Annotated in this window: 62 protein-coding genes, 1 tRNA gene, 1 other RNA gene and 1 pseudogene (1 of these 65 only partly in view); 24 read left to right on the forward strand and 41 right to left on the reverse strand. The window is 43.8% G+C overall.

Features of this window, described 5'->3' with window-relative positions; all coding sequences use genetic code 11:
* A pseudogene (locus ACRC32_RS27800) lies at positions 1-237 on the forward strand (ABC transporter ATP-binding protein); the annotation flags it as partial.
* Positions 238-294: 57 nt separating this feature from the next.
* Here the strand turns inward: ACRC32_RS27800 and ACRC32_RS27805 are convergent.
* Together ACRC32_RS27805 and ACRC32_RS27810 are read right to left on the reverse strand one after the other, a co-directional pair.
* On the reverse strand, positions 295-906 hold the full coding sequence (locus ACRC32_RS27805) for a chorismate lyase (protein WP_438557012.1): 612 nt from the start codon (positions 904-906) through the stop codon (positions 295-297).
* A 174-nt stretch (positions 907-1080) separates the two neighbouring features.
* A tRNA-Leu gene (locus ACRC32_RS27810) sits at positions 1081-1161 on the reverse strand.
* Between the two features lie 311 nt (positions 1162-1472).
* Here ACRC32_RS27810 and accC point away from each other — a divergent pair.
* Positions 1473-2822: an acetyl-CoA carboxylase biotin carboxylase subunit gene (gene accC / locus ACRC32_RS27815; protein ID WP_438557071.1), complete on the forward strand. Its 1350-nt coding sequence runs from the start codon at positions 1473-1475 to the stop codon at positions 2820-2822.
* Positions 2823-2861: 39 nt separating this feature from the next.
* On the opposite strand, the gene ACRC32_RS27820 is transcribed toward accC, so the two are convergent.
* Positions 2862-3149 carry a YggT family protein gene (locus tag ACRC32_RS27820; RefSeq protein WP_438557013.1) on the reverse strand — a complete coding sequence of 96 codons (288 nt, stop codon included), beginning with the start codon at positions 3147-3149 and terminating at the stop codon, positions 2862-2864.
* 145 nt (positions 3150-3294) lie between these two features.
* On the opposite strand from ACRC32_RS27820, the gene ACRC32_RS27825 reads away from it, so the two are divergent.
* The gene (locus tag ACRC32_RS27825) at positions 3295-4407 is read left to right on the forward strand and encodes an AI-2E family transporter (protein ID WP_438557014.1); all 1113 of its coding nucleotides are present in this window, start codon (positions 3295-3297) and stop codon (positions 4405-4407) included.
* A gap of 36 nt (positions 4408-4443) precedes the next feature.
* Here the strand turns inward: ACRC32_RS27825 and ACRC32_RS27830 are convergent, their stop codons facing one another.
* Positions 4444-4884: a secondary thiamine-phosphate synthase enzyme YjbQ gene (locus tag ACRC32_RS27830; protein ID WP_438557015.1), complete on the reverse strand. Its 441-nt coding sequence runs from the start codon at positions 4882-4884 to the stop codon at positions 4444-4446.
* Positions 4885-5063: 179 nt separating this feature from the next.
* Here ACRC32_RS27830 and ACRC32_RS27835 point away from each other — a divergent pair, with 179 nt between their 5' ends.
* The gene (locus ACRC32_RS27835; RefSeq protein WP_438557016.1) at positions 5064-5567 is read left to right on the forward strand and encodes a hypothetical protein; all 504 of its coding nucleotides are present in this window, start codon (positions 5064-5066) and stop codon (positions 5565-5567) included.
* A 589-nt stretch (positions 5568-6156) separates the two neighbouring features.
* Entirely contained in the window at positions 6157-8598 is a 2442-nt protein-coding gene (locus tag ACRC32_RS27840; protein WP_438557017.1) for a PhoX family protein, read from the forward strand.
* Positions 8599-8862: 264 nt separating this feature from the next.
* On the opposite strand, the gene ACRC32_RS27845 is transcribed toward ACRC32_RS27840, so the two are convergent.
* Complete coding sequence (locus ACRC32_RS27845; RefSeq protein ID WP_106169028.1) at positions 8863-9501, reverse strand: TetR/AcrR family transcriptional regulator; 639 nt, start codon at positions 9499-9501, stop codon at positions 8863-8865.
* A 94-nt stretch (positions 9502-9595) separates the two neighbouring features.
* On the opposite strand from ACRC32_RS27845, the gene ACRC32_RS27850 reads away from it, so the two are divergent.
* Positions 9596-10375 (forward strand): DUF4336 domain-containing protein, encoded by a 780-nt coding sequence (locus tag ACRC32_RS27850; protein WP_438557018.1) that lies wholly within the window; start codon positions 9596-9598, stop codon positions 10373-10375.
* Between the two features lie 27 nt (positions 10376-10402).
* Here ACRC32_RS27850 and ACRC32_RS27855 read toward each other — a convergent pair whose 3' ends face one another.
* From ACRC32_RS27855 to ACRC32_RS27890, 8 genes are all read right to left on the reverse strand, one after another.
* Positions 10403-12001 (reverse strand): iron uptake porin, encoded by a 1599-nt coding sequence (locus tag ACRC32_RS27855; protein WP_438557019.1) that lies wholly within the window; start codon positions 11999-12001, stop codon positions 10403-10405.
* A 113-nt stretch (positions 12002-12114) separates the two neighbouring features.
* Positions 12115-13065, reverse strand: a complete 951-nt coding sequence (locus ACRC32_RS27860) for a lysylphosphatidylglycerol synthase transmembrane domain-containing protein (protein ID WP_438557020.1) — start codon at positions 13063-13065, stop codon at positions 12115-12117.
* 56 nt (positions 13066-13121) lie between these two features.
* A complete protein-coding gene (locus tag ACRC32_RS27865; protein WP_438557021.1) occupies positions 13122-14750 on the reverse strand; it encodes a hypothetical protein in 1629 nt (542 codons plus the stop codon).
* The gene (locus tag ACRC32_RS27870; protein ID WP_438557022.1) at positions 14750-15808 is read right to left on the reverse strand and encodes a glycosyltransferase family 2 protein; all 1059 of its coding nucleotides are present in this window, start codon (positions 15806-15808) and stop codon (positions 14750-14752) included. Before ACRC32_RS27870 ends, ACRC32_RS27865 begins: the two co-directional genes overlap by 1 nt.
* A gap of 136 nt (positions 15809-15944) precedes the next feature.
* Complete coding sequence (locus tag ACRC32_RS27875) at positions 15945-16361, reverse strand: hypothetical protein (protein ID WP_438557023.1); 417 nt, start codon at positions 16359-16361, stop codon at positions 15945-15947.
* Between the two features lie 84 nt (positions 16362-16445).
* Positions 16446-17120, reverse strand: coding sequence for a response regulator transcription factor (locus tag ACRC32_RS27880; protein ID WP_438557024.1), 675 nt, complete (start codon positions 17118-17120; stop codon positions 16446-16448).
* Positions 17113-18570 carry an ATP-binding protein gene (locus ACRC32_RS27885; RefSeq protein ID WP_438557025.1) on the reverse strand — a complete coding sequence of 486 codons (1458 nt, stop codon included), beginning with the start codon at positions 18568-18570 and terminating at the stop codon, positions 17113-17115. Before ACRC32_RS27885 ends, ACRC32_RS27880 begins: the two co-directional genes overlap by 8 nt.
* Positions 18571-18604: 34 nt before the next feature.
* On the reverse strand, positions 18605-18736 hold the full coding sequence (locus ACRC32_RS27890) for a hypothetical protein (protein ID WP_438557026.1): 132 nt from the start codon (positions 18734-18736) through the stop codon (positions 18605-18607).
* 172 nt (positions 18737-18908) lie between these two features.
* On the opposite strand from ACRC32_RS27890, the gene ACRC32_RS27895 reads away from it, so the two are divergent.
* Positions 18909-19730 (forward strand): SirB1 family protein, encoded by an 822-nt coding sequence (locus tag ACRC32_RS27895; protein ID WP_438557027.1) that lies wholly within the window; start codon positions 18909-18911, stop codon positions 19728-19730.
* Here the strand turns inward: ACRC32_RS27895 and ACRC32_RS27900 are convergent.
* Both ACRC32_RS27900 and ACRC32_RS27905 read right to left on the reverse strand, forming a co-directional pair.
* Positions 19712-19858, reverse strand: a complete 147-nt coding sequence (locus ACRC32_RS27900) for a hypothetical protein (RefSeq protein ID WP_438557028.1) — start codon at positions 19856-19858, stop codon at positions 19712-19714. The genes ACRC32_RS27895 and ACRC32_RS27900 overlap by 19 nt on opposite strands.
* A gap of 17 nt (positions 19859-19875) precedes the next feature.
* Positions 19876-20346 carry an SRPBCC family protein gene (locus tag ACRC32_RS27905; protein WP_438557029.1) on the reverse strand — a complete coding sequence of 157 codons (471 nt, stop codon included), beginning with the start codon at positions 20344-20346 and terminating at the stop codon, positions 19876-19878.
* A gap of 486 nt (positions 20347-20832) precedes the next feature.
* Here ACRC32_RS27905 and ACRC32_RS27910 point away from each other — a divergent pair, with 486 nt between their 5' ends.
* The gene (locus tag ACRC32_RS27910; protein WP_438557030.1) at positions 20833-22584 is read left to right on the forward strand and encodes a mechanosensitive ion channel; all 1752 of its coding nucleotides are present in this window, start codon (positions 20833-20835) and stop codon (positions 22582-22584) included.
* A gap of 59 nt (positions 22585-22643) precedes the next feature.
* On the opposite strand, the gene ACRC32_RS27915 is transcribed toward ACRC32_RS27910, so the two are convergent.
* Positions 22644-24083 carry a GTP-binding protein gene (locus ACRC32_RS27915; RefSeq protein ID WP_438557072.1) on the reverse strand — a complete coding sequence of 480 codons (1440 nt, stop codon included), beginning with the start codon at positions 24081-24083 and terminating at the stop codon, positions 22644-22646.
* A 255-nt stretch (positions 24084-24338) separates the two neighbouring features.
* Here ACRC32_RS27915 and ACRC32_RS27920 point away from each other — a divergent pair, with 255 nt between their 5' ends.
* Positions 24339-24602 (forward strand): DUF3146 family protein, encoded by a 264-nt coding sequence (locus ACRC32_RS27920; protein ID WP_015152654.1) that lies wholly within the window; start codon positions 24339-24341, stop codon positions 24600-24602.
* Between the two features lie 49 nt (positions 24603-24651).
* Here ACRC32_RS27920 and ACRC32_RS27925 read toward each other — a convergent pair whose 3' ends face one another.
* The 4 genes from ACRC32_RS27925 to ntcA form a co-directional block, all read right to left on the reverse strand.
* Positions 24652-25074, reverse strand: a complete 423-nt coding sequence (locus tag ACRC32_RS27925) for a pre-16S rRNA-processing nuclease YqgF (protein ID WP_438557031.1) — start codon at positions 25072-25074, stop codon at positions 24652-24654.
* A gap of 2 nt (positions 25075-25076) precedes the next feature.
* Positions 25077-26636, reverse strand: a complete 1560-nt coding sequence (locus ACRC32_RS27930; protein ID WP_438557032.1) for a DUF3084 domain-containing protein — start codon at positions 26634-26636, stop codon at positions 25077-25079.
* Positions 26637-26724: 88 nt separating this feature from the next.
* Positions 26725-26871: a hypothetical protein gene (locus tag ACRC32_RS27935; RefSeq protein WP_438557033.1), complete on the reverse strand. Its 147-nt coding sequence runs from the start codon at positions 26869-26871 to the stop codon at positions 26725-26727.
* Between the two features lie 16 nt (positions 26872-26887).
* The gene (gene ntcA / locus ACRC32_RS27940; protein WP_015152650.1) at positions 26888-27559 is read right to left on the reverse strand and encodes a global nitrogen regulator NtcA; all 672 of its coding nucleotides are present in this window, start codon (positions 27557-27559) and stop codon (positions 26888-26890) included.
* Between the two features lie 427 nt (positions 27560-27986).
* Between ntcA and fabI the strand changes: the two genes are divergently transcribed.
* Positions 27987-28763, forward strand: coding sequence for an enoyl-ACP reductase FabI (gene fabI, locus ACRC32_RS27945; RefSeq protein WP_438557034.1), 777 nt, complete (start codon positions 27987-27989; stop codon positions 28761-28763).
* Between the two features lie 182 nt (positions 28764-28945).
* Here fabI and ACRC32_RS27950 read toward each other — a convergent pair whose 3' ends face one another.
* Both ACRC32_RS27950 and ACRC32_RS27955 read right to left on the reverse strand, forming a co-directional pair.
* Positions 28946-29110, reverse strand: coding sequence for a hypothetical protein (locus ACRC32_RS27950; protein ID WP_438557035.1), 165 nt, complete (start codon positions 29108-29110; stop codon positions 28946-28948).
* Between the two features lie 295 nt (positions 29111-29405).
* Positions 29406-31013: a peptide ligase PGM1-related protein gene (locus tag ACRC32_RS27955; RefSeq protein ID WP_438557073.1), complete on the reverse strand. Its 1608-nt coding sequence runs from the start codon at positions 31011-31013 to the stop codon at positions 29406-29408.
* A 254-nt stretch (positions 31014-31267) separates the two neighbouring features.
* Here ACRC32_RS27955 and ACRC32_RS27960 point away from each other — a divergent pair, with 254 nt between their 5' ends.
* On the forward strand, positions 31268-32128 hold the full coding sequence (locus ACRC32_RS27960) for an SDR family oxidoreductase (protein ID WP_438557036.1): 861 nt from the start codon (positions 31268-31270) through the stop codon (positions 32126-32128).
* Here the strand turns inward: ACRC32_RS27960 and ACRC32_RS27965 are convergent.
* A complete protein-coding gene (locus tag ACRC32_RS27965; RefSeq protein ID WP_438557037.1) occupies positions 32095-32274 on the reverse strand; it encodes a hypothetical protein in 180 nt (59 codons plus the stop codon). The two genes, ACRC32_RS27960 and ACRC32_RS27965, sit on opposite strands and share 34 nt — an antisense overlap.
* 115 nt (positions 32275-32389) lie before the next feature.
* Here ACRC32_RS27965 and purB point away from each other — a divergent pair, with 115 nt between their 5' ends.
* Both purB and ACRC32_RS27975 read left to right on the forward strand, forming a co-directional pair.
* Entirely contained in the window at positions 32390-33685 is a 1296-nt protein-coding gene (gene purB / locus ACRC32_RS27970; RefSeq protein ID WP_438557074.1) for an adenylosuccinate lyase, read from the forward strand.
* Positions 33686-33819: 134 nt separating this feature from the next.
* Positions 33820-34389, forward strand: coding sequence for a DUF4126 domain-containing protein (locus ACRC32_RS27975; RefSeq protein WP_438557038.1), 570 nt, complete (start codon positions 33820-33822; stop codon positions 34387-34389).
* Here the strand turns inward: ACRC32_RS27975 and ACRC32_RS27980 are convergent, their stop codons facing one another.
* Positions 34390-34758, reverse strand: coding sequence for a DUF1823 family protein (locus ACRC32_RS27980; protein ID WP_438557039.1), 369 nt, complete (start codon positions 34756-34758; stop codon positions 34390-34392). It lies immediately after the preceding gene.
* 172 nt (positions 34759-34930) lie between these two features.
* Between ACRC32_RS27980 and ACRC32_RS27985 the strand changes: the two genes are divergently transcribed.
* Complete coding sequence (locus ACRC32_RS27985) at positions 34931-35812, forward strand: NAD(P)-dependent oxidoreductase (RefSeq protein WP_438557040.1); 882 nt, start codon at positions 34931-34933, stop codon at positions 35810-35812.
* A gap of 4 nt (positions 35813-35816) precedes the next feature.
* Here ACRC32_RS27985 and ACRC32_RS27990 read toward each other — a convergent pair whose 3' ends face one another.
* Entirely contained in the window at positions 35817-36311 is a 495-nt protein-coding gene (locus tag ACRC32_RS27990) for an ureidoglycolate lyase (RefSeq protein WP_438557041.1), read from the reverse strand.
* Between the two features lie 162 nt (positions 36312-36473).
* On the opposite strand from ACRC32_RS27990, the gene ACRC32_RS27995 reads away from it, so the two are divergent.
* The gene (locus tag ACRC32_RS27995) at positions 36474-37538 is read left to right on the forward strand and encodes a BMP family protein (protein ID WP_438557042.1); all 1065 of its coding nucleotides are present in this window, start codon (positions 36474-36476) and stop codon (positions 37536-37538) included.
* Entirely contained in the window at positions 37535-39046 is a 1512-nt protein-coding gene (locus ACRC32_RS28000; RefSeq protein ID WP_438557075.1) for an ABC transporter ATP-binding protein, read from the forward strand. Before ACRC32_RS27995 ends, ACRC32_RS28000 begins: the two co-directional genes overlap by 4 nt.
* On the opposite strand, the gene rd is transcribed toward ACRC32_RS28000, so the two are convergent.
* From rd to ACRC32_RS28020, 4 genes are all read right to left on the reverse strand, one after another.
* Complete coding sequence (gene rd, locus ACRC32_RS28005) at positions 39043-39204, reverse strand: rubredoxin (protein ID WP_438557043.1); 162 nt, start codon at positions 39202-39204, stop codon at positions 39043-39045. The genes ACRC32_RS28000 and rd overlap by 4 nt on opposite strands.
* 85 nt (positions 39205-39289) lie before the next feature.
* On the reverse strand, positions 39290-40081 hold the full coding sequence (locus ACRC32_RS28010) for a ChaB family protein (protein WP_438557044.1): 792 nt from the start codon (positions 40079-40081) through the stop codon (positions 39290-39292).
* A 120-nt stretch (positions 40082-40201) separates the two neighbouring features.
* Positions 40202-40408, reverse strand: coding sequence for a hypothetical protein (locus ACRC32_RS28015; RefSeq protein ID WP_438557045.1), 207 nt, complete (start codon positions 40406-40408; stop codon positions 40202-40204).
* Positions 40405-40944 carry an alpha/beta hydrolase gene (locus tag ACRC32_RS28020; RefSeq protein WP_438557046.1) on the reverse strand — a complete coding sequence of 180 codons (540 nt, stop codon included), beginning with the start codon at positions 40942-40944 and terminating at the stop codon, positions 40405-40407. The genes ACRC32_RS28015 and ACRC32_RS28020 overlap by 4 nt, the downstream gene beginning before the upstream one ends.
* Before the next feature lie 204 nt (positions 40945-41148).
* Between ACRC32_RS28020 and ACRC32_RS28025 the strand changes: the two genes are divergently transcribed.
* The gene (locus tag ACRC32_RS28025) at positions 41149-42213 is read left to right on the forward strand and encodes an ABC transporter substrate-binding protein (RefSeq protein ID WP_438557047.1); all 1065 of its coding nucleotides are present in this window, start codon (positions 41149-41151) and stop codon (positions 42211-42213) included.
* 309 nt (positions 42214-42522) lie between these two features.
* The gene (locus tag ACRC32_RS28030; RefSeq protein ID WP_438557048.1) at positions 42523-43497 is read left to right on the forward strand and encodes a DUF1517 domain-containing protein; all 975 of its coding nucleotides are present in this window, start codon (positions 42523-42525) and stop codon (positions 43495-43497) included.
* A gap of 105 nt (positions 43498-43602) precedes the next feature.
* On the opposite strand, the gene ureG is transcribed toward ACRC32_RS28030, so the two are convergent.
* The 3 genes from ureG to ACRC32_RS28045 form a co-directional block, all read right to left on the reverse strand.
* Positions 43603-44196: an urease accessory protein UreG gene (gene ureG, locus ACRC32_RS28035; protein WP_015152631.1), complete on the reverse strand. Its 594-nt coding sequence runs from the start codon at positions 44194-44196 to the stop codon at positions 43603-43605.
* 84 nt (positions 44197-44280) lie between these two features.
* Positions 44281-45273, reverse strand: a complete 993-nt coding sequence (locus ACRC32_RS28040) for a pentapeptide repeat-containing protein (RefSeq protein ID WP_438557049.1) — start codon at positions 45271-45273, stop codon at positions 44281-44283.
* 39 nt (positions 45274-45312) lie between these two features.
* A complete protein-coding gene (locus ACRC32_RS28045; protein WP_438557050.1) occupies positions 45313-46128 on the reverse strand; it encodes a hypothetical protein in 816 nt (271 codons plus the stop codon).
* An 11-nt stretch (positions 46129-46139) separates the two neighbouring features.
* Between ACRC32_RS28045 and corA the strand changes: the two genes are divergently transcribed.
* The 6 genes from corA to ACRC32_RS28075 all read left to right on the forward strand — a co-directional run bounded on the left by corA (position 46140) and on the right by ACRC32_RS28075 (position 50603).
* The gene (gene corA / locus ACRC32_RS28050; protein ID WP_438557051.1) at positions 46140-47312 is read left to right on the forward strand and encodes a magnesium/cobalt transporter CorA; all 1173 of its coding nucleotides are present in this window, start codon (positions 46140-46142) and stop codon (positions 47310-47312) included.
* Positions 47269-47415, forward strand: coding sequence for an alpha/beta hydrolase (locus ACRC32_RS28055; protein ID WP_438557052.1), 147 nt, complete (start codon positions 47269-47271; stop codon positions 47413-47415). The genes corA and ACRC32_RS28055 overlap by 44 nt, the downstream gene beginning before the upstream one ends.
* 65 nt (positions 47416-47480) lie before the next feature.
* Positions 47481-47935, forward strand: an RNA gene (gene rnpB, locus ACRC32_RS28060) — RNase P RNA component class A.
* 204 nt (positions 47936-48139) lie between these two features.
* Positions 48140-48958, forward strand: coding sequence for a DUF1206 domain-containing protein (locus ACRC32_RS28065; protein ID WP_438557053.1), 819 nt, complete (start codon positions 48140-48142; stop codon positions 48956-48958).
* Positions 48959-48961: 3 nt separating this feature from the next.
* Positions 48962-50113, forward strand: a complete 1152-nt coding sequence (locus ACRC32_RS28070) for a glycoside hydrolase family 10 protein (RefSeq protein WP_438557054.1) — start codon at positions 48962-48964, stop codon at positions 50111-50113.
* 70 nt (positions 50114-50183) lie between these two features.
* Entirely contained in the window at positions 50184-50603 is a 420-nt protein-coding gene (locus ACRC32_RS28075; RefSeq protein WP_438557055.1) for a DUF2358 domain-containing protein, read from the forward strand.
* Here ACRC32_RS28075 and ACRC32_RS28080 read toward each other — a convergent pair.
* From ACRC32_RS28080 to ACRC32_RS28120, 9 genes are all read right to left on the reverse strand, one after another.
* Entirely contained in the window at positions 50503-50904 is a 402-nt protein-coding gene (locus tag ACRC32_RS28080) for a hypothetical protein (protein ID WP_438557056.1), read from the reverse strand. The genes ACRC32_RS28075 and ACRC32_RS28080 overlap by 101 nt on opposite strands.
* A 105-nt stretch (positions 50905-51009) precedes the next feature.
* Positions 51010-51900, reverse strand: a complete 891-nt coding sequence (locus tag ACRC32_RS28085) for a 2OG-Fe(II) oxygenase (RefSeq protein WP_438557057.1) — start codon at positions 51898-51900, stop codon at positions 51010-51012.
* A gap of 439 nt (positions 51901-52339) precedes the next feature.
* The gene (locus ACRC32_RS28090; protein ID WP_438557058.1) at positions 52340-53422 is read right to left on the reverse strand and encodes an ABC transporter permease; all 1083 of its coding nucleotides are present in this window, start codon (positions 53420-53422) and stop codon (positions 52340-52342) included.
* Positions 53406-54134, reverse strand: coding sequence for a Uma2 family endonuclease (locus ACRC32_RS28095; protein ID WP_438557059.1), 729 nt, complete (start codon positions 54132-54134; stop codon positions 53406-53408). The genes ACRC32_RS28090 and ACRC32_RS28095 overlap by 17 nt, the downstream gene beginning before the upstream one ends.
* Positions 54131-54598 (reverse strand): GNAT family N-acetyltransferase, encoded by a 468-nt coding sequence (locus ACRC32_RS28100; protein ID WP_438557060.1) that lies wholly within the window; start codon positions 54596-54598, stop codon positions 54131-54133. The genes ACRC32_RS28095 and ACRC32_RS28100 overlap by 4 nt, the downstream gene beginning before the upstream one ends.
* Positions 54599-54623: 25 nt before the next feature.
* The gene (locus ACRC32_RS28105; RefSeq protein WP_438557061.1) at positions 54624-54833 is read right to left on the reverse strand and encodes a hypothetical protein; all 210 of its coding nucleotides are present in this window, start codon (positions 54831-54833) and stop codon (positions 54624-54626) included.
* Between the two features lies 1 nt (position 54834).
* Complete coding sequence (locus tag ACRC32_RS28110) at positions 54835-55398, reverse strand: zeta toxin family protein (protein WP_438557062.1); 564 nt, start codon at positions 55396-55398, stop codon at positions 54835-54837.
* Between the two features lie 66 nt (positions 55399-55464).
* A complete protein-coding gene (locus ACRC32_RS28115; RefSeq protein WP_438557076.1) occupies positions 55465-56247 on the reverse strand; it encodes an ABC transporter permease in 783 nt (260 codons plus the stop codon).
* Between the two features lie 164 nt (positions 56248-56411).
* Positions 56412-56865 carry the final stretch of an EAL domain-containing response regulator gene (locus ACRC32_RS28120; protein ID WP_438557063.1) on the reverse strand. It continues 2018 nt past the right edge of the window, so only the last 454 of its 2472 coding nucleotides appear in the window; its start codon lies off the right edge, out of view; its stop codon occupies positions 56412-56414.

A 56865-nucleotide genomic window follows, 5' to 3' on the forward strand; every position in this document is an offset into this window, starting at 1 on the left:
CGCCTAGCACTCCTCACAGCATACTTGGAAGATCGAGCGATTTACGTGTTTGACGAATGGGCTTCCGACCAAGATCCAGCATTCAAAAAGATTTTCTATACCCAACTTTTACCAGAACTGAGAAGCCGAGGCAAGGCAATTGTAGTCGTCAGCCACGACGATCGCTATTTCGATTTGCCAGACCGGATTGTAAAATTAGATTACGGCAAGATTGAATATGACAAAAGTATGCATTAGGTATACGTAGCTAGTATTTTGCGTACGCACCCGATTTGCAACTTGTTTGCAACTACCTCAATCCACCTGAGTTAAACCCAGATATTTGGTTAAATAAGGCGAAAACACCTCATAAATCAGCGTCAACGGCTTTCCATGATGCCAGAACAAGTAGTGACGACCCCAAAATGGTCCCTGGTGTTGAAATCCTGCTTCTAACGCCTCTGAGTGACCGTAATAAACTCCTTGGACATCCCGATATAACTCAGTCCGCAAACGCGCTAAACTAGCCCAAATTGGCAAAGAACGGTTTTGTAAATATTCATCTACGTGGCTGGCTTCCCACCAAGATGCAGCATATGCCAAACGCTGTCCTGATTGTTTCCGCAGCCACACTTGTCGCCTCAATCTCGGTCCTGGTACGGCTTCAATGATACTTGGTGCATCATCTAAATCCATGCCAACTACCGACATATCAATCACATCAACTTCTGTGGGTTCCCCAGTTAGCAATTGTAAATGGCGTGTAGGAGAACCATCACCTAACAAAAGTAACTGCCAAGCTGGTGCGAGACGATTGTGAGGCAAGCCTGGTTGTATAGTGTTCTCATCGCCTTCCCAGATGGGTGAGAGACGATGCCAAGACTTGGGTAGTGCCTGCTTATCTGTAAAGTTATAAGTCGCAGTCAATTTCTTTACAAAAATTCATGATTTTCTTATTAATATAGCAGGAGTCAGAACAGTTCTCAGTTATCAGTGGAGAGTGATGCGTGGTGCGTGGTGAGTGAGAAGAATGCATAACTTATCTTCTCCTGACCCTAACTTGTGCTGATAACTGGTCGTTTGTCACTGATAACGGAAAAATGCGGATGGCGAGACTCGAACTCGCAAGGCAAAGCCACACGCCCCTCAAACGTGCGCGTATACCAATTCCGCCACATCCGCTTAGCAGATATATAATTTAGCATACTTGTGGAGCTTGACCAGCAAAGTTGAACAAAAAAGAGGCGATCGCTTGTGAGACAATGATTCCGAATTCCGAATTCTGCAAACTCCTACGCCAATGCTAGGTCGCTTCTGACTTGCGTACGGGCGGGTTTAACCGAAGAATTATTTGTGTTTGTACAGGTGTCTTCGAAAAACCCGCCCCTACAACTTCTGTACGGGCGGGTTTAACCGAAGAATTATTTGTGTTTGTACAGGTGTCTTTAAAAAACCCGCTCCTCCAACTTCGTTATGACATCCTTTGCTGGAAGATGCGCTTTGACAAAATTCTGATTGCTAACCGAGGGGAAATCGCCCTGAGAATTCTCCGTACTTGTGAAGAAATGGGAATTGCGACGATCGCGGTACACTCAACCGTAGACCGCGACGCGCTCCACGTCCAATTAGCTGATGAAGCGGTGTGTATTGGCGAAGCTCCCAGTAGCAAAAGTTATCTCAACGTCCCTAGTATTATTGCCGCAGCTCTGACTCGCAACGCGACTGCCATCCATCCTGGTTATGGCTTTTTAGCGGAAAATGCGAAATTTGCGGAAATTTGTGCCGACCACCAGCTTGCCTTTATTGGACCAACCCCAGAAGCAATTCGAGCTATGGGCGATAAATCCACAGCGAAGGAAACTATGATCGCAGCAGGAGTCCCCACCATCCCTGGGAGTGATGGGTTAGTCAGAGACGAAAAAGAAGCACGAGCGATCGCGCGTCAAATTGGTTACCCAGTCATGATTAAAGCCACTGCTGGCGGTGGTGGCAGGGGAATGCGTCTGGTTCGCAGCGATGAAGATTTAGGGCGATTATTTTTAGCGGCTCAAGGAGAAGCAGAAGCCGCCTTTGGCAACCCTGGTCTGTATATCGAGAAATTTGTCGATCGCCCGCGCCATATTGAGTTTCAAATCTTAGCAGATAGCTACGGCAATATCGTCCACTTGGGCGAACGGGACTGTTCGATCCAGCGCCGCCACCAAAAGCTATTAGAAGAAGCTCCCAGCCCTGCCTTAACCCCCGAATTACGGGAGAAAATGGGAACAGCCGCGGTAATGGCTGCAAAGTCGATTAATTACATCGGTGCGGGGACGGTAGAGTTTCTCCTAGCGCAAACTGGAGAATTTTACTTCATGGAAATGAATACGCGGATTCAAGTCGAGCATCCCGTCACGGAAATGATTACAGGACTTGATTTAATTGCCGAACAAATCCGCATTGCCCAAGGGGAAAGCCTGCAATTCACCCAAGAGCAGGTAAAATTACGGGGACACGCAATTGAATGTCGGATTAATGCTGAAGATCCAGATCGAGATTTTCGTCCCGCACCAGGACGGATCAGTGGCTATCTCGCCCCTGGAGGACCAGGAGTAAGGATGGATTCTCACGTTTACACCGATTATCGCATCCCGCCTTACTACGATTCTCTGATTGGTAAGCTGATCGTCTGGGGACCAGACCGTCCGACTGCAATTAGGCGAATGCGACGAGCCTTGCGGGAATTCGCCCTCACAGGCGTACCGACGACTATCGGCTTTCACCAACGGATTCTAGATACTCCAGAGTTTCTCAAGGCAGAGGTTTACACCAATTTTGTCGAGCAGGTGATGTTGAAGAAATAGATCGGCAGAGACGTTACATGTAACGTCTCTACACAAAAGTTATTGCATCAGCATTATCAGCAGTCCTTGCTGACCTAGTAATATTTCTCGCAGCAGGCTAAAAATTCCGACCCAGATGATGGGGGTAATATCCACGCCACCAATGGGCGGTACTAGTTTTCGCGACGGTACTAACAAGGGTTCTGTTGGTACGGCAATGAGATTATATGGAAAACGCTTAAGGTCGATTTGGGGAAACCAAGTCAGCACGATACGGAAGATAAACAGCAGAATCATCAAGCCGAGAAAGATCCCCAGCACTAAATTTGCGATCGCAGCAGTTGTCATGGATTGTCATTGGTCATTGGTCATTGGTCATTGGTCATTGTTATTTACAAATGACGAATAACAAATGACTAATGACCACTTAAATAGATTTTGCCACTAAAATCGAGGGTTAGTGGTGGAGCAACTATTGTGGGTGGTGTGAGAAATGCGCCGTTCAGCCTCTTGGCAGCGTTTAGCGATTTACGGTTTGAGCGGTCCTGTTATTGCTCTGAATATTTGGTTATTGAGTCAAGCTTTTCAATATTTTCAGCATACGATCGCCGTACTAACGATCGCGGCTATTTTAGCTTTTCTACTCAACTACCCAGTCCGGTTTTTCGAGCGAGTTGGCTTTCGTCGTTCTCAGGCAGTTATCGTCGTTCTATTTTTGAGTTTAGTCTTGTTAGTGGCGATCGGTCTAACTCTAGTGCCATTGGTCTACGACCAAACAATCGAATTGATTCAAAGAATTCCCGATTGGTTAAATACAATTCAAACACAGTTGGGAAGACTAGATAGCTGGGCGCGGGTAAGAAAGTTACCTCTCGATCTGAGCGGTTTTAGCAATCGCGTTAACGATACGATTGAAAGACGCTTGCCATCTATACCAGAACAGGCATTTGGAGTTGCCCTCGGTACGCTGTCGTGGTTAATCGAGACAATTTTAGTGGTAGTACTGGCATTTTACATGCTGCTCTACGGCGATCGCCTCTGGCGCGGTCTCATTAGCTTCCTACCACCAGAGATTGGACTTCCGTTTAGTGCTTCCTTGCGACTCAATTTTCAAAATTTCTTTCTGACTCAACTATTACTGGGGTTATTCATGTTTGCCGCTTTAACCCCAATTTTCGTAGTTCTCAACGTGCCATTTGCGCTACTATTTGCCCTCTTAATTGGCGTAGCCGAACTCATCCCATTTATTGGTGCTAGCTTGGGCATTGGTACAGTCACGCTGTTAGTCATGGTGCAAAATTGGTTGCTGGGGTTGCAAGTTGCTTTGGCGGCAATTGTGTTGCAACAAATTAAAGATAACGTGCTAGCACCTAGATTGATGGGCAATTTTACAGGTCTCAATCCAATTTGGATCTTTATTGCCATCTTGACTGGAGCTGAAATGGGTGGTTTTTTGGGTGCAATTGTAGCTGTTCCCCTGGCTGGCACGATTAAAAATACTATTGATGCAATTCGTAACCTGCGACGTTCTACTGTAGCGGCTAAAATTACCATCACGCATGAGGATGCGGCTTCTACTGAAGGGAAAGATAATCTTAGTTTTTGATTTATATTAAGGTGGGCATTGCCCACCCTACCTTCATTATTCGCCCCAAATTTGACACAGAATTGTTCTTTTTCGAGCGCCGTCTAATTCAAAAAATAAAACTGATTGATAGGTTCCTAATGCAAGTCTCCCATCAACTATTGGAATAATTTCGTTATTATTAAGCATCATCGCCATTAGGTGCGAGTGAGCATTTATCGGCTCATCTTCAGGGATATTTTTTCTTAAGTGCAAGTCGTTATGCAAGTAGCGTTCTGATTCGGGAAATAATTTGCTCAAAAAAACTTTGATATCTTCTAGTAATCTTTCTTCGTCTTCATTAATCGCTAAGGCGGTCGTAGTATGACGAGAAAATACTAAAACTTGACCGTTGCTAATTCCTGTATTAAAAACTATTTTCTCAATTGCTGGCGTAATATTGTGAATATTAATTCCTGCCGTAGTTTCAATTTCAATTAATTTATGAACGATTGGCATGGTAATTGCTAATTGCTAATGGTTGATTGTTGATTGCTCACTCCTCATTCTCTTCTGATAACTAAAAATTAACCCGAGCTTACTGACTTATTAATGATGCGATCGCTAAGCTTAGAAAAAGTCTGCATTTCTCCTTCCCTCCTCGTAACTATGCAGAGATTAAGGATTTAGTCAAGATAATGAGTGTTTTTCGACAGTTTCGACTATCTGGAGCGATCGCCCCAGTCAAAACAATTCCAGTAAAAATCATTTTAGTTGCAACAATGTGTGTAAGCTGCTGGTATTCTACCCCAGCTAGAGCGCAACCTAAATCTTTAAATCTCGTTCTCAGTTCTGAGGGAATGCCTTCTTTTACTCGTTTGATGCAACAAGCCGAGTCACAGACTAGCAAGTTGATTCAGCAAGAGTTCGATCGACAACCCAGAGTTACAGAAATCGCTGTAACGGTAGTAGGCGATCGCAATGGGCAACAAGTCCCTTTACTCCATACTAAAGTCTCGCGAGTCGATTGGCGATCGCAACCCGTGTTGAGTCACTGGACGAGATACTTCAGTAACTCCGCACTTTTGTTAGGCTTTTCCTCATCGCCAAACGGAACTGCAACCGATAGTCAGCGTACTCCCGTGAATGTAAATACTGCGCGTAGGTTAAGAGAAGACGATCCCGCCTATCGCGATGACTGATGGCAATAAGAAATGTACGTAATTCTGCAAATTTTGATTTTTTTATACACACCGATCTATCGTTGCGATCGCAGAGGTGGCGCGGAGAAAATGGTTTAAACAGAAAAGTATATCCGATAGGCTCACATTTAAACTACTAGCTGAATTGAGAAAATAGCCTTCAGCAAGCAAACTAAATTTTGCAAATTGCTGACTAGATATATCTGCTTATTGTGCTCTATAAAAGTTAAATAGAGGAAGCTAAGGTAAAAAAAAGACTCAGTATTAACCAGGCGATTAACTCACCTTAATGTTGCGGGATTATCGTAACAGAGGCAACAATATTTGTTTGAAAATAAGTCCCTGTCTTAATAATTAGTAGTAGAGAAAAAGCGAGAGCGCGTCTTTTGGTTACAGCTCAATCCAAGCTTTTGTCTGATATGTTTGTAATTAAAAATACATAAGCTAATAGAAAAGGCGCGAGCATAGTTATCGCGTTGAAACCTGAAGGAACCAAGAGCTAATAGCACTCTGCACTCTCTACTAATAATTGCAATACAGACGTTTTCAAACTTGAGGATCTGGCGATTCCGAATCAAGAGGGAGTTTCATGTCTAGAATTACTCGGAGGCAGCTGTTAGTTTTCTTCGGTGCGGGTGTTGGTGCTGCTGCTTTCTCACCCGTGCTAGAGAATAAATTGTTTGGTGCTGGTTCTAGCGCCGCTCAAGCAGCTGAGGCTTTATCGTTCACCCCTGTACGATTGCCCCATCCGTTACCCATTTATCAACAACTGCCTAGTTACTTACCAGCAGGCAGCGAAAAAGGGCAAGTTTTACAACCATCGACAGATGCGAGATTGACAAAATATACCGTCTACGATGATGTCATCGTACCACCAGAATACGAGCGGTACGTCATTGTTGGCTGGGGCGATCGCGTCTTTCCCAATCCAGACGATTATTTTGGTTACAACTGCGACTACACTGGCTTCGTAGCAATTAACGGAACCAAAGTTAGGGGAAAAGAGAACGATATTGGTAATGGCATCCACTACGACGGCATTGCTGTTAAAGACGGCTACTTGTGGGTGAACCACGAATATGTTTCCTACCCAATTTCCTTCCTCGCGCCTGAAACCCCAGAAGATTTGGCAGGGTTCTCCGAATCTTTCCCATATTTAGGAATCAATATTAGCGAGAAAAACCGCACCTTGCTAGGTGAGTTTCTCTACAACATGGGTGGTTCGATTGTCAGAATTCGCCAAGGTGATGACGGACGTTACAGCGTTGTCAAAGACCCGAAAAATCGCCGCATTCACACCTTGTCAGGCTTAGGAATCAACAGCGATCGCACTGATGCTTACAAAGAAGTCACATCCTGGGGCGAAAAAAGCTACCAGAAAGGCGATCTCAACTACCTCATCGGTACGGGTACGGCTGCTAAGGATGTATTTGAAGCCGTCAACACCGATGGATTGGGGAGCAAAATCATCGGTACTGGACACAACTGTTCTGGTGGTACGACTCCCTGGGGAACCATCATGTCCGCCGAGGAGAACTTCCAAGCTAGTGAAGAGTTCTTCGTCGGAGTTACAGAAGCAGTTCTGCCTAACGGTACGCAGACAGAATACACCGAAGGCACGACTGGAGCTGAATTCGGTATGGTAGGGGAAAAATACGGCTGGATGGTCGAGATCGATCCAGCCGATCCCAAATGGCGATCGCGCAAACATACTGCTCTCGGTCGCTTCCGCCATGAGAATATCACTATGGTGGCGGAGTCTGGAAAAAAACTCGTTGCCTATATGGGTGACGATCGCCGTGGCGGACATACTTGGAAATTTGTCAGTGCAGGGAAGGTCAAATCCCCTGAAGGCAAGAAAAATAGCGAACTATTTGAGACGGGTACGCTCTACGTTGCCCGATACAATCCTGACGGTACGGGTGAATGGCTACCGTTGGAGATTGGTGCGAGTACCAATCCCATTTCCCCTTCTACGCTTGGATCGGTGGAAATTAAAGCTTTGGGTAAAGCGACGCGCAACGCACTGCTACCATTACCGCGACGCAACGGCATTGCCGCACAAACAAAAGATGGTGGGAAGTACAACATTACGACCGAGAATGAAGCTACGGCTTTAAAAGACTACCAAGGTAAGAAACTCTCAGATTTCTATACCAGTCAAGGCGCGGTGTTAGTTGATGCCTTTTTAGCTGCTAACCTAATCGGTGGTACTCCTACCGCTCGTCCTGAAGATTTGGAAATCAATCCTCGCAATTCGAGGGAAGTCTTCATCGCTTATACCGATGGTGCGCCAGGTAGCGATGGTTATCCAGATTCCCGTATATTTGTTGTTTCTAAATACAGCAAAGATGTCAACGCGGGACAGCCTTCAGGAGAACTGTTTAAGATTACTGAAAACAGCTTCGATAATACAGGTCTAACTTTCCGTTGGGAACGCTTAGCCAAAGGTGGGGAAGCAGGAGCCGAGCCAGGAGACGGTTTTGCTAACGTGGATAACCTTGCTTTCGACAGCCAAAATAACGTCTGGGGTGTCACGGATATGTCCACTGGCGCTCATAACGGTTTTGGCGAAGGAGTGGCTGGTAAGCCACTCAACATCGACCATACAGTAGTTGGAGCTGTGGTAGAAGGTGCGTCCTCCGATCTCAACGTTCAAACATCCGATTTAATTGGAGTTTTCGGTAATAACTGGCTGTTCTACATTCCTCTAGATGGTGAGAATGCAGGGCAAATCTTACCCTTTGCCTATGGCCCCCCGCGCTGCGAAATGACAGGACCTACCTTTGTCAGCGATACCTTAATTATCTGCGTACAACATCCTGGGGAAAACTGCCCCTTCAATCCGCCTCAAAGTCTAAATCGCGACATTGAGATGCTGAACTTGGATGGGACTCTGTTTACGCAAAACAGAACTGTACCACGCGGTAGTAATTGGCCCAGCAATTTAGCGGGAGATCTTTATGGTCCGCCGCGTCCTTCTGTAATCGGCATTCGCCGTAAAAATGGTAAAGGCGATCGCTTTGTTTAATAGGGAGCAGGGAGGAGGGAGTAGGGAGCAGAGGAGTAGTATCTTACAACTTACGACTTACGACTTGTAGCCAGTGACCAGTTATTAGTAGGGTGGGTAATACTTACCCTACTTTTTTGTTACTAAATTATAAAAAACTTCTTCATTTATTCAGTCAGATAAGTTTCCTTAAGTTAACTTGCAAATGGCTTCACGATCGTTCTAAATGGGATTGTTTAGCATTAGGACGATCGCGCTTATCTAGGTTATGCGATCGCCTTAATGTTAGCTTCCAATTTTCTCATTTGTCGGATCGCAATCGGGGAAAAGCGGTTGAAGATAGCGAATTAAGATGTGTTTGGTTTCAGTCACGATCTGCTGTCGTAACCGTTCTGTTTGGGCAAGGGATAATAGCTGTAAGGCTCCAGTAATTTCTACGCTGACTAAAGCCGCTAGCTGGCGTTGCTCTGGTTCCATCTGCGGTTGTCGCAAGGCAAAAAAAGCTTCTAAATGCGCCACAATTTCGCGATCGGCACGTTGATTCACCGCCTGTAACTCAGGAGAAACTCGCGATCGCAACATAATTGCTTGCGCCCCTGGTACGGTCGTAAAAAAATCATCAAACGCTTCGACTGTATCGCTGACCACCTGAGCCAGAGGTCGATCTACTGTTGAGGAATTGAACTTAGTGACAAATAAATCCCGCATTTGCTCGGCATATCTCTCTGCCAAGGCGTATAAAACCGCAGATTTGTCTGGAAAAAAGCGATAAAGCGAGCCAATAGAAGTATTTGCCCGTTGTGCGATCGCCTCCGTAGAAGCTGCTTCATAGCCAACTTCGGCAAACACTGCGGCGGCGGCTTGCAGAATTTGCTCAAATCTTTTTCTGCTACGGGATTGTTGCGGTAAATGCCTGGAAGTCATGTATCAGTAATCGTACGGTCGGGTTTATCTGTCTCTATTGACAAACGTGAGGATTTCTCAGATTATAAAAATATGAGGATTTCTCACGTTTAGAATGGCGATTAATAATTATTGGATTCAGTACACCCCACACCCTAACCTTATGCTGAGAGAAATCGATCGAAATATCTGGGTTGGCGAACGGCAATTTAAGTTTTTAGGTCTAGAAGTGGGAACGAGAATGACAGTAATTCGCCTTGACAATGGCAAACTCATAATTATTTCTCCCATTGATGTTGATGAAATAACTATCCAGCAAATTAACGAACTGGGTAACGTCACCACAATTATCGCGCCAAATTGCTATCATCATCTTTTTCTCACTAACTTCAAGGTGATTTATCCTAATGCTGAGATTTGGGTTGCTCCAGGTTTAGACTCGAAAAGACCAGATATAAAGATCGATCGCATCCTCAACGAATGTGGCAAAATCGGCGATTTGGATGAAGTTGAATATCTTTTATTTGCCGGATTTCAAACTATAGGTATCGGCAATTCGGGAATATTAAATGAAATTGTATTTTGGCATCGAGAAAGCCAAACTTTGATCTTGACTGATACAGCTTTTCATTTTGATGCTAGTTTTCCTTGGCAGACGCGCTTAATTGCCAAAATTTTAGGAGGCGATCGCCAGTTAGAACCAACCAGATTAGAAAAACTTGCTTCTCGCGATAAAGAAAAGGTAAAAAAGTCAATTCAAAAAGTTATCTGCTGGGATTTTCATCGAGTCATCATGGCTCATGGCAGCATTATTGAACGCGACGGTAAACGTCAATTACAAGCGGGATATGAGAAGTTTTTATCCACAAAAAATCTACAGATAGCTCATTGGTAATTCGATAGTAACGATCGGGACTCTTAATTAGAATTCAAAAGTAGTACGAATTGTCCCAACATATAAAGTATCGTTATTGTTATCGTGTTCGGGATTGATAATAACTAAGAAACCTGGAGTCATTGAAATTTGTTCGCTGAGTTGCAAGCGGTAGAATGCTTCAAAATGCCAAGCTGTATTGCGGTCTTGAAAATCTGTGCTGAGATCGCTGTTAGTAACCTTTGGTGGTTGACCGATGATAATTCCACCTAAGCTACCCTCTTTACCTAAGTCAGGAAAGGCAAGGGTGATAGCATAATTAAAAATCTCTGCGGTTGGATTACCTGGTAAATCTGCGGCTGTCGCATTTGTCAAACCCATCCATCCACCGATCGCAAATTTAGGATTAATCTGCCAAGTTGTAGCAATACCATAAGAATTTGCTCGGATAGCATCGCTGTTTTCATCAAAAGGATCGTTGGCTAATGCGCTTCCCGTACCTGTATCTAGCTGGTTGTAGGAATGTACGTAAGTTAAACCTAACTCAAATCGATCGCTATACTCAAAATACAATTGCGCGATCGCGCCGTAAGCACTACCACCAATTCCAGATTCAGGTTCGTTAGCATCCTCTGCGACATAACCCAGTTGCAGAGAAATCTCCTCAGTCAAATCGTATTCCACACCTACTCCCGTACCCGAACCTTGTCTGTATATCGGATTGCGCCTACTAAAGCGGGATACTGCCCCCCGACTGCTACTATCAAGGAAAGTATTGACTGTATCGGCAAAGTCATCTATGCCGCTACCGAAGACCCCAGCGTAAACTGTAGTTTGTTCGCCAACGGGAAAGCGGTACTCGATGCGCGTTAACTCAAACTGATTCTCGCTATCCCCTTCAAATCCCAACCGCGCCATTGCTGTTCCAGCCGCATCTTCAACTCCTGGGAAGTTATTCGCTTGTATGCGCACCCTCAGACGATCTTCCCCCATAAAACTAGAATTAAAAGTTAGTCGCACGCGATCGCTCAAAACTAAATTACTATCTACTTTTTCACCACTACCATCGGCTTTTTCGTCACCTACAGCGCCACTGACAGCAAAGATGACTTGACCTGAGAGAGTTGTGGTCGTAGAAAATTGTTGTGCTTCAAGCTGTTGGGTTTGACTTTCTAATCCCTCTACTCGTCTTGTTTGTAGACTAGCTAATTCAGTCGCAAATTCTGTTTGCAATCTTTGCAATTTGGTGATGTCTGTTTGACTCAGAAGTTCAGCGTCACCTGTAGCAATTAGTTTTGAGATCTCAGTTAAGACAGTATCTAAAGTAGCGGCAAATTCATAACGTGTGAAGCTGCGATCGCCATTAAATTCAATTGTCGTATTATAGCCTTGGCTGAGAGATTTTAAGACTTGCCACTGCCAATCGCGAGCGCTAATATTGTCGAGTTGGGAAACAGGCGTTATCCGATCGAGGCTGTTAGATTCGTAAGGTGCGATCGCTTTAAAACTAGAAGATAAGTTATTTGCTTGCTCTAAATCTGTGTTTCCTTGCTTCAATTCGCTGGCAAATACGCTATTTGTAAGTGCAAGCGTTGCACTAAATACAAATATACTTGTACGAATATTATTGCTAATAATCTGTAACACAATCCCTGCGACTAGAAACACTCAATAGAATATACATGAATTTTCTTCACAGGCGCAAGACTACTCTATAAAAGTAACAAACTTGTGAATTTAAGATGAGAAAAATCTCATGTTTACTTCTCTTGAGAAAAATTGCGAATAGTCGTTAAATATTGTCCTAAAAAAGGTAAACCTCCAATTGCGGGTAGCAAGTAGCGAGACGTGCAAAGTAAACCTAAAGCAGCTGCCGTAGGAGCATTAAAATAGGGTTGGTAGAACGCAATTAATGCAGCATCGCGAGTACCAACACCAGCAAATGTCAGTGGTAATAATCCTGCTAAAATCGCTAATGGAGAGAGAGCGAGATTGGCTAAAAATGGTGTCCAGGCTTTTAGAGCCAGAATGAAGAACCAAATCTGTAATAGATGTAAAAACCAAATAAAAATAGACGTTAAAGCAATTTTTACTAAATTGGAGCGATCGCGCCAAAAGTAATGATGCATTTCCTCCCAAGAAAATTGCAATTTTTGAATTTTAATTTTAAGTTTTTTGGTGGCAATTGCTTTACTTAAGACAAAAAATATTTGAGCAAATTTAGGAGAACTGAGTAAGAGTAAGCCAAGGGTTAGACCTACTCCCACACTTCCTGTCATTAGCCAAAATAACCAATTTTTATCAGGATAAAGAAGTAAACCAAAAACACACCATAATAATAATGATAGTAAATCGCAAGTTTTCTCAAAAACTACTAAAGATAAAGACAAAGAGCCAGTTAAATGCCCTTGCTGCCGCATAAAATAAGCTTTAGCAATATCGCCCATCTTTGAAGGTAAGACCATATTAAGTACGCTAGCAGCTAAAATTAATTTATTTGCTTCTCCAAAGCTTAATTGAGCTTGTTTAGGAGCTAGTTGCTGCAATCGCCATGCTGTAATAGTTGTTATGGGTACGACCATGCATAAACTAATTATCATCCAGGAGATATTTGAGTTTTGAAATACTTCGACAAGATTAGTAAAGTCTATTTTCCAGTAAATAATTACTAAAATTATTAAGCTAAATACAATAGAAATTATTCGTTTCATGTGTAGAACTAAAAAATCTCCAATTTCTTGTAGAGATGATGTATCAACAATACTTTCTAAAAATACCGTTTTAATTTTAGCGATTCACCTGGGGCGAGTTGTTTGACTTCTTCAGTTAAATTCCATTCAGTTTGCAATTGACCGATTTGAAAAGTCCGACTCATAACAACATAAATTGAAGTGCGATCGCAACCAATATCAGCAGCTATAACGTTTTTCCAATTCTGAGCTTTTAGTTCGTCAATTACGTGTAATTTCTCATTTTCCCAAAGCAGTTGACGTTGAAACCAGAATGGAGCATCTTTCTTGCCAACGATCAGTACTTTTTGTAACAGCTTCCGAATCAAATTAGGAAAAAATCGTCCGAAGCCCAGCATAACTATGCGTAATATCATTAAGTTGGCTGGTGTCATTTGTTTTTGTTTCGCCCATCCCAACTGTCCTTGAATTGTAATTTTGTTTTGTTCTAGATCGATCGAATAATTTCCTACTAAATGTCCAACTGCATTCTTAATTTTTTTACCTTCCTTAACCAAAAGTGAAAACTGCGTATCTGATGCTATTAACTGGTTGTTACAAAATATCTTAAATGTACCTCCCTTATTCAGTGCCAAATACAATTCATAATTATTCCCTTTGTCTCCCTTATGTTCAGATCTACTTTGATGCCGATCTATTAAAATTCTCGCTTCGGGTAGCCAAATTCTACCTGTAGGACGAGATTGAGATAAAGGACGTTGAGGAACAAAATCGCGCCAAGCCAACAAGTAATTCCAAGTATGATGTCCGATAATATGGTCGTCACTATAACAAGGTGCTAAACCGTTCGCTAATCCAACTAAAAAGGCATCATTAATTTTTAAAGCATCTGGAAACCATTGCCCGACTAATTCAAAACCATGAGGGAAGAAATTGTATGTATTACGACTAGTATATTCTCCCCCGTATGAACCATCAGGATGGACAAACTGAGTAGCTAATTCAACCGCTTTGATTAATGCCTCTTTGATACGAATATCGGGTTTAAGTTGATAAATTCGCGCTAAACAAGAAATAGTTAAAGTATGGTAGCCAGGATCGCAACCTTCATATTCTTGAAACCAGCCTTCGCTACTTTGCCAAGCTAAAACTCGTTCTAAGCGCTGAACTTTTGCCCGATCCCACTGAGAAGTTTGTAATAGGTTTGAAAGTAATTCTAAACACAAAACAATCAAGGCTTGGTGATTGGTGAGTCTACCACTTTCATGATGTTTTGCCAACCAATCAGCACGTTTAGTAAAAAATTGCAGAGCGATAGGATTATTGAGTTTTAATAGGGTGTAGCTATCAATACAGGCAAGGAGAGAAAAAGCCGCTGCACCAGCAGCTCGTTCGTAGGGAAAATAGTCGTCACAGGAACCATCTGCATGAGCGCTACGGGCAGCATATAAAATTCCTGCTTCTACCCACTGAGGAACGATTTTTTGGCGATAAAAAGGGTTATTTGGTAAATCTGTATCGTATGCTAAAGCGAGAGGTAAGACAAATTCTTGCGCCATCCCGCTCGGAAAATCGATAATTTTGTAATGCCAAAAATTGCGATCGCAACATCCATAAGTAGGGCTGTGAACATTACGATCCATCAGAGTTAGAATTTTAGGAATTTGGGCGATCGCTTCTTTAGCAAAAAGGTGTTTATTAGTCATTAGTCATTAGTCATTTGTTGTTGGTTAACAGTAGACGCTGGCGCTACACTGCGTGAAGACAGTTGACTGTTGAGTGTTGTTTTTTCTCCCCTGCTCCCTGCTCCCTGCTCCCTGCTCCCTTCAATATCCGCCCGTCGTAGTCGTAATTGAATTTCTTCTAATACTTTGCGGTTGACTGCTAAAAGATCGGCAACTAAGCCAAAAAGCCACAATTGTACGCCAGTAATAATTAAAATTGCTGCTAAAATCAAGCTAGGGATACGAGTACGAGTTGTGCCATCCAGAAAAAATATCAGCCATCGAATCCCCAGCAATGTACCCAAACTAAAAGGAATGCTGCCTAAAATTGTGAAGAATTTTAGGGGCTGATATGTCATGAAAATGCGTAAAATTGTAAAGAGCGATCGCTGAATGTAAGTTGGAATGTTTTTAACTAAACGCGAAGGTCTAAGATATTTATTCGTTCTAATCGGAACGGCAGTAATCGGAATACCTTTTTGTCCAGCTTGAATGATCGTTTCTAGCGTATAAGTATATTCGTTAAATACATTTAATTGCATTGCTGCTTCTCGACTAATTGCCCGAAAACCACTGGGTGCGTCGGGAATGTCCGTGTTGCTAGCAAGGCGTACCACCCAACTTCCTAATTTTTGTAAAACTTTTTTAGTTGGGGAAAAATGTTTAATTTTATAAATTGGTCGCGTGCCAATGACAATTTCTGCTCTACCTAATAAAATGGGGGCAATTAATTTAGGAATATCATCAGCACAATATTGGTTATCTGCATCAGTATTAACAATAATATCTGCTCCTGCGATTAGACAGGCTTCTATTCCTGCCATAAATGCTTTTGCGAGTCCTTGATTGTGGTTCAATCTCACTATGCGATCGACCCCAAAATCTTTAGCAACTGTAAGTGTTTTATCCGTACTGCCATCATCAATTACTAGCCATTCTACACAGCTAATTCCAGGTATTTCACGCGGCAAAGCCGAGAGAGTAATTCCTAACGTTTCTGCTTCGTTATAACAAGGAATTTGAATAATTAGCTTGGTCATACGGGATGAGATCCAGGATTCATCAGCTTTTTAGTTATTCGTCATTTGTCATTTGTCATTTGTGAGTGGTTAGCTATTAGCTCCGATCGCTACTACTCACTAGTCATTAGTCCTACTTACTTTTTCAAGAATTAAACTAAAACGTAATAATTACCCCTTCGCGATCGCCTGTATATTCGTAGGTTCTAATTTTACCTTCAGCCAGTTGCGGTTGAATAACTTCTTTAATAATGGTAAAAGCACAACTATTATTACCAGTATCAATCTGCAACTTATTGCTGAGAAACTGATATTCTATATCGTTCATATAGTTGGCGCAAATTATTTTTACCTGCTTATTACTGTTGACTAAATTTTGAATATCTTCTATTTTCTTTTCATATTCTTCTGGTGGTGCTGGTGGTTCGGCAGGTCTGCTAGGATTTCTAGGAGTGCGTCGTGGAAGTTCAAAAGAAGGATTGTTGTCTGAGTTAGGAGAGGTAGATTGCGCTGCCACAATTGTAGGCAATGTCAGAAAAGCGATCGCAGCGATCGAGCTAAGAATTAAACGCATAATTAAATTTACAGTTTATGAGATTAACCGGGAAGTCGTAGGTCGGAATTAACCAATCGCTGATAGCTGACAACTGACAACTGTTCACTGCTGACTAACGAAACGGTATCCCATACCTCGGACGGTTTCAATCAGATGAGAACTAATTTTTTTGCGTAAATAGCCAACATAAACATCAACAATATTAGAACCAGGATCGTAGTCGTAGCCCCAAACAGCACTGAGGAGTTGCTCGCGGCTGAGGACTTGATTGGGATGCCGCAGAAATGTTTCGATCAACGTAAATTCCTTAGCAGAGAGTTCGACTGAGCGATCGCCAATTCTGACTTGTCGCAGCCGCAAATCTAGGACAAGATTACCTGTTTTGAGTTCCGCAATCTCCTTCGTGACATTCTGAGTTTTGTCGCGTAACCGCAAACGCACCCGTGCCAGCAATTCTTCAAACCGAAATGGCTTTGTCATATAGTCATCAGCGCCTCCCTCCAGTCCCGCTACTTTATCATTCACATCGTCGCGAGCAGTGAGAATGACGATTGGTAAATATTCTCCTTGACCGCGCAATGTTGATAATATCGTCCAACCGTCTTGTCGCGGTAGCCCTATATCGAGAATCATGAGGTCAAAATCTTTGCTATTGGCTACAAGTAAAGCTTCATCGCCATCCCGAACTACTGAGACTGTGTAGCCATTGGCTTTTAGCCCTTTTTCAATAAATGCGCTAATCCGGGGTTCATCTTCGACGATTAAAATTCTACTCATGAGATGATATCTCTGATGTGAGTTCGACAGGAAGTACGATGGTAAAAGTAGAGCCGCGATGAGGACGACTACTTAGTTCAATTTTGCCACCGTGAGCTTGAGCGATCGCCCGCACGATTGCCAAGCCTAAGCCAGCACCTTCAGAACGCCTTTGACTTCTGGTAGTGCGAGCAAAGCGTTCAAAAATTCTTTGTTGGTCTGCCAGAGAAATACCTTCGCCCGTATCGCGCACCCATAACCGTACCCAATTGTGTCTCTGCATACAGCCTAAAGCGATCGTATCTCCCGTTGTCGTGTGTTGGGTGGCATTCTGAGCCAAGTTTATCATTGCTTGGGTGAGGCGCTGACGGTCGGCAATAATTGTCCCTGGACTATGGCGATCGATCTGCCAGTGACGCTCCGTTGATAGGGCGATCGCTTTAGAGTAAATTTCTGCTACCAAGGTAGTCAGATCTAATCTTTCCAGCTTTAAAAAGTTTGGTTGCTCCGCCTTAGCGAGGAGTAACAGATCGTCAACAAAACGACTCATGCGATCTAATTCGTCTGTCACCAAGGCTACAGTTTCCTCTCGTTCTTGGGGATCGTCGCCCATGAGTTCTAAGTGACCGCGAATAATAGTTATTGGCGTTCGCAGTTCGTGACTGGCATCGTTAATGAAGTTGCGTTGGCTGCTGAAAGCAGCTTGGAGGCGATCGAGCATTTCATTAAAAGTCGTTGCTAGTTCGGCAATTTCATCCGACCCCTTGACAGGAATGCGGCTAGTCAGGTCAGACTCGCGAATCGAGCGTGCAGTTTCCGTCAGTAAATGTAGAGGAGTCAGCGTTCTACCTGCCACTAACCAAGCAAGGATAGCTGCCCCAATAATGACAAAAATTTTGACCTGAATCATAACTGCCATTGCCTCATCCACTTCCTGACGTTCCCCTGCTGTCACTTGAGCTACCACAAAGACACCGTGAGTTTCATCTCTAATAATGGGGGCGGCGCGATAAAGGATCGTGCCTGCGGTCGTCTCTCTGGCTCCCTGCTCTGGCTTGGTCAATTTAGCAAAATAGTGAATTAGCTCTGAATTCTTTTGTAAGGGTTCTGGTAGTGCCCTAGGGCTAGAGCGGTCGATTTCACCCTCGACAATGGCAATCAAAAACTCGTCGTCATTGGGAATGTTGCGATTGAGAAAGACTCTAAACAAAGCTTTGATGTCATTTTGAAAAGATTTTCCCGTGTTGGGGTCTATGCCATCAGCTAAAACTCGAAACTCCTTAACTTCCTGCATCAAAGAGTTTTCACGCTTTGCATCCAAGCGTGAGAGTAAGACTTGCCGAACGATCAACGTGGAAAGAAACGCACTAAAAGTTAATAGCAAGACATACCAAATTAAAATGCTGGTACGCAAGCTATAAAAGATCCGCCGCCATTGCCGAGATTTTTCGAAACGATTTGTGAGTGACACTTCTGTTGCTGACTTTTCAAAGCTGTTGTCAAATTTACTTCACCGATCGCTCAGTTACCGTGCCTATAGCTTTTGATGCAACCATTTCCAATCGAGTTCCATAACCCTCTTGTGTTACTTGCGTCGGAGTAGATTCTAAAACCCATACACAGTAGGAGTTTTTCATTTTGACAGCTTAAAAAGGACAAAAGAGCAAAACCCTTGTGTGGCAAGATTTTTAGATTTTACTTGTTTCAACGTAACAAAAGAGGGATAAGCTCAGTCTTAAGGATGCGCCATTTGTAGTGTGTTGTCTGTTTTAATTTATGTAAAGAGTGCAAAATTATCCTTTGTAATTGGTGATGGTTTCGGTAGCAAGGCAATTTTTCTCTCAAGAGATCGATCGCTCTGACGAGCAGATCGATCTAGCCAAAGCAGCTCTCTACATTGCTCAGGAGGAATATCCAGACCTCGATCCAGCAGAATATCTCAACGCTCTAGATACGATGGCAGAAGAATTACTAGAGCGGCTACCTATTCAGAGGTATCCCTTACGTGTCATTCAAACTATTAATCAATACTTATATGAAGACTTAGGATTTAAAGGAAATGTTAATGAATATCACGATCCGCGTAATAGCTTCTTAAACGATGCGATCGAGCGACGGACGGGAATCCCGATTACACTATCGCTAATTTACCTAGAGTTAGCTAAGCGAATTGACTTTCCAATGGTTGGAGTGGGAATGCCAGGGCATTTCCTGATTCGTCCTGACATACCGGAAATGGAGATTTTTGTCGATGCCTTCAATCGCGGTGAAGTACTGTTTCCCCAAGACTGTCAAGCAAAATTGAGCCAAATTTACGGACAGCCTGTAGCATTACGAGCGGAATTTTTGCGATCGGTGACTCATCGGCAATTTTTAGCACGGATGCTGACAAATTTGAAGTATATTTATTTACAACAGCAGGATTTAGAAAAAGCACTGGGGACAGTAGAAAAGATTTTGCTATTGTTCCCAGATATCCCAGGTGAAACACGCGATCGCGGTTTAATTAACTACCAGTTGGGACATTGGTTTTCAGCCATTTCCGACTTTGAATCCTATCTTGCCCAAGCCCCCCATGCAGAAGATGCTCCAGTAATTCGCAAGTTGTTGAGTCAACTGGGAAGAGGATAGAGTTGGAAGTCGTAAGTCGTAAGTCGTGAAGAGGGTGTGGGGTGTGGGGTGTGGGGTGTGGGAAGTGTGGGGTGTAGTGAGTGGTTAGTCAGAACTACTGTCTTCACCGATAACTGGTCACTGGTCACTGGTCACTGGTCACTGGTCACTGATAACTGCTCCCCGCTCCCTGCTCCCTACTCACTTCCTCTGCAACCTGCTTGAGGCGCTGGAGTTGAGTTTTCATGTCTGCTTGCGTCCAGGGAGCGGCGAAGGTGTGGAAACCCCAGCTAACGATGGGATTGGGAATCTCAAATTCAAAGCGGTTAAGCAGGCGCGTTCCTTGGGGTAAGGGCTGACACTCCCAGCGATCGCTACCTTGAAAAAAACCCTCAAACCCCCAGACAATTAACCCAGGAGCGCGCTCGATCGTGATGCACTCTAAAGTAGGTTTGACTAAGGGAACTTGAATAATAAAACGGCTGCGGCTACCTATTTCCGTACTCCACTCGCCTACAGGTTCGCATCGCAGGGCTGGGTTCAACCACCGATGCATTAGATGCAAGTCGGTAATGCAACGCTCGACAGCCGTTGCACTAGCAGCAATTTCAATTGATTGTTCAAATATTTGTGTCATTAGTCAGTTGTCAGTTGTCAGTTATCAGTTGTCAGTGTACAGATGTTACATGTAACGTTTGTACAAAGTTGTCAGTTATCAGCGAGCGGTCAGTAGCACTTGGCTTCTTCTGACTTGTGACTTGTGACTTGTGACTTGTGACTTGTGACTTGTGACTTGTCTTGTTCCCTGCTCCCTTATTTATCAGAAAATTTAATCATAATCTTGACGAGCAAATTGATTTTATTTCGCATCTATCACGATGATGAAAATCTGAAAACTCACTAATCCGAGGATTCTTCGGGCATAACTACTCACTAAGGTAGATGTGGAATGAGAAACTGAGGAATCACTCTGTATAAGAACTCTATATTTCTCCTCACTAGCTAATTTGCTGACAAAGTACAAAAATACAAGGGAGTTGTAGCAGAATTCCCAGTTCTGCTACCAAAAAGAGCGATGGCTGGTACTATCTCCTCATGAAATTTACAGTTAACTCGGAAAATTATGAATGCAATTTGGCACGGGATAACCCACTCGACTAACTGGGATAGACCGCTGCAAGCGTCTTGGCAACATTTGGCGCAAGCAGCACCACCAGTACAGCAGGGACAACAGGCTGTTGAGCGAAGTGTGGATTACGTACAAAATATTTGGGGTAGCTTGTTAGCGTTTATTCCTAACTTGCTGGGAGCAGTCTTAATTCTGGCGCTTGGTTTGATTGTGGCTGCGATCGCTAAAGCTATAGTCAAAGGCATCCTCAATCGCACGGATATTGACAACCGCATTGCAGCAAGCATTACTGGTCGTTCGGATAGCCGCGATTTACCCAGAGTCGAAGAACTGATTGCCAACCTAATCTATTGGATTGTGATTCTCTTCACCGTAGTAGCGGTGCTAAACGCACTTCAACTAGAGGTGGTGTCTCGTCCTTTGGGTGGCTTCCTCAATACTGTCTTGAGCTTCATTCCTCGGATACTAGGAGCGCTGATCTTCCTGGGTGTGGCTTGGGCAATTGCGACGATCGTGAAGTTGATTACAGTCCGAGCACTACGCGCTGCTAGGCTGGACGAGCGTTTAGACCAGCGACCGCCAGGAGTAACCCGACCACCAAACCAAGTATCGCTCAGCGATACGATTGGTAATGCCTTGTACTGGTTTATATTTTTGCTGTTTTTAATTCCTATCCTCGATACTCTTGGTTTGCAGCAAGCATTACAACCAATAGAGGGTTTGGTCAGCGAGATTCTCTCAGCGTTGCCAAATATTTTGGTAGCAGTCATTATTGCTGCTGCTGGTTGGTTGTTGGCTACTGTAGTGCGTCGGATCGTCACCAATTTGCTGATCTCAACTGGAATTGACCAAGCAGGATCGCGCTTTGGACTACGAACCACGGCGGGAGGGCAATCTTTATCAGGAATTATTGGCACGATTGTCTACGTCCTCATTTTGATTCCAGTAGCGATCGCGGCACTACAACAACTGCGCATTGATGCGATCTCGACTCCAGCGATCGCCATGTTGCAACAGATCCTTAATGCTTTACCACTAATCTTTACAGCAGCATTAATTCTCATCCTGGCTTACTTCCTGGGACGATTCGTCGGCGATCTGGTAACGAATATTCTCACAAGTATTGGTTTTAACAACATCTTCTCTGTACTGGGACTACCTACCCTCAGACGCAGAAGCGCTGCACCAAGTCCCACCTATGAGGAACCAGGAGCAATTCCACCGCCACCAACGACGGGACAGCCAACAGTCATTCAAAGGGAACCAACGCCTACAATCTCCGCTCGTACGCCAGCTGAAATTGTGGGCATTATCGTATTTGTGGGAATTATGCTGTTTGCCACGGTGACGGCAGTTAATATTTTGGGTATTCCCGCATTAACTACCCTGGTTAGCGGCATCATCGTAATTTTTGGGCGAATTTTAGCAGGATTGGTGGTATTCGCCATTGGTTTATTTTTGGCAAACCTGGCTTACAACATCATCACCAGTTCGGGCGATCGCCAAGCTCAGATTTTAGGACAGATAGCCCGTATAGCAATTATTGCCCTCGTCTCAGCGATGGCACTGCAACAGATCGGTATTGCCCAAGATATCGTGAATTTAGCATTCGGATTGCTATTTGGCGCGATCGCTGTTGCTTCTGCGATTGCCTTCGGTTTGGGTGGTCGGGAAATAGCCGGACAACAAGTACGGGAAATTCTCGAATCCTTCAAGCAGCAGCGTAATCTGCCTCCGCGTGTATGAGCGGGAGTTGGGAGTCGGGAGTCGGGAGTAGTAATTGGTCACTGGTCACTGGTCACTGGTCACTGTTCCCTCGCTCCTAATTTCGCGACCAACTCATCTTTAATCCGATTCAGGATAGAAGTTTGGTCGAGGGAGGACAAAATGCGAGTAATGACGGCTTTCGGTCCTTCTGGTCCCCAAGTTGCGCCGTTGGCGAGGTATGCTTTTGTCACTTGTCCGATGCTGTAAGCAGAAACACCCGCCACACCTGCTTGGGTAATAGCAACAGAAAGGTAGGGAGCCAGGGTCATGCCCCCGGTAGCGGGGGTAGCTATACCAAGTAAGCTTTTCAGGGAACTTAACCCCAAATTTGCTAGCAATTGGCTGGCACTAATTCCGCCCAAACTCAGGGCGATTTTTTGTAGCAATTGCAAGGCTCCTGCCTGTGTCATCGGAATGTCATATAACTTAGCTAGAGACAGGATGAGGATTGCATCGATCGCAGCTCCACTGAGCAGATCGACCATCATTATTGGGTTCAGGGCGATCGCTACGGCTTTGGTCATGGTTGCCCGCCAAATTAGGCGATCGGCACTGCTGGCACGAATTTCGAGTTTACGCTTGACAATTTGCTCGTTCACGTTGTCGGCATAAAGCATTGTATTGAGAGCAACTAAAGCTTTGCCTTCCCGATGTAAAATTTCGAGAATTTTTAACTTCAATTCCTCAACTTGCGGCTGTCCCTGGCTGAGTTGCACGCTTCTGGTTCCATCAGGACGCACGATCGCTTTTTTGGTCAAAGGAGAAGCCGCCGCCATGACAATTTCATCGGGAGAGAGTAATTCTTTGACTCGTTCGTCGCGAATTTTTTGATAGATCGCTATCCGGTCGGCTTGGGGATATTGGTCGATTTTATTAAATACCAACAGGATCGGCTTGCCAACGTCTCGCAGTTGGGAAAGAGCCTTGTGTTCTACTTGCGTCATATCTCCGGCGATCGCAAATAAAATCAGATCGGCACGATTGGCAATTTGCGCGGCGAGAGCGGCGCGAGTTTCTCCATCAACCTCATCTAAGCCGGGGGTGTCAATCAATTCTACTTGAGAATCACCGCTACTAGGCAAGGTAAATTTAACGTAGCGATCGCCCGTACCAATAGTTTCTTCTGTAACTTCCCACTGTGCTTTTTGAGTGCTGCGAGTCACGCCATGCAGTGGACCCGTTTCAAAGACTTGCTGCCCTAACAAAGCATTAAGTAGAGATGATTTTCCCCTACCTACCATACCGAAGACAGCAATTTGCACCACCCTCTGCTCCAGATTTTCCAGCATTGTCTCTAACTGGGCGATCTCTGATTCTAATCCCTCTCGTTCTTGTGGCTTGAGATCGAGACGAGTGACTAAGTTATGAAGAGTATCTTTTGCCTGTTTGTAGTTAATTTCTGCCTGAATATCATCAAAGCCCCAAATTGCCTTATCTAATTCATCGGCTAATTCCGTCTCTTCTAAAGGCTCATGCATAGATGGAAATAACTCGGGAGTTGGTTCGGACATAACTAGGGGCTGGGGACAGTTATCAGTTATCAGTTATCAGTTATCAGTGAGGAGTGACTAGGAACTAGACCAAAACTAAGAATCTAGCCACCAGCCACTAACCACTCACGACTCACTTTCTTTCGTTAGAAAGATCGCTTTCGCCTCTTCGATCCTATAAGTTGGTTTTGGTATTGTGGGAAGTAAGTCATTCGGAAAGCATTTCATAACGGTAGTATCATTGTGAGTCGTAAACGATTACCAGAAACTGTTGCCCACGTTCGGATTACACGACAATCTTGGCAGCACGGTTTGCTAGAGGGAGAAGTGTGCGCTGGTAATTTTGAGTGGCAATTCCAGTGGCGATTTCACCGAGGCGAGTTATCTGTTAAACCTTCACAAGGACGGGCATTGATCCAAGAACCTCTTGGTCGCTTTTTAGAGCAACGGGATTATCAGCTAGAACCAGGCGGAGATTACGCATTTAAGATTCGAGCAGAGATTTAATCGTCATTGGTCGTTGGTCATTTGTGAGTGGCTAGCCACCAGCCACGACTCACGACTCACTTTCTTTGCTTAAATATCTTTCAATGAGCAATATTGCTACGATATCGTCGATCGCCCGTGGGGGTTGACGCATTCCCTGCGGGATGAGGCGAGAAAGACCAGTTGGAGGATACATCTGCCAGTAGCGATCGCGTGCTTCTAAAGTCGTGTTGCGCTCGTCTACCATGACTATTGTTAGCGGTTCTAGTTGTGCTTGACTAATTTTTTGCTGCCACTGTTTGGATGTGGTTCGATCGCCCATAACTAACAGGGAAATGCGGTATTTTTGGCGCAAGGCTTGAATAGTGGCGATCGCTTCTGTTGCTAGTACAACTTGATGGTAGGACAAATTACCATCCAGCCCCATCACTGCCACACCACATTTATCTCGACCAGGATCGAAGCCTAATATCACAGTTGAGTTCATCCCCATGCCTACTCCCCACTCTCTGCCCCCTGCTCCTCTGCTCCTCTGCTCCCTGCTCCCTGCTCCCTGCTCCCTGCCCCCTGCTCCTCTGCTCCTCTGCTCCCTGCTCCCTGCTCCCTGCTCCCTGCTCCCTGCTCAGTTGGCTGCGGTAAACTCTGTTGAGTACTGAAGATCACCTGTCCGTTTTGAATTGCCAGTAGCTCCACAGTTATAGGTCCAGCAGTATAAATATTTTGCGCGGCGATCGCTTTTAATTCTAATGGGCGATCGTAGCTCTGGAGTTGCTCGAAAAAGCGAATTAGAGTTTGGATACGATTGTCAGCAATCAGGAGATTCTCATCCAATACTCCGGCACGTTGAGCGCTAAATTTAGCAGCTTCTAACAACAAATCTATCCGTTGTCTCACTTCTCTAGTTGTCATTACTGCTGGGTTCGCTTCGATCCTAGATAATACTTCTCCAGGTTTAAAAACTTGTTGATTCAGCGCAACATCAGCAAAAACTTGCACGGAACTTTCCCCGACCACATAATTGTTTGCAGCGAGAATGCGGACGAAATAATCTCGCCCATCATCAATTTGCTCGATCAGCTGTTCGACTTGTTTTTCCGAAATTTTGACAACCCTTTGGGAAATTTTTTCTACTCCAGGTTGAGTCTGATTCATTGCATTACGGTTAGCTTCGCGCAGAATTTCTTCGATAGCTTGACGAGCGGCTGAAGGACGAACGATGCGCACTACCCGCGCCGCTAGTACTTGACCTCTGACTAATGCAAGATTCCCCTGGCGCAGCAGTTGTAAGTTCCTTGCTAAAGCAATTGCTTCTTTTTCCAAATCTTTCAGCAAAGCTTCTCTTTGGGCAATACTCAGGTCTCGTCGCTGAATTTCTGCGTCCAGTTTGGCAATTTCTCGGTCTTGCTGGCTAATTCTTTTTTTCAGATGGTTTCGTTGGGCAACTAATGCTTGTAGTTCTTTCTGATTCTGTTGAATTTCTTGCCGCAGCCTGCGTGCTTGCCCAGTTACCGTGTTCAGCTGCGCTTGTGCTTGCCGATATTGGGCAGAAACTCGTTCGAGCTGACCGCGAGTGCGATTGAGTTGAGCTTGGGTTTGTATTTGTTTAGTTAAGGCTGCCCGTAAAGATTGATTAATTTCTTTTAAGCGCTTTTGGGCTGCTGCTTGCTGTCTTTGAGCTTCTATCTGCTGAGCTTTCTGTTCTTCCCTGGCTTGAGTCAGTTCTTGCTCGACTTGAGTTTTGGCTTTGGTAGTTGTTTCTAATTGCTGGCGAGTTTCGGTTAAATCCTGTCGCCTTAATTCCAGTAATCGTTGTACCCTACCAATCTCAAAGACCCCATCTCGCAACCTCTTGTCAAAAGCTAGCAAAACCCCCAAAGTGGAAAAAGAAATCACCATCCCAGTCAAGATGGTAATCAAAGTAGCTGTGTTGCGGGGACGCAGTTTAAACAAACTCAGCCGCGCTTTGCCTACTTTCGTGCCGATGCGATCGCCCACCGTCGCGATTACACCCCCCAAAATAATAATTGCTGCAATCCAGATGAATCCGGTGGACATTTCTTGCTGCGATTTACATCATCCAGATACAGCCTACCCTAATAATGAGGGAGTAGGGAGTCAGTTGTCAGTTAACAGTTAACAGTTATCAGTGACCAGTGAAGAAAGGGTGTAGGGTGTAGGGTGTGGGGTGTGGGGTGTGGGGTGTTAGTGAGTAGCTAGTGGCTAGAATTGCTCCCGATCTCTCCTCTGCACCTGAAGCTCCTCTGCACCTGAAGCTCCCTTGTCCCCTCACTCCTCACTCCTCGCCCCTAAGTAAACTGCTGACTCAATATGACAGGGTTGTGAACGGTAATTTTCTTTTTGTGAATGGAAATCATGTTTTTATCGCGTAAGTCTCCTAGCAAGCGGGTGACGGTCACGCGGGTGGAACCAATAGCTTCTGCGATCGCCTGATGAGAAAGCTTGAGATCGACCGTGATCCCATCTGGACTGGGAAGACCGAAATCGCGGCAGAGAATTAACAAGAAACTGACTAAGCGCGAACCCATATCGCGGTGAGCCAGGGTTTCAATCATCATTTCTGTCTGCAAGATCCGCGAAGATAAGCCCCGCAGCATTAACATTGACAGATCGGGATTTTCTTTCAGCGCTTGCTCGACTTGCTCGATTGGTGCTGAGAGTAACTCCACTGGCGTAAAAGCTACTGCATGATAAAAGCGATCGCTGCGATTGCCTGTCAGCAGCGACAGCACGCCGAATACGCTATTTTCTCGCAATAGTGCAACGGTGATCTCTTCTCCTGCTTCATATACTCTAGACAACTTCACCGCGCCTTTGAGTAAGAAATAGACCCGTTCTGCCGGATCGCCAGGAAAAAATATTGTTTTGCCCCGTTCAAATACTTCTACGACTGGTGGAAACGAACCAGCTCCTACCTGCCGAAATACCTGTGCTAGCGGTCTATCTTGCGTCACGACCATATTCCTTGCCCAACCAGATGTCCGTAAAGACTACACCAGATAACATCATCATTAAACAGATCGAGTCAAAATCCAGAAGATCTGCTCTTTATGCATCTAAATCAGAATCTTCCAGTTTTTTTGTATTCAAAGCTACAAAAACTTGATATAGACCGCAAAGAACTCGATTCCAAAGCAAAAATGGCAAAGTATTGTATCCTCAAATCTCAATTACTTAGCATGAAAACTACTTGCCAATATATCTTAAGCGAGAATAAGGAATTTTACTTACAATTCTAGCTAATTGATTTGAAAAAGTTGCGAGTCGTGAGTGACGAGTGGAACCAGTGGCTCCTCACTGATAACTGATAACTGATAACTGATAACTGGTCACTGATATAGGTGTATGCTGCTAATGTGTTTCCTGACGTAGCCTGACACAGTTTGTATGCTAGATTTAACTGGAAAAAATGCCCTCGTAACTGGCATAGCCAATAACCGCTCCATTGCTTGGGGGATCGCCCAACAGTTACACAAAGCTGGTGCAAATCTGGGGATCACCTATTTACCAGACGAACGCGGCAGGATGGAAACAAAAGTTGCCGATCTAGTAGCTCCCCTGAACCCCAGCCTGTTTTTGCCCTGTGACGTGCAGAATGAAGCGCAGATTCAATCTACCTTTCAGGCGATCGCCGAAAAATGGGAGAAATTAGATATTCTAATCCATTGCCTTGCCTTTGCTAACAAGGATGACTTGAGCGGAGATATCAGCAGTACTTCGCGATCGGGTTACGGTAAAGCTCTAGATATTAGTGCTTACTCTTTACTGCAATTGAGCGGAGCTGCTAAACCCCTGATGACAGCAGGGGGTAGTATTGTCACTCTTACATATTTAGGCGGCGTGCGAGTAATTCCTAACTACAACGTGATGGGAATTGCTAAAGCAGCTTTAGAAATGAGCGTGCGGTATCTTGCATCTGAAATGGGACCGCAAAACATCAGGGTGAATGCTATTTCCGCCGGTCCAATTCGTACCCTAGCTTCTTCAGCAGTAGGTGGAATCTTAGATATGATTCATCATGTCGAGCAAGTTGCTCCCTTGCGTCGCACGGTGACGCAGACTGAAGTGGGTAACACCGCAGCTTTCCTGTGCAGCGACTTAGCTAGCGGTATCACGGGTCAAGTGATATACGTCGATGCTGGTTACGAAATTATGGGTATGTAAAAAAGAAACCTACCCAATACTTGGGTAGGCGAAACTGCTCAAAACTATTTTTGTATTAAGTTGTCTTGTATAGGGAGCAGAGAGCAGAGAGTAGGGAGCAGATGAAATTAATATATTTGCTTCAAGTTGGAGATATAAAATCTGTCTCTAAAATCAAATTAGCCGTAACTAATAATCGATGACTATTCTGCAATTAGCATCGCCAACCAGTTACAAAAATCATCTAGGCAAGCAACCAAAAATCCAGCCATATAACCGATTGCGTAAGCTTGCTTGGTGAAGTAATCGACAACGCGATCGCTCGATTTAGTAGGTGAGAAAGATTGGACTGGCTGAAAGTTTGTCATAAATTTGAAGTGGAAAATTTAAGCTTTTTTCCAGCTTAGTCAATCTTGGCTATTTTAGCCCGCTCGACTATGTAGATATTATCAAAGCTTTAGAAACTAGCAAGAGTTTGTAAAATCTTAAAGATGTGAAGCTTTGAGGGAGAACTCATATCTTGTATAGGGGCGATTTATAGTCGCCCCTATACAGACAAAACCCGCCAGGAAAGGGTTAAAAACCTCGCTTGTGAGTCCGCGCAGGTGGACTTGGTTTGTGTAGTACGCGATTGATTTCTAATCGCTAAGTCTTGCTTCCTTATCAGCCCCCTTCCAAACGCCAGCCGAAGGGAATAATCTGCTGGGCAGTAGTAGTAGCAGCGTTATGATGAGATTTTGTCTCTCCGTCTAAGACCTTAATCACCTTTTGATAGATATCTTCTGCTTGTTGTGGGGAGTCACCGATGCTTGTCAAGCCTAGTTTGCCAAATTCTGACAGACAACCCATTAAATGAAAAACAGTCCCCGTTTCCGTTCCCGTGTCGAAGTGCAAGCGGTGAGAAGCGATAATATCCATTAAATCGTTTGGTAACAGACCTCGATAGCGGTTCTTATGTAAATTGTCGGTAGCAACATAATACTTTGCTCGCCCTTGTTGGCTGTAAAATAGTCCAGTTGAAAGATCGTAACGCCCGTTAGTTAATAACTTTAATGTCATGAAAGGATGGGTCGTTCCACCTTTACGAAGGTTGATTTCTATTGCTTGCAAGTCCCACTTACCATCAGCTTGCTGTACAGCCATGAAATCAATGCCAAACCGTTCTAAAGCACCTTTTTTTGCTAAAGTCCAGCCAATTTTTAAACCCAAATCTTGTAACTGCACTCGATAAGCTTCGTCGGCGGGAAACCGACAGCCAAGATAAATTTGTCCGTCTGGACCACCTAAAATTTGGTCGTGAGTAGAGAGAATTTCGACCGTGCCATCAGGTAAAATTCGACCTTGAACGCTAGGCGATCGCTTCACTTCTCCTTCAACAAACGCCTCAACAATTGCCCCTAATTCGGGAACGCGGCTAGCATAATTTGTCCAATTTTCTGATGCGGCTTGAAATCGCAAAGAAGGCAGACTATCTTTGATAGCAGCAACGCGATCGCCATGAGAAATTTTTCCTGGGGCAAATTCATGTAAAGGTTGTAGGTCGAAAAGCGCATTTGCTTCGCCAGAAATTCCTTCATTTAATTTGACAACCATTCGTCTGAGATGCGGTTGACGTTCCCACAATTCAGCAGTGGCTGTGGCTAAATCGTCTACACTATCAAGGCGATCGCGGCAACCATCAGGATGAGGCACGCCACTCTCAGCGAAAATTTGCCGACTACCGCTTTTTGTCCCCCAAATTGTGAGATCGGGATCGGCAGCATAAAGGGGAATTTCTAACTTGATAGATAACTCCCTTTCCCAAGGGGAAGTGTTGTAACAAATCATAAACGATTGCTCCCGCCGCAGTGCTTGCTTAATTCGCTCGATCAGGCGGGGTCGTTCTAAAATTTTTTGAGTCAGTGGTTTGAAGGAAGAATCGTAGGTAGATAAAAGTAATAAGCGATCCCGGGCGTGAGAAAAGGGAATGCCTGGTAACAGTTGTAAGTAATAATCGATGACGCTGGGATGTAGGGGCTGAGATGTAATATAAATCAGTCGCGTGCGGGGATTTTGCAAGCGAATTAACGAAAACAACAGGCGTTCTTCGTAATGCAGCACGCCTTCAATTTTTTGAATCTCTCGCTGATCGACACTCAGAGAGGGAATGACTAAAATATCTCCGTCACTTCGATCGAAGCTTTCTACATTTTTCCACCGATCGCGCAACTGCATTTGTAACTGACGAAATGTTTCTACCTGTGTCGATAGATGACGATCTAATATCTGCATTGCCCTTTGCCCTTCAATCCTTGGCGATCCCGCTAATTGCGATCGTACTACAACCACATTTTTTGCAATATATGTCCTAAGGAGCAATCAATAATTCTCAACAATTAACTATTGCGGGTACAAAGATCCATACACCAAAAGAGCGATCGCGTTCTGTATCTGTTTCCACCTTCAGACTGAATAACCGCAATCGAACAATTAGCTAAATTAAGCGGAGTGAAAACATTACAAATGACAAATTTAGGAGAAAGTTTATGCCAGAAGAACAACCGTTACAACCCCCTCAACAGCAGGAACAAAGACCAGGAAAAGAGTCTGAAATGACTCCTCAACCCAAAGCCGATGACTCTAAATATCATGGTAGCGGGAAGTTGCAGGGTAAAGTAGCGCTAATTACTGGCGGCGATAGCGGCATCGGACGAGCAGTAGCCATTGCTTATGCTAAAGAAGGCGCAGATGTGGCAATTCTCTACTTGAACGAACATGACGATGCGAAGCAGACAAAACAGCTTGTAGAAGCAGAAGGAAGAAAAGCTGTGGCGATCGCGGGCGATATTGGCGATGAAAACTTCTGTAAGCAAGCCATACAACAAACGATTGATGAACTTGGCAAGCTCGATATTTTAGTAAATAACGCTGCCGAACAACATCCTCAAGAAAGCATCGAACAGATCAGCGCCGAACAACTTGAACGTACCTTCCGCACCAATATTTTCAGCATGTTCTTCATGACAAAAGCGGCAATGCCTCACCTGAAAGAAGGTAGCGCGATCGTCAATACAACTTCTGTCACCGCATATCAAGGCAATCCAACACTGTTAGATTACTCTTCCACCAAAGGCGCGATCGTTGCCTTTACGCGATCGCTATCCAAGAGCTTGATTGAAAAAGGCATTCGCGTCAATGCCGTTGCCCCTGGTCCGGTTTGGACTCCCCTAATTCCTTCAACTTTCCCAGAAGATAAAGTCGCCAATTTCGGTAAGCAAGTCCCGATGAAAAGACCCGGACAGCCAGAGGAAATTGCCCCCAGCTACGTATTTCTCGCCTCGGATGACTCTTCCTATATTGCAGGTCAAGTGATTCATCCCAACGGCGGTACGGTTGTGAACGGGTAAAATACGCGATCTTTCGGGAAGTCGGGAAAGAAAGTGGTGCGTGGTGTGGGAAGTGTGGGAAGTGTGGGAAGTGTGGGAAGTGTGGGAAGTGTGGGAAGTGTGGGGTGTAGAGAATTTTGAATGCGTGAATTGTTTTGCTCCCCCAACTCCCCCAGCTCAAGAGCAGCTCCCTCTGCCCCTCAGCTCTCTTTCCCCTGCTCCCTGCTCCCTGCTCCCTGCTCCCTTCCTGGTAAAATATGACAGTTGGATTCTGTGGCGGTCGTGATCGAGCGTTATACTCTGCCCGAAATGGGCGAAATTTGGACGGAGACATATAAATTTAAGACGTGGCTGCAAGTAGAAATTGCAGTGTGCGAGGCACAGGCGGAACTGGGATATACTCCAGCAGCAGCGGTAGCAGAAATCAAAGCAAAGGCAAATTTTGACCCCCAAAGGATCTTAGAAATTGAAGCAGAAGTTCGTCACGATGTCATAGCTTTCTTGACAAACGTGAATGAATATGTGGGCGATGCAGGGCGCTACATCCACTTAGGTATGACCAGTTCGGATGTCCTCGATACAGCATTGGCACTGCAACTCGTCGCCAGCCTAGATTTGATTTTGGCAAGGCTAGCAGATGTCATCGCTGCCATCCGCAAACAAGCACAACAGCACCGTCACACAGTAGCAATCGGGCGATCGCACGGAATTCACGCCGAACCGATGACATTTGGCTTTAAGCTAGCTGGTTGGTTAGCCGAAGTCTTGCGCCACCAAGAACGCCTTACCAGGATGCGAGAAGAAATTGCTGTGGGTAAGATTTCCGGTGCGGTAGGAACTTATGCCAACATCGAGCCGCGCGTGGAAGCGATCGCCTGTGCCAAACTCGGACTCAAGCCAGATACAGCCTCAACTCAAGTTATTTCTCGCGATCGCCACGCCAACTTTGTCAATCATTTAGCACTTTTAACCGCCTCGATCGAACGCTTTGCCGTCGAAATTCGCAACCTCCAACGCACGGATGTACTTGAGGTAGAAGAATATTTCTCCAAGGGACAAAAAGGTTCCTCAGCCATGCCTCACAAGCGCAACCCGATCCGTTCCGAACGCCTCACGGGAATGGCACGGATGGTACGCGCGTCGGCTGTAGCAGCTTTAGAAAACGTCGCTTTGTGGCACGAACGCGATATTTCCCACAGTTCCGTCGAAAGAGTAATGCTACCAGATGCTTGCATTTTGACGCATTTTATGTTAAGGGAAACAGCCGATCTGGTGCAAAATCTGCTGGTGTATCCCGAAAACATGGCGCGAAACATGAATGTTTACGGGGGTGTTGTCTTCAGTCAGCGAGTGCTATTAACTTTAATCGAAAAAGGCATGAGCCGAGAAGAAGCTTACGCGATCGTTCAATCCTGCGCCCATCAAGCTTGGAACACACCAGGCGGAAATTTTCACGATTTGGTGACAAAGGATTCTCGGATCGCCCAAACACTTTCACCTGAAGAAATTGAAGCTTGTTTCGATCCCCAGCATCATCTACAACACTTAGAAGAGGTATATCAAAGATTGGGGATTTAGATAAGATAAAGAAATTCTGGATTTCGACCGCGCAAAGACGCAAAGGCGCTAAGAGGTTGCTTTGCGCCTTTGCGTCTTTGCGTGACATTTTTTGAAAACCCTTGGGTAGGAGAATAGCTAACTTTAGGAGATAATTGAGTTTAGATGTTGCGATAGTAGAAATTTTAGCGGCGCTTTCGATTTCGGCGGCGGCGGGAATTAGAATTACTTTGCCTTTGCTGGTTGTGGGGTTGTTGCAAGGGGAAAACTTTTGGTACAACGTTCCCATTTTATCTAAGATTTATCCGCCAATCGTGTTAGGTATTCTGATAAGTTGTTGTTTAATTGAGTTAATCGCCTCAAAAAATTTGCTCGGTCAGCGTTTGCTGCAAATCGTATACTTACCGCTTTGTCCAATTATCGGAGCAATATTAGCGATCGCGCCTATTCAAGGTGTACCAAAAATTTTGATTGGCTTAGTGGGCGGTTTTGTTGCTTTACTCCTACAACTGATTCAAGCTGGGTGGTTTTATCGTTGGAATCGTTTTTCTCTTTGGCTATCTTTTCTGCAAGATAGCTTGTGTATTTTCCTCGTTTATTTAGCTTTGAAAGCACCACAATTAGGAGGTATCGTAGCGCTGATTCTTTTGGGGTTAGCTGTCAACAGTTACAAAGAATTAAGGCAATGGTATCTTAGGCAATATCAATCGCGACGCGATCGCTAGTCAAGATTTTTGCAATTGCATATAACTTAATAACCAATTAGCAACCGTAGCGCGGCGAGTTTGACGTGGACCAAATTCACCAATTTTGTAACCTTTAAAACCCAATTGTTCTTTTAATAATTGCTTGTTTTCTGACGGAATCGAACGAGTCAGCTTAACGCTAGCCGGACGACTATCAATAAAATCTGGAGGCGTAGTCGGATAATCGTCACGCCATTCTGGAGCTACATTTGTAGTATCCCAAACATTATTTGTCTCATCGTAACGATAGCCTAGATAGTGCCAAACCAATACATTCACTGCACGATCGTCAATTTCTTCATTGAGAATCGCCCAGATTGTCTCTGTATTAAGCGGTGGTATTAACATAAAGCAGTTTTAGTTATCAGTTATTAGTTGTCAGTTGTTAGCGATCGGTTATCAGTTACCACGCATCACACACCACCAACTACCAACTACCAATTATCCCCCAATATGTAGACGAGAACTCTTGTGAAAACGAGCTAAGTTTCCCTTAGACACTCGCAAACTAGGTAATTTGATGAAGATTGCATATCTTGGCTTAGGGATCATGGGTAGCGGGATGGTGGGTAATCTCCTCCAAGCCGGACACTCAGTGACAGTCTGGAATCGGACACCGGATCGCTGCACTCCCTTGGTAGAAAAAGGTGCGAGTCAAGCCGACACGCCAGCACAAGCAGTAGCCAACGCCGAGATCGTCATGTATTGTTTGAGCAATGAAGAAGCGATCGCAGATACGGTTTTTGGTGAAGATGGTATTCTTTCTGGGGTGCATCAGGGACAAATTGCGATCGATATGAGTACCGTTCATCCAAATACAAGTCGGCGGGAAGCAGCAGCATATGCAGAAAAGGGCGTAGAATTTATTGATGCACCAGTTTTCGGCAGTAAAAATGAATCTGCGGCTGGTGGTTTGTGGATTGTTGTTGGCGGGAAGAAAGAGATTTTTGAAAAAGTCAAACCCATCCTCGAATCCTTAAGCGAAACCATTCATTATATGGGCGGAACGGGCATGGGTGCGACGATGAAATTAGTTGGTAATGCAGTTGTGATTTCCCAAATTGAAGCCCTTGGGGAAGCCATGATCTTAGCCAAAAAAGCGGGCTTAAATCCTCAAGATGTACTCGATGTTTTGCACGTAACTGACTTTAAATCCCCTATTTTTGATGGGATGGGAAGTACGTTAGTTAAAAGAGATTTTAGTACGAGTTTTGCCTTGAAGTGGTTGTTAAAGGATGCAAATTTAATCGCGCAACTCGCTCAAGATAATAATTCTCCTATTCCCGCGATCGCACTTGCCCGCGAGACAGTTAAAGCTGCGGTAAATCATGGCTGGGGCGAGGAGAATGCTTCAGCAGCGATTAAAGCTTTGGAATTACAAGCGGGAATAGAGATAAAATAAACAGCTAAACAATCTCAAACTCCAAGCGATCGCTCTGAAGAAAATTATGGGTGAAATGGTCTACTACATTCGTATCGGCTAATTCTAAATTATAGAAATCTATCACTTCATGCTCGAAATATGGTCCAGCGTGCCAAGTTCCTACTGCTAATTTAATAAAACAATTTCCGGGAATCCGAAAAGCCTTTATCTCTTCTATTGCTGGTGTATTGACATCATTATTAGGAGGTGCAACAGCAATTAACCAATCTTTTCCTGCTAACGAACCCAAACACTGAGTGCATTGTACGTGACGAGTTATTGTATGAAATTTTCGCCCTCGTCGCTGTAACCGCATGATATAAAATCGCGGTATACCATTTTGCAAATTTAATTGAGCATCGTTTGAATCGTAAGCTTTACCATCGTTACTGAGAAGAATTAATTGCCCATAACGCTGAAAATTTTCCTGCGTCACCCACTCAGCCTGTAATTGTTGTACTGTATTTGCTGTAGTCATTTCTTTGTGCTGCTGTGGTTTGTTAATTATAACAGGGAGCAGGGAGTAGGGAGTAGGGAGCAGGGAGTAGAGAAACATTTTAAAGTATTATAAAATACCGCTTTTCACGACTAAAACGTATAAGTAACTAGATCGGTACTCATCAATTAGAGGGATCGCTGTATGTTAGAAATTAGTCGGCGTAAATTTTTACTCTACGGTTCGGCTGCAATGGGTACAAGTTTGTTACTTAAGGCTTGTGGCAATTCTAATCCTACCCAAACGAGTAATAGCCCCACTGCTGCGGGGGGTGGTGAAGGATTTAAGGTGGCGATCGCCCTGCCTGGAGTAAGATCGGATAAAGCTTGGAATCAAGCAGGCTACGAAGGCGTAAACATCGCCAAACAAAAGCTAGGGGCGGAAACAGCTTACGTCGAACAAGTCGCGCAACCAGATCAAGCTGAGGCTTTGTCAGATTTCGCCCGTCGCGGTTTTAATGTCGTCTTCGCCCACGGGGGACAATTTGACGCAGCAGTGGAACAAGTTGCGACTCAGTTTCCTAAAACGTTTTTTGTCGCCGTGAATGGTTCTGTGAATGCAGAAAATGTAGCTGCATTACGCATCGATCATTTACAAGCTAGCTATTTATGCGGCATCATTGCGGCATCAATGACAAAATCTAATAGATTAGCTTATTTAGCCGGACAATCTTTTGAGGCTACATTACAAGAATTACGCGGGTTTGAGTTAGGGGCAAAATCTGTTAAACCTAACGTACAAATTAGTTCTAGTTTTACAGGCGATTGGAATGATATTGCTAGGGCAAAAGAAGCAACTTTAGCAATTATTTCATCTGGTGCAGATGTGATTTATCAATGGTTGGATAATTCGTCTCCAGCAGTATTACAAGCAGCTAGCGATAAAGGAATTTATGCTTTTGGCAATACAACAGATCAATTAAATGTTGCACCAAAAGCAGTTTTAACAAGTGCTTTAAAACGAATCGATCTCGCGATCGCATTTCTTGCCGAACAAGCAAAAAACGGTCAAATTAAAGGTCAAACCTATGCCCTTGGTTTAGCAAGACCAGATATTTTAAATTTAGGTAAGTTCGGTCAAATGGTTCCAGAAGCATTGCAAAAACAGGTTCTTAGTACTAGACAAGCAATTATTAATAATAAAATTACGTTTGAAAGTTGTCAGGAAGGTGGAAAAGAGACGCGATGCGTGAAGACAGCATCAACATGACTTATTTACGCCTGGAAGGAATTACTAAACGCTTTGGTTCGTTTGTGGCTAACGATAGCATTAGTTTGAGCGTGGCTGCTGGAACGATTCACGCGCTTTTAGGAGAAAATGGCGCGGGTAAGTCTACTTTAATGAATATTCTCAGCGGACTTTATCAACCGGATGTCGGGCAAATTTATTTAGAAGATGAACCAGTTCAAATTAATTCCTCTAGTAAGGCAATTCAACTTGGGATTGGCATGATTCACCAACATTTCATGCTCGTACCGCAATTATCAGTCACAGAAAACATTATTTTGGGAACAGGCGATCGCTTTAATTTAAATTTGCGACATAAGCAACAAGAAATTACTGAATTATCTCAAGTTTATAGTTTAAAAGTCGATCCAAAAGCAAAAGTAGGAGATTTGCCAGTAGGGGTACAACAGCGAGTAGAAATTCTTAAAGCTTTGTACCGTAAAGCCCGGTTGTTAATTTTAGATGAACCGACAGCCGTACTCACGCCGTCAGAAGTTGAATCTTTAATTGTAATTTTACGGCAACTAGCAGCAGCAGGACAAACAATTATATTTATCAGCCACAAGCTGGAAGAAGTCATAAGTTTATGCGACACTGTGACTATATTACGGCGAGGTCAAGTCGTAGCAAATACTACGACAAAAGATTCTAGTCCGCAACAGTTAGCAGAATTAATGGTAGGGCGAGAAGTTGTTTTACAGTTACATAAATCTGCGGCTTCTCTAGGAAAAAAAATATTATCTGTACAATCTTTACAAGTGGAAGACGATCGCGGTGTTGCTGCAATCAGAAAGATTTCGTTTCAACTTCATGCAGGTGAAATTCTAGGTGTTGCTGGAGTTGATGGTAACGGACAGCGAGAATTAGCAGATGCGATCGCGGGTTTGCGTTCTGTAAAAGCTGGAAAAATTTGGTTGGATGGACGGGATGTGACGTTATGGAATCCTCAAAAGCGAGTTCGAGAATTACAAATAGGATATATCCCTGAAGATCGTCAAACAATGGGTTTGATCGTAGGGTTTAGTATTGCGAATAATTTAATTTTAAAGGTTTTTAATAAGTTACCTTTTGTGAGGCGTTTTTTTCTACAAAAACAGCTTATCGCGCAAAATGCCGAGACTAAAATTCAGCAATTTGATATTCGCGCCTCTAACGGTAATGTGAAGGTCAGTCAGCTATCAGGTGGAAATCAGCAGAAAGTTGTCTTAGCACGAGAATTAGATCGGGAACCATCATTGATTGTCGCCATGCAACCGACGCGGGGGCTAGATGTGGGGGCGACAGCAGCAGTACAACAACAGTTATTATCTCAACGCGATCGCGGTGCGGCTATTCTCTATATTTCTACAGAATTAGAGGAAGTTTTGGCAATAAGCGATCGCATAGCAGTAATATATCGGGGCGAATTTATCGATGTATTAGAGCGGGAAAGGGCAACAATAGAAACAATTGGATTATTAATGGCTGGAGGAAAAGGAAACCCAATCTAGTTGTCTGGTTCAAACAACTCTTTTGCAGCCGCACAAACCGGACACACCCAATCATCCGGTATATCCTCAAATTGCGTACCTGGTTCTATTTCTGCTTCTGGATCGCCTGCTTCTGGATCGTAAATGTAACCACAGACGCTACATATATATTTCTGCATGGTTTTTCTGCCGGAATTTCCAGAATTAAATTATGTATGCTTTAGGGGCGCACAGCCGTGCGCCCCTACAAAATGTAAAAACAAATTATACGGTCATTTTCGATTTAGACCAAATGCCATTTTCATCTTGCTCGAACTGTTCGCGCACTACATCCCAAGCGTGATGTTCGGCTTTGGATTCATCACCAGATTGAGCTAGTTCGCTATTGTAGTTAGCAATAAACAGTCTTTGTGCGTCTTCCGATAGATGAGAACGAATTTCGGGAGACAAATGGCTGGGATCTTCAATTTGTCCTTTTCCAAAGCGCGGTAGAGGCGTTTCATTAATATGTACTTCTTCACCACCAGCACTTTCAAGTAATAGCTGAATCTCGCCAGATTTACTTGCTGGAACTTCGACACCCACCATAAAGTCACCCGCTTCGATGCGAGTTTGGTAAATTGTTGCTTTATCTTCTGGCATTCCTAGAGTCGCCAAAGCAGAAGCTAAACCCGCACCCGCACTACCCGCGATCGCACCAGTCGCAGCGCCTAACAAAGCCGCACCGATGGGACCTGCTGCTACCAGCGTACCAACAAAAGGTACAAATAACACTCCTACCCCCGTTAGCAAACCGAGAGCTGAACCGAAAAGGGAACCAAAAATTGCTCCCTGTTTCAAGCCACCTAGAATCACATCTTTCTTCGTCAGAAAGCCAGCAATTTTAGTTTCAGAGTGGAAGTTTTTCCCGATAACAGAAATATCATCGCGGGAAACACCCCGATCTAGCAAACGGCGGATGACATTATCGACTTGTTCCTTCTGTTTAAAAATTGCCGAAACAGTACGCTCAGCCGTTGCAACTGCTGGTTGGGTTTGCTCTCCTGTAGCTGTCATTTTGTTCTCCTAGAACAGATTTTTCACGCTATTTCATCTAGGAGAATACCAACCTCTAAATTCCGTGCCGTCGCCCTTAGGGTTGATTAGCAAAGTTTATAGCTTGAGTTCAATTGCAGACTAGAAGCGAACCCACCTGCGTTGAAAACGGCTAAAAACACCCGCCGCGATCGCCACTAACAGTAAAATCCAAATGATACCACCAGGGAGAAACGTGATAATTCCCAAGCCGCGCAACACCCAAATCGCGATCGCGGTCAGTAAAAGAATTATCAACAGACGTAAAGCCAGATTTCGCGATTTCGTAGAGCGATTGATTTGTTTCATCTGCGGTTAATCTCTAAATCTACCTCATCCGATGGGGCGGGCGATCGCAATTTGGATAAATCCATTTCGGCAACTTGGCTCAAATCCAAAGTAATATTTTCTTCGGGATAAGAACGCAGCAGACCGATAATATTCATTTCATCGTATTCTCGCGAGGCAAGAGAAACAGCAGCGTATAATTGCTCTACTGTCATGTCGGGAAAAGCTAGTCCCAGAGCCGCTAGTAGTTGCTTCCCACTAGTAGAACTTTGCCATTGTTTCATCGAACGGTCAAACTTTTTCGGATCGAGATCTAAACGGCGATTTAGCGTATCTCTCACATCGTCTGTCAGCCAAGGCGCGTAGAGTTGTAAGCTACCCGATAACTTTCCTTTCTTGGCAAAGCGCTCTAAATCCTTAATTTCGATTTTCTGCTCGAACGAGCCGAGACGAAAAGTCACTGTCTCAGCTGCTGTAGCTGCTGGTATGGTAGCACCCCAACCAAAAGCCAGAAAGAGACTTGACAATAACCCGATTTGCGATCGCGTGAATTTCATCGCAGCTTACTATGAGGGATAAGTCTAGCTTAGCTTCTGATGTACGGTATGAGTTTTTTGGCGATCGCGATTCCCATTGAGATGATAAGAAAATCGAAAAAACTACCACCTTAACTGAATGCGGAGCTTATCGTATTACAAACCCTACCACTGAATTTTGTGGTGGAATGCGATCGCGTGACTCACTCAGAATCAAAGACAGTTATGATGAAGCGACTGATAGCAAGTATCGTTAGCATTTGTTTCGTACTGGTAGCGTGTCTGTCCTTTCCTGAAATCGCCCAAGCCAAAAGTTGCACTTTACGTATAATTGGCTGGGAGGGATATATGGATGCCTCTTTTGCCAAACCATTCGAGCAAAAATATGGTTGTAAAGTCATCCCAACTTATGCAGGCTCCTCTGACGAGATGTATGCCAAGATTAAAGCCAGTAAAGGCAAGACATACGATCTAGTCACGGCTTCGGGAGACTTAACCAAACGCTTGTATGATGCCAATTTAGTAGAGGCGATCGATTTAAGTCTAGTCCCTAACTACAAAGATTTATTTCCCATTTTTCAACAACCAGCGTATAACACTTTTGACGGTCAAGCCTATGGTGTTTCGATTGCTTGGGGACCAGATTTTTTAATTTACGACAAATCCGTAGTCAAATCTGAACCGAAAAGCTGGAATGTCCTCTATCAACCAGAATATCAAGGTAAAGTTTCTCTACCTGACTACCCTATCTTCAATGCTGATGTTGCGTTGTGGAAAGGTAGCTCTAATATCTACGACATTAGCAAAGACCAGTTGGCAACAGAAATTAAACCCGATCTTTTTCGCTTGCGCCCGCAGGTCAGAAAATTTTGGAACAGCCAAGGAGAGTTAGCCCAACTCTTTTTAAATAAAGAAATTGCTCTCGCGTGGGGTTGGCCCGTAGCAATTGAGGAACTAAAACGCGCTAACTTCCCTGTAGGGGCAACTATTCCTCAAGAAGGGACAACTGGATGGAGCGATTCTTGGATGTTACTCAAAGGCTCTCCCAACAAAGAAATCGCCCATGCGTGGATGAATTATATGCTGACGGGAGAAGCTCAGAAACCCATGACAGAGGTTACTGGTTATTGGGCTGTTTCCCAGCAAGTTTTACCGCTACTCACCGCCGAACAGCGCCGAGATTCCCATTTAGAAGACATCGAAAATTACTACAGCCAAATCCACTTCTGGGAAACCGTACCTAACTACGATGACTGGGTAGCCTTGTGGAACGAGTTTCGAGGACAGTAAGAAGAGAGCTGCTCTTGAGCTGAGGAGGCTGAGGAGGCTGAGGGAGAATATAATTCCGAACTCCCCTCGCTCCTCGCTCCTAACTCCTAGCCCCTCATCAGGTACGGGAATCCTACCTCAGTGACAGGTTAGGGCTGGGTTAGAAACGATAAATTAGTAAATGTAGTTGGTGCAAAGCAAATAGCTAGCACGGTGTCAGAATTAAACGCTATAAGCAACTGCAAATCATTTGGAGTTATTACTAAGGGCAAATCGTATTACCCTAAAGGAAATAAACCAAAGTCAATATTGTTTTTCGGGCAGTGAGATATGCGTAATAAACTGCTTTCAGTCATGAAACCGTTGATAAAATCTTTGTTCGTATTTGGTCTAATCGCTGCTTTAGCGTTTGGTCATGTGGATAGTGCGTTAGCAGCTAGTGGCGGTCGGATTGGTGGTGGCTCTTTTAGAGCGCCTAGCCGTGGCTACTCTACTCCTAGAACCTACGCTCCTGGTGGTGGCGGTGGTTACTACGCACCCTATCCTGGCGGCGGATTTGGATTTCCTTTCTTGTTTCCCTTCTTTGGCATCGGCGGCGGCTTTGGTGGCTTGTTTACGATCCTGATCTTTTTTGCGATCGCCAACTTTATGCTACAAGCCTTCCGGCGTGCTAGTAGTGGGGGTAGCGTAGAGGAATTAGAATACGATAGTAATCCTACTGTCAGTGTCACTCGCGTACAAGTCGGTTTGTTGGCTGAAGCAAGAGGCTTACAGGCTGAACTCAACCGGATTGCCGAACTCGCCGATACTAACTCGCCTGAAGGTAGAGTACAAGTATTGCAAGAAGCTTCTTTAGCGCTTTTACGCCACCCCGAATATTGGGTTTATGCTGGTGGTAACACCCAGCAATCTCGCTTGACGGGTGCAGAAGCTGAGTTTAACCGTTTATCCTTGGCAGAACGCAGCAAGTTTAGCGAAGAAACTCTTTCCAACGTCAACAATCAGCTCAAGGCTGCAACGCCTAAAGCAGAATTACCAGCAGGTGACGGCTCGGGTAATGGCGATTTAGCTGTGAAAGATCCTGGTGAATATATCGTCGCCACTCTGATTGCAGCAACTTTGGGTAAATTGCAAATACCAGCAATCAATAGTACTGACGATTTGCGTCAAGCTCTACGTCAGTTTGGTAGTATTCCTAGCGATAAACTCTTGGCGATTGAAGTGTTATGGACACCTCAAGCTGAAGGTGACACCCTCAGTTCTGATGATGTTCTAGCAGAATATGCAGATCTGAAACTGGTATAGGATTTGCGACATCGAATAAATTTGTAGGGGCGCACGGCTGTGCGCCCCTACGCATGTATGACACCTACACGGAAAACGCTAGATTTGCGCCCCTAACATTTATATTTAGATATAACTCTCGATAAATGCGATCGCCTCTGTTAGTCCAGCCTGGGTTTTCAGATTCGTAAAAATAAACGGTTTATCGCCGCGCATTTTCTTCGCATCTCGTTCCATAACGCTCAAATCGGCTCCAACATAAGGAGCGAGATCGGTTTTATTAATAACCAACAAATCCGATTTGGTAATCCCTGGTCCACCTTTACGGGGAATTTTATCACCTGCTGCAACATCAATCACGTAAATTGTCAGGTCTACTAACTCAGGACTAAAAGTAGCTGCAAGATTGTCACCACCACTTTCTAGAAATACTAAGTCCAAATTGAGAAATTTTTGTTCTAATTGCTCGATCGCGGCTATGTTCATTGAAGCATCTTCGCGAATCGCCGTGTGCGGACAACCGCCAGTCTCTACACCTAAAATGCGATCGCTTGAGAGTGCTTGAGCGCGTACCAAAAACTGAGCGTCTTCTTGAGTATAGATATCGTTTGTCACTACCGCAATGTTGTATTGCTGACGCAAGTGCTTGCACAGCGCCTCGACTAAGGCTGTTTTCCCCGAACCGACAGGACCAGCTACACCAACTCGAAATGCAGTCATAGGTAGGTCAAAAGTGAAAAGTTAAAAGTCAAAAGTAGTAGAGTGGGCAATGCCCACCTGACTATGACGATTTCATTTTTGAAATTAACTATTAATACTACCATCTGGCATTGTCGCACCGTGTAAGGTTGCCCCTGTGAGGTTAGCACTACTAATTTCAGCTTTAAATAAGTTAGCGTTCTCTAAGTTAGCATTGGTTAAGTTTGTCCGCGCTAAAAATCCTTCAATTAACGAACTATCAATTAATATTGCTGCTAGTAAATTAGCTCGACTTAAATCGACTCGATTCATTCTAGCTTTAGTCAAGTTAGCATGACTTAGGTTTGCTTTAGTTAATTTACTATCAGGTGCGATCGCATGGCTTAAATTGGCACGAGTGAAATCTACTTCATTCAACAACGCTCGTTCGAGTTTAGTATTACTTAAATTTGCCTCTCTTAAGATCGCCCGATCTAAATTAGCATCGCTGAGAAATGCATCAGATAAATTAGCTTCACTTAAATTAGCACCGTAAAGATTAGCACCCCGCAAATTAACTTCAACTAAATTAGCACAGCGCAAATCGGCTCCAGACAAATCTACACCTGCCATATTTGCACCCCGCAAATCAGCTTGAAATAGTCTTGCACTGCGTAAATTAGCTGCATATTCTTTTTGTTCTTGTCTGAGGTTAGCACCGCGAAGACAGACACCTGTTAAGTTAGCACCGCTCAAATTGGCATTACGTAAGTCTGCATCGATCAAATTTGCATCGAGTAAATTAGCTAGCCTCAGATCGGCACTGCGTAGATCTGCACCTTGTAGAATTGCTCCATGTAAATCGGCATCGTGTAACTTAGCTTCGCGGAGATCGGCTTGCGTTAAGTTAGCGCCACTTAGTTTTGTACTACTTAAATTAGCTTTATGTAACTGCGCTCTATTTAAATAAGCGAGAATTAAATTAGCACTCCGTAAATCGGTTTGAATCAGATTAATGCTAACTAGATCTGCACCGAATAAATTAATTCCTTTTAATTCTAAACCGCTAAAATCAAGTTCTCCACTTGTATAACGTTGTATAAGTTCATTAGTATTCATAAATATGTGTAGCAAATATTGTGAATATTACATTAAAAATCAAAATATGGGCTTAAGCGCTTGACTAATAATATTAGCGATCGCCAGGTACTCGGGCGGTTTATTCAGTTTTCGAGCTGTTGAATTGAGGGTGTCAACCAAAGCTTCAAAAGATTGACAGGCATCAGTTATAGTACGAATTAATTCATATAACTCTGTAGCGCGTAAAGCAGTCCAATCTTGCTGACTCCAATCAAATTGATGCTCTACTGCCGAAAATAATAATATTTTTGCTTGCAAGGGATTAGCTTGAATCATTACCTTTAAGCGTATTTCAAATGGCTCAACTTTTTTCTGAGTTGGTATAGATGCTGTTGGAATAAGATCTGGAATCACAGGAGCTTCTTGACGAACCGTCGTGACTAACGGAACAGTAATTAGATCGGACTCAGAACTTAGTTTATTTTTTTGAAAATCGTATAGAATTTTTGCTTCGGTAATAATCGTGCTAGCAACACTTAAGTACTGCTCTGGCTTATTTAAAGTTTGTGCCATTCTATAGATACTTTTTTTTAGACTCTCAATGTCTGGATAAATAGTAAATAAGTCTCGAACTAGATCGGTCAAACTTATACTGTCTAACTGATTTTGGTCTCTAGTCCAAACTTGTTTTGCTACGTAGAAAACTAGTTTTTTAATTCGAGCTGAGTCTTCATTTTGCTCTAAAGATTGTACGACTTGAGTGAATAAGGACGAGTTTTCCATAGATCGAGCAGCGCGATCGCTCCAGTTTATACTGTTCCCGTGATAAGAAAGCACGATCGTAACACAACCTAAACGCATCATAAGGATTAAGATCGCGATGGAGTCCCGCACGCATCTCGCTCATGACAAAATCTCGTATTCGTGCTGCTAAACTAGACACGCAGCCTCACTTTGACTACTTTTACGACAAACCAGGTAGTCTACCAGGAACTTTGAATATTGGGGTTGACGCTCAACCACCAGTTATCGTTTTAATTGACTATAACGAAGCAGATGTAACACGCAAAACCTTATCCACCCCAGAAGAATGCCTTCCCTATCTGGACACCGAATCTGTCTCCTGGGTTGACGTACAAGGCTTAGGTAGTGAAGATATCTTACAAAGATTGGGACAGGTTTTTAATCTACATCCATTGGTTTTAGAAGATATCGTCAACGTGCCGCAACGTCCCAAAGTAGAAGACGATTACGAAGACCATTTAGTCATGATCGCACGGATGGTGATACCAAAAGAAAGTGGTGGTTTTCATAGCGAACAAGTCAGTTTTATTTTAGGAAAACATTACTTACTCACAGTCCAAGAGGAACCAGAACATGACTGCTTTGAACAGGTACGCCAGCGAATTCGTTACAACAAAGGTAGCGTCCGCAAGCTGGGAGCAGATTATTTAGCCTATACGCTCATAGATTCAATTATTGATGGCTTTTTTCCCGTACTGGAAGCTTACGGAGAACAGATTGAAGATTTAGAAGACGAAGTTATTACTAAACCAACGCGGCAAACTTTAAACAAAATCTATCGCGTCCGGCGAGAGTTACTCAGCTTGCGGCGGTCAATTTGGCCTCAACGAGATGCGATCGCCATGCTGATCCGCGATGATAATGACAGTTTAATTAGCGATCGCGTCCAAGTCTATTTACGCGACTGTTACGACCATGCCGTACAAATTTTAGACATGGTAGAAACCTACCGCGAATTAACTTCTGGTCTAATGGATGTCTACCTATCAGCCGTGAGTAACAAAATGAATGAAATCATGAAGTTGCTGACGGTAGTTTCTTCTATATTTATTCCCTTAACTTTCATTGCTGGGGTCTACGGTATGAACTTTAACACGGAAAAATCTCCCTGGAATATGCCGGAATTGAATTGGTACTGGGGATATCCCTTATGCTTGGCAGCTATGGTAGCAACCGCTGCTGGATTAATTTATTACTTCTGGCGGCGAGGTTGGTTTGAAAACTTCTCTGATGTCAAGGACAGAACTACCAGTACGTCAAGAAGAAGAAGCTAGGGGCAGTTATCAGTTATCAGTTATCAGTTATCAGTTATCAGTGACCAACAACCATCAACTACCAACTACCAACTACCAACTACCCATTACCAACAACAAATGACGTAGGGCGAAGCCCTTCCCGAAGGGTATGACAAATGACAAATGACCACTACACTAGATCTAGAGAGAGTAGGCGCAGGCAGTTGCAGCCAGCTTTTACAGCTGGTCTGAGGAAAGTCTGGACTCCTGAAAGACCAAACTTGCTGGGTAACGCCCAGTGCGAGCGATCGTGAGGATAGTGCCACAGAAAGATACCGCCAATGCTAGGGAGTAGGGAGTAGGGAGTAGGGAGTAGGGAAAAACCCTCAACCCTCAACCCTCAACCCTCACTCCTCATTTGGTAAGGGTGCAAAGGTGCGGTAAGAGCGCACCAGCAGCATCGAGAGGTGCTGGCTCGGTAAACCCCGGTTGGGAGCAAGGTCGGAGGAACTACGGTTGGTCTTTTACCAGTTCCGCTATTGGTGTACCGCTAGAGGTGTCTGGTAACAGGCATCCCAGATAGATAACTGCCTTCTGTATGTAGAGATGCGATCGCGTTGATGCAGCAGAAAACAGAATCCAGCTTATGTCCTGCTCTCTCAGCATTACGATCTATAAGGGCGCACATCTGTGCGCCCCTATGGATTTACTGTAATTAGCAGTTGGCATAATATTTGCGATCGCGCTTGTATCGATTTCAACAACTGACCAAGCAACAAGCTATCAAAATCGTAGCTAAACACTTGGATAGATGTAATTATTAATGCTTTGCTGCTAAAGAACTTACATGAGTTCTACTACGTACCATGACACAACAGCTGACGAGGCAAGACCCTTCAACTTGGGTGGAGCGACTGGCGAGATTTGGTTATGCAGCTAAGGGAGTAGTTTACGGTATTGTTGGATTGTTGGCAGCACAAGCGGCTTTTGGCGCAGGTGGAAAAACAACAGATACCGAAGGTGCATTACAAACGGTATTAACTCAGCCATTCGGAAAATTTTTACTAGCCGCGATCGCTCTTGGTTTACTTAGTTATGCACTTTGGCGGTTCGTCGAGGCAATTAAAGATCCCGAACATAAAGGCACAAATGCTAAGGGAATTTTTCAGCGACTCGGTTATGCAATTAATGGGTTTATTTATGCTGGATTAGCTTTTAGTGCAGTTCAATTAATTCTTGGGACTGGTGGTGGAGGCGGTGGTAATGCGACTCAAGATGGGACGGCAGCGCTACTTTCACAACCTTTCGGACAATGGCTAGTCGGGACTGTAGGTGCGTTTATTATTGGCATCGGTTTCTATCAGTTTTATCGCGCTTTTACTGCTAAATTTCGGAAAGAAATGGATCTGCATCAATTAAGTGAAACTGAGCAAAAATGGGTATTAGGTATTAGTGGATTTGGCACGGCAGCACGGGGAGTCGTATTTTGCGCGATCGGCTTTTTTCTGATCCAAGCGGCAAGAAATAATAACCCTAACGAAGCAAGAGGACTGGGTGAGGCGCTACAGGTGCTATCCCAACAACCTTTTGGTAAGTGGATTTTAGGAATTGTAGCTTTGGGATTAATTGCTTACAGTATTTATATGGTGTTGCAAGCACGATATCGCCGATTGAAAGTGGATTAAATCGTGAGTGAAATACGAGGAATTTGGATTACCAATACCGATAGTGCAGTTCTCGACTCTCAAGCTAATATTGCCGAGGCGATGAATTTCTTGACAGCGACGGGATTTAACGTGGTGTTCCCCGTTGTGTGGAGTAAAGGAGCTACAGTTTATCCCAGTCAAGTGATGCGATCGCAGTTTGGATTTGCGATCGATCCGCGCTACACCGATCGCGATCCGTTAGCCGAACTGGTGGCTGAAGCAAGACGAGTCGAACTGAAAGTTATTCCCTGGTTTGAATATGGCTTTGCTAGTTCCTACAATCAAAACGGAGGACAGTTATTAGCAAAAAAACCGGAATGGGCAGCCCGCGATTGTAACGGTAATCTACTGAAAAAGAATGGTTTCGAGTGGATGAATGCCCTCGACTCCCAAGTACAAGATTTTTTGCTGAGTCTAATTTTAGAAGTTGTCAATAATTACGATATAGATGGCATTCAAGGCGACGATCGCATTCCTGCTATGCCGTGTGAAGGCGGCTACGACGCGGGAACTGTAGCCCGCTATCGCCAAAAATTTCGCCGTCAACCCCCCTCAAACCCTCAGGATCGGCGTTGGCTGCAATGGCGGGCAGATATTTTAACTAACTTCCTCGCCCGTCTGAATCGAGAAGTCAAAGCCGTTAATCCCAATTTACTCATATCAATGGCTCCTAGTATCTACGACTGGGGTTATAAAGAATATTTGCAAGATTCTCAAACTTGGCTGCAACGAGGATTAGTCGATCTACTCCACCCCCAAGCTTATCGGCGCGATTTCAACAGCTACAAACAGATTGTCGATCGCCTTGTCAAAGAACAAGTTACCCCACAACAGCGATCGCGAGTCGCTCCAGGTGTTTTACTCAATATTAGTTCGTACCGCATGACTCCTCAATATTTATCGCAGGCGATCGCCCACAATCGCTATTGCGGTATTAACGGAGAAGTCTTTTTCTTTTACGAAGGCTTGCGATCGGATAATAATGCTTTAGCTAAAGTTTTACGTAACGGTGCTTATGCGAAGTCTGCTGCCTTTCCCTCTGTTGCCAACCTTGCCCAGCCCCAGCCTGAGAACGCTGGTTCTTCGGTAGCTAGAGGAATTCAGAACTTGCTCAAATTGTGGCAACGCTTTTAGATCCAAGATAATTGTAGGAACGCAGCGTACATTTTTATTGTATATTTTACCCAATCCAAAACGATAATAAATGGAATATCAATTACAGGTAAAACATAACATTAATACCCTCAAACACGATTTACCAACTCTGTTTGAACGGGATATTTCATACGATATCTATACCCAAGATATTTACTTTCAAGATCCGGTCAATAAATTTAAATATAAATTCAATTATCGAATTATTTTTTGGACATTACGATTTCACGCCAAATTATTTTTCACAGAAATCTACTTCGATGTACACGACGTACATCAGAAAGACGAACAGACGATTCTAGCAACTTGGACTGTTCGAGGAATATTACGGTTACCTTGGAAAGCCAAAGTATTTTTTAACGGATATTCTAACTATAAATTAAATGAAGATGGCTTAATTTACGAACATATCGATACTTGGGATCGCGCGCCGAAAGAAATCTTGCAACAGTTCTTTCGTAAAGGCTAATCTGTTTCAAAGCTAGCTGAATTGATTCTGCATCCACTAATTTTCCCTCATTCTTATCTCCATAAAATCGAACTGCTATATCTTTTCCCAACCATCTAACTGCTAGTTCAAACTTAATTTTACTAATAGTAGCATGAGGATATTGATGGCGAATCCCAGCGATCGCCATTTGTCGAATCCCTTTCGTTGCTTCGTCGATCGAATGTGCTTTTTTCCAAACAGGCATGTGACGAAAAGCTTGCATCAGGAAGCGATCGACGTTTGGATGCGTATCACTAGCTTGAGGCTGATAGCTTGACATACATTACTGTAAAGAAATTTATGTCTAGTTTAACTACATAGCCAGTGGATGAGATGTTAAAATAACTGCTGGTTAAGCTTCATACATGCGATCGCCCCATCGCTGCTAGTCAACACCCCAAAGACAATCCTGTTGATGTGTGGATAATCTCGGCATCAAGGTAAGTAAATCTTTTTGCGGTAGAGAGGACTTGCAGTAATAGGGATATTTCGGTTCTCTCGAACTGTAATCGTAAAACAGAGCAAATCGATCGCTATTTTTCGGCACTTTACCTCGATGGAAAATGCTACCAGTATCCACTAAAATTACCGTACCAGCTGCACCAGTGCATGAGATCCATTCAGATTGAGGAATAATTGGTTCTACAGTTTTATCTTGTAGGTAGCCATGTTTGTATCCCAGCGAACTAGATAAAAGCGCAGTCAAAGGTTTAGAAATATATTGAAAAGGACCATTACCTTCGCTGACATCATTTAAGTAAATGATAATTTTAAAGACACAGCGGTCTTCCGTGTCTATATGCCAAAGCCTTGATTTAATTTTGACATCATTTGCTAAATCTTTCCGAAAGTATACACCGTGATACGCGATCGGTAGACCAATGTAATTCTCGGTAATATCCAGCAATCTATCTTCTAATCCCCAGAGAAAAAGCTCTGGATGTTCCATAACTTGCGCGTTGCTGGCGTGAATGGCAAATTCTTGTTTGTTACTGGGTAAAACGTTTCGTAAGGTTGGCAGTACTTTTTTTACAGATGCCAGAACTGAAGGTGTAGAAGCAATATTTAATGCTTCTAAGGAAGTCATAAAAATTCCTTCTTGTTTGAGTGTCTTAACAATCTGAGAGTCGTTGGGAGTAAGTTCGGGTAACTTATGAGTATGCTGCTCAACTGCCTCTTTATAAGCAAGTTCTGAGGGAATTGTAAATACTGGAGTATCAAAAATCTTTCTTAAGATTTTATTACGTACTTGATGTATTCTTTTTGTTATGAGCATTTTAGTTACTTATACGCTTACTCTTGATTTAAAAGTGTTTGTTTAGCAGGGCTAATTGATTATTTCTATATTATGTATAAATCCTAACATACACTCAAACTACCTCTTTGGATAGAGATTTGAGATAAAGTGAGTGTAAATCTAAGTTGAAGAAACGATGAAGTGCTTGACGATCGCCGCTCTAGAATCGGGTAGAAAATGCATGTGAGAGCGATCGATGCTTACTTTTGCTGTACTCGCTGTGAACGAGACTTTGTATGAATGAAAGTCATGCGCGCTTGCTAGAGGTGGATTTAGTTAAAATACTGTTTGTCATGAGCAAATTCCGCGAAATATAGCTCAATTTCACAGAGATGTAATATATTGTTACGAATGACTTGTGGATATTAGCAAAACATCGTGTCATCCACTGCACCGTTAAGCTCTGCGATCGCCAATTTTACGATTCGTTAGCAGGAGAGACTTTTTGAACAATGCTTTCTCTCTGCGGTGGTTTAACTAACCAACGCTGGCTAATAGCCACGAACAACACGGTTAACCCCTGAATCGCAAAAACAATGGTTACGGGAACACCTGCGCTGCGTTGCATGACATTTGCACCGCTACGGAGGGCGCTAAAAAATAGAGAAGTGAGAACAACTCCGAGAACGCTACCGCGACTCAAAAAAGCAATCGCGATCGCATCAAAGCCATAACCAGGTGAAACTTGCTCGAACAGGCGAAATTTCAACCCCATCACCTCTGATGCACCAGCCAACCCCGCCAAACCGCCCGCCAGCCCCATGACGAGCATGATGGTACGTTGTACCGATATACCACCATAACGGGCTGCAATTGGGTTCATCCCCACGGCGGCGGTACGATAACCAAAAGGCGATCGCTGTAACAGTACCCATAACACCCCAGCCGCTACGAGTCCGACTAAAATTCCTGCATGGGCTAAACTACCTGATAGAATAATCGGCAATTGGGCAGAGCGGGCAATGATGGAAGAATAAGGGCTAGGTGCATTAGGAGCCATTAACGGTCCTTGAACGAGGTAACTGACTAAGTTGAAAGCAATATAATTGAGCAACAGCGTAGTAATGACTTCATTGACTCCCCGCACTGCTTTAAGATAACCAGGAATTAAACCCCAAATTCCCCCAAAGAGAAAACCCGCTAGTAGTGCCAAAGGAACGTGAATTAATGCAGGTATACCTTTGATAGATAATCCCGCGATCGCGCTACCCAAGGCTCCCATATAAATCTGTCCTTCTCCACCAATATTAAATTGTCCTGCCCGTAAAGCGACTAGAACCCCTAAACTTGTTAATAGTAGGGGAGCCATTTTTGTGAGCGTATTACCAAAACCGAAATAAGTAGAGAGGGATTCTTGAAATAGGGCTGTATAAGCTGCAATTGGATTTGCGCCTGCAACTAACATCAATCCCGCACCTACAAGTAACGCTGAAGCGATCGCGACTACTGGAGGTAGCAAAGATGGGATAATTACTAGTATCTGCCTAAATATCTGCCGCATCTGGATCTATACCCATCGCTCTTAACCGTGCAGCTAGGCGAGAGGCGCGAGTTTCGGCTTGTTCGGCGCGTTCTTCCCCAGTTAACAACAAATCCCCTCGATTATCCCACCAGCGTAGCCAAGGCAGTTCGAGATTTTTGTATCGCCCTTGCCAGATCCCTAACTCTACACCTAGAGGAGGGATAGGATAGCGTTCTCGTTCGTTGACACTCATGAGTTGATAGCGTCCGGCAATTAGCTGGTAAACTTGAATGCGCGATCGCTCGACTTCATAAATGCCATAAAAAGGTACGCGAATTCCTTGCTCGTATACCCAGAGCTTACCACTCATCGGCGTATCGTCTCTTTCTTCGCTGCCATCCCCCGAAGCAAATTCTAAGACAATTATCGGCGCGATAATCTCTTGCCACATCACATAAGAGCGGCGAATTTGCCCGCTGAGCATTGGTGGTACATTAGGGACGTAGAACCAATCCGGTGCTTTACATCCATTTAAAGGTGGATCGGTGATGCGCCAGTAGATCCCGCAATCTTGCCCGACGGCAAATTGTCCGTCAGGATGGATTTGTTGTAACGTAGACCAAATTGATTCAGTTAATAAGATACTCTGAGGATGTTCTTGAAAATTTTGCACGATACTGCCATCTGATTCTGGCAACTGAGTATGGTCTGGCAGGGGTATATTTAGAATTGGTGGTTCTAGCGAAGTCATAGTTCATTTTGTTGAAGAACGCTCAACTTAGTCATTAAGTAGCGATTTTGGTCTACAAAACCAACCTGACGATAAAAATTTTGTGCTATTGTGTTTTTTCGTTCAACTTCTAAGTGTAAGGCATTAATTCCTAGTTCAGGACAAGCTCTTTCAATAAACTGAATTGTTTGCTTGCCTATTCCTTGTCTGCGATCGCTGGCTCGAATATAAAACTCATCAATAAATGCATCTCTGCCTCGATATTCTAAACTGTATCCGAAAGTAATAACAATGTAGCCAATTGCTAATTCACCTTTACGAATCAGCCATACTCGCCCCAAATCGGCATTTAGTAGAAGCTGTAATAATGTAGCACGGATGCTATTTTCATCAAATATGTGACCGTCAAACTCGTAGTATTCTCTAATAAAATTGACGAGAATTTCTACATCAGAGGCTTCGGCAATTTGAAAATTAGTCTCCATTTTATTGACATTTTCTACGGCTTGCTTAATTTTCTGATTTTGTTACACTTTTATCGCTTAAGTAGCTTATTGTTGTTACAGAAATCTCCTCAGCAGTCAAAGTAACTACCTTCCCCTCTTGCATAATGCTAATTGATTCGCCAAGCTTCCGATGTTTTTCAAGTGCTGATGCGATCGCTGCTTTGACTCCAGTATTAATTTTGTCGTGCATTTGCTTCATTTCCTCTTCAGTCATTTCATTCCTCCAAAATCTTTCTCCAAGTCTCTTCCTCATAGATTATAGGCTTCTGATTAACAATGCGTTCAGCTACCAATTGAGAAAATGAACTAGAATTATCATAAATCATCCAACCATCGCACAAAGGTAAATATAAAGAAACCAGGTTTATCCTTCCTCTCTCATAGCGTCTCCGAATTACTGCTTCTGGAATCGAGTGTCCGCCGCTAGCTACTCGCCTCGCTACCCGCTCTACTGCCAAGTCAGCACTTCGCAACCAGAAGTAAATTAAATCGATCGTGTAACCTTTGACTCTACAATCATTAATAAAGGGTACAAAAGTTCTGGCAGCTAAAGTTGTTTCAAAAGCAAAATCAACACCTGAAGTTGACAAACTTCTCAATCTTTGAATCATTAAACGTCCTGCTTCGAGCGCCATAGACTCAGGATTAAGTGGAGAAAGTCCAGCAGCGATCGCATCAGCATTTACATACTCGTAGCATTCTATATTTGGCAATAAACTCATCGATACAGTTGTTTTACCTGCACCATTTGCACCGCCAATAATATAAAGATTCGGCATTTTATTTCATTTTAGTAAATCTTAGGTTCGTAAGATATATAAAAAAATAAAGCATTCTACATCTTATTAACTCGAAGCACTGGTATAAAAGCGCAAGGCAAACCGCCAAAATACAGTAGCAATAACAAATAAAAATAGTGCCAACACTCCCGCACCAACTACCCAGCCTAACTGAACTCTGCCTAACATTGTCTCGGCGGGAACTGTGGTGAGAAAAGCGACGGGAACGACAAAGGTAAAAAAGAAACGATAGGCAATAGGATAAGCTACCATTGGATATCGCCCTGCTTCTAATAATCCCCTTAATACCTCGGTAACGTTATAAATTTTGACAAACCAAATACTTGTCGCCCCTAGCATAAACCATAAGCTATAGAGACTGATAAAACCAAAGATTAGTGGAATCGCACTCAGTAAGTAGTCACCAATTGTTAAACCGAGTAGACTCCCAGCGTAACCGATAGTGATGCTGCCAAAAAGAAGATCGGGAACTCCCCAAGGGGAAAGGGTGTGGGTAGAAAGCCAAAATTGGCTGTTAATTGGTTTTAACAACACAAAATCCAACGTTCCCTGTTGGACATAGGTGACAATTTTGTTGAGATTGGGAGAGAGAAACGTACTGGAAAAGCCTTGGAGTAAAGTAAAAACTCCCAAGACGATTAAGGCTTCTTGCCATTGCCAGCCTTCAAAAGTATAACCGGTACGATAGAACAGGAAAAGTCCGAATAAACTGCCTGCAAGATTGCCGAGGCTGGTGAGGGTTGCTAAAACAAAATTAGCGCGGTATTCTAGCTCAGCCGCGATCGCGGCACTCCATAACAGCTTAATTACATCTAAGTATCGATTCACGTTAAGACTGTCATTGGTCATTGGTCATTAGTCATGTGTAAATCCGATCGCGATCGACGCACTCTAGAACTGCGTGTCTCATGACTCTAGCAGGAATGCTATATGTAGGCGATTGGCTCTCAGCGCCAACCTCTCATTACTGATTCTAAACGAGATATTCCTACTTATCTGCGATCGGATAATCCATGCCCGCCCAGATCGACTAAATCTGGTAGGATAAATGTTTTTGTTGCGTGTTGAGAACTATTTTCCAATAAATCGACGTGACGAGTTTCCATCAAATCGATATGACGTGTTGGCATATGTTGTTTCGATCTGCGAGAAGAACGGCTACCTCTAATCTCAAAATACTGTAGAGTCTTGGCAGCTTCAGCATCCACCGGACGCGAGAAGAAATAACCCTGTCCGTAATCGCATCTTAAGGCTTGCAATTGATACATTTGCTTTTTCGTTTCTACTCCTTCAGCAACCACATTGATGCCCAGGTTCCAAGCCATAGAGACGATAGTACGGATCATCTCAATTTTTTCTGGATCGCAATCAATATCGTTAACGAAAGAGCGATCGATCTTCAGCGTATCTATGGGTAGGCGGTGAAGATAGCTGAGGGAAGAATAA

The organism is Chroococcidiopsis sp. (assembly GCF_051657925.1).
Taxonomy (GTDB): Bacteria; Cyanobacteriota; Cyanobacteriia; order Cyanobacteriales; family Chroococcidiopsidaceae; genus Chroococcidiopsis.

Bases quoted from the DNA above. Each gene is read 5' to 3' on its own strand.
- ACRC32_RS28110 (WP_438557062.1), bottom strand. From the start codon at position 55,398: ATGCCGAATCTTTATATTATTGGCGGTGCAAATGGTGCAGGTAAAACA.
- ACRC32_RS27990 (WP_438557041.1), bottom strand. From the start codon at position 36,311: ATGACTACAGCAAATACAGTACAACAATTACAGGCTGAGTGGGTGACG.
- ntcA (WP_015152650.1), bottom strand. From the start codon at position 27,559: ATGGTCGTGACGCAAGATAGACCGCTAGCACAGGTATTTCGGCAGGTA.
- ACRC32_RS28075 (WP_438557055.1), top strand. From the start codon at position 50,184: ATGGAATATCAATTACAGGTAAAACATAACATTAATACCCTCAAACAC.
- ACRC32_RS27950 (WP_438557035.1), bottom strand. From the start codon at position 29,110: ATGACAAACTTTCAGCCAGTCCAATCTTTCTCACCTACTAAATCGAGC.
- ACRC32_RS27820 (WP_438557013.1), bottom strand. From the start codon at position 3,149: ATGACAACTGCTGCGATCGCAAATTTAGTGCTGGGGATCTTTCTCGGC.
- ACRC32_RS28095 (WP_438557059.1), bottom strand. From the start codon at position 54,134: ATGACTTCGCTAGAACCACCAATTCTAAATATACCCCTGCCAGACCAT.
- ACRC32_RS27830 (WP_438557015.1), bottom strand. From the start codon at position 4,884: ATGCCAATCGTTCATAAATTAATTGAAATTGAAACTACGGCAGGAATT.
- ACRC32_RS27985 (WP_438557040.1), top strand. From the start codon at position 34,931: ATGAAGATTGCATATCTTGGCTTAGGGATCATGGGTAGCGGGATGGTG.
- ACRC32_RS27875 (WP_438557023.1), bottom strand. From the start codon at position 16,361: ATGCGTTTAATTCTTAGCTCGATCGCTGCGATCGCTTTTCTGACATTG.
- ACRC32_RS28000 (WP_438557075.1), top strand. From the start codon at position 37,535: ATGACTTATTTACGCCTGGAAGGAATTACTAAACGCTTTGGTTCGTTT.
- ACRC32_RS27925 (WP_438557031.1), bottom strand. From the start codon at position 25,074: ATGGGGATGAACTCAACTGTGATATTAGGCTTCGATCCTGGTCGAGAT.
- accC (WP_438557071.1), top strand. From the start codon at position 1,473: ATGCGCTTTGACAAAATTCTGATTGCTAACCGAGGGGAAATCGCCCTG.
- ACRC32_RS27910 (WP_438557030.1), top strand. From the start codon at position 20,833: ATGAATGCAATTTGGCACGGGATAACCCACTCGACTAACTGGGATAGA.
- ACRC32_RS28100 (WP_438557060.1), bottom strand. From the start codon at position 54,598: ATGGAGACTAATTTTCAAATTGCCGAAGCCTCTGATGTAGAAATTCTC.
- ACRC32_RS28065 (WP_438557053.1), top strand. From the start codon at position 48,140: ATGACACAACAGCTGACGAGGCAAGACCCTTCAACTTGGGTGGAGCGA.
- ACRC32_RS27850 (WP_438557018.1), top strand. From the start codon at position 9,596: ATGGCGATTAATAATTATTGGATTCAGTACACCCCACACCCTAACCTT.
- ACRC32_RS27840 (WP_438557017.1), top strand. From the start codon at position 6,157: ATGTCTAGAATTACTCGGAGGCAGCTGTTAGTTTTCTTCGGTGCGGGT.
- ACRC32_RS27880 (WP_438557024.1), bottom strand. From the start codon at position 17,120: ATGAGTAGAATTTTAATCGTCGAAGATGAACCCCGGATTAGCGCATTT.
- ACRC32_RS27870 (WP_438557022.1), bottom strand. From the start codon at position 15,808: ATGACCAAGCTAATTATTCAAATTCCTTGTTATAACGAAGCAGAAACG.
- ACRC32_RS27955 (WP_438557073.1), bottom strand. From the start codon at position 31,013: ATGCAGATATTAGATCGTCATCTATCGACACAGGTAGAAACATTTCGT.
- ACRC32_RS27860 (WP_438557020.1), bottom strand. From the start codon at position 13,065: ATGAAACGAATAATTTCTATTGTATTTAGCTTAATAATTTTAGTAATT.
- ACRC32_RS27845 (WP_106169028.1), bottom strand. From the start codon at position 9,501: ATGACTTCCAGGCATTTACCGCAACAATCCCGTAGCAGAAAAAGATTT.
- fabI (WP_438557034.1), top strand. From the start codon at position 27,987: ATGCTAGATTTAACTGGAAAAAATGCCCTCGTAACTGGCATAGCCAAT.
- ACRC32_RS27995 (WP_438557042.1), top strand. From the start codon at position 36,474: ATGTTAGAAATTAGTCGGCGTAAATTTTTACTCTACGGTTCGGCTGCA.
- ACRC32_RS27905 (WP_438557029.1), bottom strand. From the start codon at position 20,346: ATGACACAAATATTTGAACAATCAATTGAAATTGCTGCTAGTGCAACG.
- ACRC32_RS27890 (WP_438557026.1), bottom strand. From the start codon at position 18,736: ATGAAAAACTCCTACTGTGTATGGGTTTTAGAATCTACTCCGACGCAA.
- ACRC32_RS28025 (WP_438557047.1), top strand. From the start codon at position 41,149: ATGATGAAGCGACTGATAGCAAGTATCGTTAGCATTTGTTTCGTACTG.
- ACRC32_RS27980 (WP_438557039.1), bottom strand. From the start codon at position 34,758: ATGTTAATACCACCGCTTAATACAGAGACAATCTGGGCGATTCTCAAT.
- ACRC32_RS28080 (WP_438557056.1), bottom strand. From the start codon at position 50,904: ATGTCAAGCTATCAGCCTCAAGCTAGTGATACGCATCCAAACGTCGAT.
- ACRC32_RS27915 (WP_438557072.1), bottom strand. From the start codon at position 24,083: ATGCATGAGCCTTTAGAAGAGACGGAATTAGCCGATGAATTAGATAAG.
- corA (WP_438557051.1), top strand. From the start codon at position 46,140: ATGACAAAATCTCGTATTCGTGCTGCTAAACTAGACACGCAGCCTCAC.
- ACRC32_RS28055 (WP_438557052.1), top strand. From the start codon at position 47,269: ATGTCAAGGACAGAACTACCAGTACGTCAAGAAGAAGAAGCTAGGGGC.
- ACRC32_RS27930 (WP_438557032.1), bottom strand. From the start codon at position 26,636: ATGTCCACCGGATTCATCTGGATTGCAGCAATTATTATTTTGGGGGGT.
- ACRC32_RS28010 (WP_438557044.1), bottom strand. From the start codon at position 40,081: ATGACAGCTACAGGAGAGCAAACCCAACCAGCAGTTGCAACGGCTGAG.
- rd (WP_438557043.1), bottom strand. From the start codon at position 39,204: ATGCAGAAATATATATGTAGCGTCTGTGGTTACATTTACGATCCAGAA.
- ACRC32_RS27865 (WP_438557021.1), bottom strand. From the start codon at position 14,750: ATGACTAATAAACACCTTTTTGCTAAAGAAGCGATCGCCCAAATTCCT.
- ACRC32_RS28030 (WP_438557048.1), top strand. From the start codon at position 42,523: ATGCGTAATAAACTGCTTTCAGTCATGAAACCGTTGATAAAATCTTTG.
- ACRC32_RS27825 (WP_438557014.1), top strand. From the start codon at position 3,295: ATGCGCCGTTCAGCCTCTTGGCAGCGTTTAGCGATTTACGGTTTGAGC.
- ACRC32_RS28105 (WP_438557061.1), bottom strand. From the start codon at position 54,833: ATGACTGAAGAGGAAATGAAGCAAATGCACGACAAAATTAATACTGGA.
- ACRC32_RS28015 (WP_438557045.1), bottom strand. From the start codon at position 40,408: ATGAAACAAATCAATCGCTCTACGAAATCGCGAAATCTGGCTTTACGT.
- ACRC32_RS27960 (WP_438557036.1), top strand. From the start codon at position 31,268: ATGCCAGAAGAACAACCGTTACAACCCCCTCAACAGCAGGAACAAAGA.
- ACRC32_RS28090 (WP_438557058.1), bottom strand. From the start codon at position 53,422: ATGCGGCAGATATTTAGGCAGATACTAGTAATTATCCCATCTTTGCTA.
- ureG (WP_015152631.1), bottom strand. From the start codon at position 44,196: ATGACTGCATTTCGAGTTGGTGTAGCTGGTCCTGTCGGTTCGGGGAAA.
- ACRC32_RS28020 (WP_438557046.1), bottom strand. From the start codon at position 40,944: ATGAAATTCACGCGATCGCAAATCGGGTTATTGTCAAGTCTCTTTCTG.
- ACRC32_RS28040 (WP_438557049.1), bottom strand. From the start codon at position 45,273: ATGAATACTAATGAACTTATACAACGTTATACAAGTGGAGAACTTGAT.
- ACRC32_RS27835 (WP_438557016.1), top strand. From the start codon at position 5,064: ATGAGTGTTTTTCGACAGTTTCGACTATCTGGAGCGATCGCCCCAGTC.
- ACRC32_RS28085 (WP_438557057.1), bottom strand. From the start codon at position 51,900: ATGCTCATAACAAAAAGAATACATCAAGTACGTAATAAAATCTTAAGA.